This is a genomic window from Pseudomonas sp. MH10, assembly GCF_034353045.1.
Lineage (GTDB): Bacteria > Pseudomonadota > Gammaproteobacteria > Pseudomonadales > Pseudomonadaceae > Aquipseudomonas.
Genome location: NZ_CP133783.1, coordinates 1,809,218 through 1,865,855, shown reverse-complemented (window position 1 = coordinate 1,865,855; position 56,638 = coordinate 1,809,218). Strand labels below are relative to the sequence as shown.

The 56,638-nt window shown below is 58.4% G+C and carries 54 protein-coding genes and 1 pseudogene (1 of these 55 only partly in view); 21 read left to right on the top strand and 34 right to left on the bottom strand.

All coding sequences use genetic code 11. The features are described from left to right. The 17 genes from RHM59_RS08360 to RHM59_RS08280 form a co-directional block, all read right to left on the bottom strand. A protein-coding gene (locus RHM59_RS08360) for a nickel-dependent hydrogenase large subunit (protein WP_322165154.1) crosses the window boundary here: on the bottom strand, window positions 1-625 show its 5' portion. It extends 470 nt beyond the left edge of the window; only the first 625 of its 1,095 coding nucleotides appear in the window; its start codon is at window positions 623-625; the stop codon falls past the left edge of the window. Continuing rightward, window positions 622-1,131: a [NiFe]-hydrogenase assembly chaperone HybE gene (gene hybE, locus RHM59_RS08355; RefSeq protein WP_322165153.1), complete on the bottom strand. Its 510-nt coding sequence runs from the start codon at window positions 1,129-1,131 to the stop codon at window positions 622-624. The genes RHM59_RS08360 and hybE overlap by 4 nt, the downstream gene beginning before the upstream one ends. Beyond that, window positions 1,118-1,348 (bottom strand): rubredoxin, encoded by a 231-nt coding sequence (locus RHM59_RS08350; protein WP_322165152.1) that lies wholly within the window; start codon window positions 1,346-1,348, stop codon window positions 1,118-1,120. The genes hybE and RHM59_RS08350 overlap by 14 nt, the downstream gene beginning before the upstream one ends. Before the next feature lies 1 nt (window position 1,349). Further along, on the bottom strand, window positions 1,350-2,192 hold the full coding sequence (locus RHM59_RS08345) for a hydrogenase expression/formation protein (RefSeq protein WP_322165151.1): 843 nt from the start codon (window positions 2,190-2,192) through the stop codon (window positions 1,350-1,352). Between the two features lie 14 nt (window positions 2,193-2,206). Continuing rightward, entirely contained in the window at window positions 2,207-2,686 is a 480-nt protein-coding gene (locus RHM59_RS08340; RefSeq protein ID WP_322165150.1) for a hydrogenase, read from the bottom strand. Continuing rightward, a complete protein-coding gene (locus RHM59_RS08335; RefSeq protein WP_322286396.1) occupies window positions 2,683-3,024 on the bottom strand; it encodes a HypC/HybG/HupF family hydrogenase formation chaperone in 342 nt (113 codons plus the stop codon). The genes RHM59_RS08340 and RHM59_RS08335 overlap by 4 nt, the downstream gene beginning before the upstream one ends. Window positions 3,025-3,043: 19 nt before the next feature. Continuing rightward, on the bottom strand, window positions 3,044-3,679 hold the full coding sequence (locus tag RHM59_RS08330) for a HyaD/HybD family hydrogenase maturation endopeptidase (RefSeq protein WP_322165148.1): 636 nt from the start codon (window positions 3,677-3,679) through the stop codon (window positions 3,044-3,046). 20 nt (window positions 3,680-3,699) lie between these two features. After that, window positions 3,700-4,383 (bottom strand): Ni/Fe-hydrogenase, b-type cytochrome subunit, encoded by a 684-nt coding sequence (gene cybH / locus RHM59_RS08325; RefSeq protein WP_322165147.1) that lies wholly within the window; start codon window positions 4,381-4,383, stop codon window positions 3,700-3,702. Between the two features lie 60 nt (window positions 4,384-4,443). After that, window positions 4,444-6,300, bottom strand: coding sequence for a nickel-dependent hydrogenase large subunit (locus RHM59_RS08320; RefSeq protein WP_322286395.1), 1,857 nt, complete (start codon window positions 6,298-6,300; stop codon window positions 4,444-4,446). After that, a complete protein-coding gene (locus tag RHM59_RS08315; RefSeq protein WP_322165145.1) occupies window positions 6,297-7,406 on the bottom strand; it encodes a hydrogenase small subunit in 1,110 nt (369 codons plus the stop codon). The genes RHM59_RS08320 and RHM59_RS08315 overlap by 4 nt, the downstream gene beginning before the upstream one ends. A gap of 429 nt (window positions 7,407-7,835) precedes the next feature. Further along, window positions 7,836-8,906, bottom strand: a complete 1,071-nt coding sequence (locus tag RHM59_RS08310; RefSeq protein ID WP_322286394.1) for a HoxN/HupN/NixA family nickel/cobalt transporter — start codon at window positions 8,904-8,906, stop codon at window positions 7,836-7,838. Between the two features lie 451 nt (window positions 8,907-9,357). After that, window positions 9,358-10,677 carry a sensor histidine kinase gene (locus RHM59_RS08305; RefSeq protein WP_322286393.1) on the bottom strand — a complete coding sequence of 440 codons (1,320 nt, stop codon included), beginning with the start codon at window positions 10,675-10,677 and terminating at the stop codon, window positions 9,358-9,360. A 14-nt stretch (window positions 10,678-10,691) separates the two neighbouring features. Further along, window positions 10,692-12,149 (bottom strand): nickel-dependent hydrogenase large subunit, encoded by a 1,458-nt coding sequence (locus tag RHM59_RS08300; RefSeq protein ID WP_322286392.1) that lies wholly within the window; start codon window positions 12,147-12,149, stop codon window positions 10,692-10,694. Between the two features lie 9 nt (window positions 12,150-12,158). Continuing rightward, entirely contained in the window at window positions 12,159-13,166 is a 1,008-nt protein-coding gene (locus RHM59_RS08295) for a HupU protein (protein ID WP_322165141.1), read from the bottom strand. Then, window positions 13,166-14,629, bottom strand: coding sequence for a sigma-54 dependent transcriptional regulator (locus tag RHM59_RS08290; protein ID WP_322165140.1), 1,464 nt, complete (start codon window positions 14,627-14,629; stop codon window positions 13,166-13,168). Before RHM59_RS08290 ends, RHM59_RS08295 begins: the two co-directional genes overlap by 1 nt. A 648-nt stretch (window positions 14,630-15,277) precedes the next feature. Next, window positions 15,278-15,706, bottom strand: a complete 429-nt coding sequence (locus tag RHM59_RS08285; RefSeq protein ID WP_322165139.1) for a DoxX family membrane protein — start codon at window positions 15,704-15,706, stop codon at window positions 15,278-15,280. A 21-nt stretch (window positions 15,707-15,727) separates the two neighbouring features. Then, window positions 15,728-17,350 carry an NADP-dependent glyceraldehyde-3-phosphate dehydrogenase gene (locus tag RHM59_RS08280; protein WP_322286688.1) on the bottom strand — a complete coding sequence of 541 codons (1,623 nt, stop codon included), beginning with the start codon at window positions 17,348-17,350 and terminating at the stop codon, window positions 15,728-15,730. Window positions 17,351-17,540: 190 nt separating this feature from the next. Between RHM59_RS08280 and RHM59_RS08275 the strand changes: the two genes are divergently transcribed. Then, window positions 17,541-17,816 carry a metal/formaldehyde-sensitive transcriptional repressor gene (locus tag RHM59_RS08275; protein ID WP_322165138.1) on the top strand — a complete coding sequence of 92 codons (276 nt, stop codon included), beginning with the start codon at window positions 17,541-17,543 and terminating at the stop codon, window positions 17,814-17,816. A gap of 12 nt (window positions 17,817-17,828) precedes the next feature. Next, complete coding sequence (gene dmeF / locus RHM59_RS08270; protein WP_322286391.1) at window positions 17,829-18,767, top strand: CDF family Co(II)/Ni(II) efflux transporter DmeF; 939 nt, start codon at window positions 17,829-17,831, stop codon at window positions 18,765-18,767. Between the two features lie 14 nt (window positions 18,768-18,781). On the opposite strand, the gene RHM59_RS08265 is transcribed toward dmeF, so the two are convergent. Further along, entirely contained in the window at window positions 18,782-19,861 is a 1,080-nt protein-coding gene (locus tag RHM59_RS08265; RefSeq protein WP_322286390.1) for an FUSC family protein, read from the bottom strand. A gap of 40 nt (window positions 19,862-19,901) precedes the next feature. Then, window positions 19,902-20,390 carry a Bkd operon transcriptional regulator BkdR gene (bkdR, locus tag RHM59_RS08260; protein ID WP_322165135.1) on the bottom strand — a complete coding sequence of 163 codons (489 nt, stop codon included), beginning with the start codon at window positions 20,388-20,390 and terminating at the stop codon, window positions 19,902-19,904. A 215-nt stretch (window positions 20,391-20,605) separates the two neighbouring features. Between bkdR and RHM59_RS08255 the strand changes: the two genes are divergently transcribed. The 4 genes from RHM59_RS08255 to lpdA are packed head-to-tail and all read left to right on the top strand — an operon-like array spanning window position 20,606 to window position 25,567. After that, the gene (locus RHM59_RS08255; RefSeq protein WP_322165134.1) at window positions 20,606-21,838 is read left to right on the top strand and encodes a 3-methyl-2-oxobutanoate dehydrogenase (2-methylpropanoyl-transferring) subunit alpha; all 1,233 of its coding nucleotides are present in this window, start codon (window positions 20,606-20,608) and stop codon (window positions 21,836-21,838) included. A gap of 1 nt (window position 21,839) precedes the next feature. Further along, window positions 21,840-22,898 carry an alpha-ketoacid dehydrogenase subunit beta gene (locus RHM59_RS08250; protein ID WP_322286389.1) on the top strand — a complete coding sequence of 353 codons (1,059 nt, stop codon included), beginning with the start codon at window positions 21,840-21,842 and terminating at the stop codon, window positions 22,896-22,898. Continuing rightward, window positions 22,899-24,167, top strand: a complete 1,269-nt coding sequence (locus RHM59_RS08245) for a dihydrolipoamide acetyltransferase family protein (protein WP_322286388.1) — start codon at window positions 22,899-22,901, stop codon at window positions 24,165-24,167. Between the two features lie 2 nt (window positions 24,168-24,169). After that, the gene (lpdA, locus tag RHM59_RS08240) at window positions 24,170-25,567 is read left to right on the top strand and encodes a dihydrolipoyl dehydrogenase (protein WP_322286387.1); all 1,398 of its coding nucleotides are present in this window, start codon (window positions 24,170-24,172) and stop codon (window positions 25,565-25,567) included. A 227-nt stretch (window positions 25,568-25,794) separates the two neighbouring features. Here the strand turns inward: lpdA and RHM59_RS08235 are convergent, their stop codons facing one another. Next, window positions 25,795-27,006, bottom strand: coding sequence for an MFS transporter (locus tag RHM59_RS08235; protein WP_322286386.1), 1,212 nt, complete (start codon window positions 27,004-27,006; stop codon window positions 25,795-25,797). Between the two features lie 211 nt (window positions 27,007-27,217). Between RHM59_RS08235 and RHM59_RS08230 the strand changes: the two genes are divergently transcribed. Beyond that, a complete protein-coding gene (locus tag RHM59_RS08230) occupies window positions 27,218-28,582 on the top strand; it encodes an AAA family ATPase (protein WP_322286385.1) in 1,365 nt (454 codons plus the stop codon). Further along, window positions 28,575-29,216, top strand: a complete 642-nt coding sequence (locus RHM59_RS08225; RefSeq protein ID WP_322286384.1) for a TIGR02646 family protein — start codon at window positions 28,575-28,577, stop codon at window positions 29,214-29,216. Before RHM59_RS08230 ends, RHM59_RS08225 begins: the two co-directional genes overlap by 8 nt. A 25-nt stretch (window positions 29,217-29,241) precedes the next feature. Here the strand turns inward: RHM59_RS08225 and RHM59_RS08220 are convergent, their stop codons facing one another. Then, a complete protein-coding gene (locus tag RHM59_RS08220) occupies window positions 29,242-31,146 on the bottom strand; it encodes a sigma 54-interacting transcriptional regulator (RefSeq protein ID WP_322165127.1) in 1,905 nt (634 codons plus the stop codon). Between the two features lie 237 nt (window positions 31,147-31,383). On the opposite strand from RHM59_RS08220, the gene RHM59_RS08215 reads away from it, so the two are divergent. The 11 genes and pseudogenes from RHM59_RS08215 to RHM59_RS08165 all read left to right on the top strand — a co-directional run. Next, window positions 31,384-31,866, top strand: coding sequence for an MSMEG_0572/Sll0783 family nitrogen starvation response protein (locus RHM59_RS08215; protein ID WP_297843590.1), 483 nt, complete (start codon window positions 31,384-31,386; stop codon window positions 31,864-31,866). Window positions 31,867-31,991: 125 nt separating this feature from the next. Next, window positions 31,992-32,972, top strand: coding sequence for a Nit6803 family nitrilase (locus tag RHM59_RS08210; protein WP_322165126.1), 981 nt, complete (start codon window positions 31,992-31,994; stop codon window positions 32,970-32,972). Then, on the top strand, window positions 32,959-34,041 hold the full coding sequence (locus RHM59_RS08205) for an MSMEG_0568 family radical SAM protein (RefSeq protein ID WP_322165125.1): 1,083 nt from the start codon (window positions 32,959-32,961) through the stop codon (window positions 34,039-34,041). The genes RHM59_RS08210 and RHM59_RS08205 overlap by 14 nt, the downstream gene beginning before the upstream one ends. 232 nt (window positions 34,042-34,273) lie before the next feature. Beyond that, window positions 34,274-34,834: an MSMEG_0567/Sll0786 family nitrogen starvation N-acetyltransferase gene (locus tag RHM59_RS08200; protein WP_322286383.1), complete on the top strand. Its 561-nt coding sequence runs from the start codon at window positions 34,274-34,276 to the stop codon at window positions 34,832-34,834. After that, the gene (locus tag RHM59_RS08195) at window positions 34,827-35,858 is read left to right on the top strand and encodes a sll0787 family AIR synthase-like protein (RefSeq protein ID WP_322286382.1); all 1,032 of its coding nucleotides are present in this window, start codon (window positions 34,827-34,829) and stop codon (window positions 35,856-35,858) included. The genes RHM59_RS08200 and RHM59_RS08195 overlap by 8 nt, the downstream gene beginning before the upstream one ends. Window position 35,859: 1 nt before the next feature. Next, window positions 35,860-36,195, top strand: coding sequence for an MSMEG_0570 family nitrogen starvation response protein (locus RHM59_RS08190; protein ID WP_322165122.1), 336 nt, complete (start codon window positions 35,860-35,862; stop codon window positions 36,193-36,195). A 154-nt stretch (window positions 36,196-36,349) separates the two neighbouring features. Further along, a complete protein-coding gene (locus RHM59_RS08185; protein ID WP_322286381.1) occupies window positions 36,350-37,645 on the top strand; it encodes an MSMEG_0569 family flavin-dependent oxidoreductase in 1,296 nt (431 codons plus the stop codon). Between the two features lie 191 nt (window positions 37,646-37,836). After that, a complete protein-coding gene (locus RHM59_RS08180) occupies window positions 37,837-38,568 on the top strand; it encodes a GntR family transcriptional regulator (RefSeq protein ID WP_322165120.1) in 732 nt (243 codons plus the stop codon). Between the two features lie 54 nt (window positions 38,569-38,622). Next, a complete protein-coding gene (locus RHM59_RS08175) occupies window positions 38,623-39,912 on the top strand; it encodes an MFS transporter (RefSeq protein WP_322286380.1) in 1,290 nt (429 codons plus the stop codon). Window positions 39,913-39,968: 56 nt separating this feature from the next. After that, a complete protein-coding gene (locus RHM59_RS08170) occupies window positions 39,969-40,811 on the top strand; it encodes an amidohydrolase family protein (protein WP_322286379.1) in 843 nt (280 codons plus the stop codon). 269 nt (window positions 40,812-41,080) lie between these two features. Continuing rightward, window positions 41,081-41,341 (top strand): annotated as a pseudogene (locus RHM59_RS08165) (hypothetical protein); the annotation flags it as partial. Between the two features lie 169 nt (window positions 41,342-41,510). Here RHM59_RS08165 and RHM59_RS08160 read toward each other — a convergent pair. The 3 genes from RHM59_RS08160 to RHM59_RS08150 all read right to left on the bottom strand — a co-directional run bounded on the left by RHM59_RS08160 (window position 41,511) and on the right by RHM59_RS08150 (window position 44,593). Beyond that, window positions 41,511-42,908 carry a HAMP domain-containing sensor histidine kinase gene (locus RHM59_RS08160; protein ID WP_322286377.1) on the bottom strand — a complete coding sequence of 466 codons (1,398 nt, stop codon included), beginning with the start codon at window positions 42,906-42,908 and terminating at the stop codon, window positions 41,511-41,513. Beyond that, complete coding sequence (locus RHM59_RS08155) at window positions 42,886-43,569, bottom strand: response regulator transcription factor (protein WP_322286376.1); 684 nt, start codon at window positions 43,567-43,569, stop codon at window positions 42,886-42,888. Before RHM59_RS08155 ends, RHM59_RS08160 begins: the two co-directional genes overlap by 23 nt. A 151-nt stretch (window positions 43,570-43,720) precedes the next feature. Continuing rightward, on the bottom strand, window positions 43,721-44,593 hold the full coding sequence (locus RHM59_RS08150) for a formate/nitrite transporter family protein (RefSeq protein ID WP_322286375.1): 873 nt from the start codon (window positions 44,591-44,593) through the stop codon (window positions 43,721-43,723). 163 nt (window positions 44,594-44,756) lie between these two features. On the opposite strand from RHM59_RS08150, the gene RHM59_RS08145 reads away from it, so the two are divergent. Continuing rightward, window positions 44,757-45,239: a GNAT family N-acetyltransferase gene (locus RHM59_RS08145; RefSeq protein WP_322165113.1), complete on the top strand. Its 483-nt coding sequence runs from the start codon at window positions 44,757-44,759 to the stop codon at window positions 45,237-45,239. On the opposite strand, the gene pncA is transcribed toward RHM59_RS08145, so the two are convergent. The 3 genes from pncA to RHM59_RS08130 form a co-directional block, all read right to left on the bottom strand. Next, window positions 45,191-45,898 (bottom strand): bifunctional nicotinamidase/pyrazinamidase, encoded by a 708-nt coding sequence (gene pncA, locus RHM59_RS08140; RefSeq protein ID WP_322165112.1) that lies wholly within the window; start codon window positions 45,896-45,898, stop codon window positions 45,191-45,193. The two genes, RHM59_RS08145 and pncA, sit on opposite strands and share 49 nt — an antisense overlap. A 431-nt stretch (window positions 45,899-46,329) precedes the next feature. Further along, complete coding sequence (locus tag RHM59_RS08135; RefSeq protein ID WP_322286374.1) at window positions 46,330-47,592, bottom strand: M20 family metallo-hydrolase; 1,263 nt, start codon at window positions 47,590-47,592, stop codon at window positions 46,330-46,332. Next, complete coding sequence (locus RHM59_RS08130) at window positions 47,589-48,080, bottom strand: L-2-amino-thiazoline-4-carboxylic acid hydrolase (protein ID WP_322286373.1); 492 nt, start codon at window positions 48,078-48,080, stop codon at window positions 47,589-47,591. The genes RHM59_RS08135 and RHM59_RS08130 overlap by 4 nt, the downstream gene beginning before the upstream one ends. 152 nt (window positions 48,081-48,232) lie before the next feature. On the opposite strand from RHM59_RS08130, the gene RHM59_RS08125 reads away from it, so the two are divergent. Then, the gene (locus tag RHM59_RS08125; RefSeq protein ID WP_322286372.1) at window positions 48,233-49,138 is read left to right on the top strand and encodes a LysR substrate-binding domain-containing protein; all 906 of its coding nucleotides are present in this window, start codon (window positions 48,233-48,235) and stop codon (window positions 49,136-49,138) included. A 396-nt stretch (window positions 49,139-49,534) separates the two neighbouring features. Here the strand turns inward: RHM59_RS08125 and RHM59_RS08120 are convergent, their stop codons facing one another. From RHM59_RS08120 to puuE, 7 genes are all read right to left on the bottom strand, one after another. Next, window positions 49,535-50,335 carry an outer membrane protein OmpK gene (locus RHM59_RS08120; protein WP_322286371.1) on the bottom strand — a complete coding sequence of 267 codons (801 nt, stop codon included), beginning with the start codon at window positions 50,333-50,335 and terminating at the stop codon, window positions 49,535-49,537. Window positions 50,336-50,491: 156 nt separating this feature from the next. Further along, window positions 50,492-51,847: a nucleobase:cation symporter-2 family protein gene (locus RHM59_RS08115; RefSeq protein WP_322286370.1), complete on the bottom strand. Its 1,356-nt coding sequence runs from the start codon at window positions 51,845-51,847 to the stop codon at window positions 50,492-50,494. 137 nt (window positions 51,848-51,984) lie between these two features. Then, the gene (locus RHM59_RS08110; protein WP_322286369.1) at window positions 51,985-53,274 is read right to left on the bottom strand and encodes a urate hydroxylase PuuD; all 1,290 of its coding nucleotides are present in this window, start codon (window positions 53,272-53,274) and stop codon (window positions 51,985-51,987) included. Window positions 53,275-53,326: 52 nt separating this feature from the next. Then, entirely contained in the window at window positions 53,327-53,827 is a 501-nt protein-coding gene (locus RHM59_RS08105) for an ureidoglycolate lyase (RefSeq protein WP_322165105.1), read from the bottom strand. 114 nt (window positions 53,828-53,941) lie between these two features. Then, on the bottom strand, window positions 53,942-54,937 hold the full coding sequence (alc, locus tag RHM59_RS08100; protein ID WP_322286368.1) for an allantoicase: 996 nt from the start codon (window positions 54,935-54,937) through the stop codon (window positions 53,942-53,944). A gap of 44 nt (window positions 54,938-54,981) precedes the next feature. Beyond that, entirely contained in the window at window positions 54,982-55,497 is a 516-nt protein-coding gene (gene uraD / locus RHM59_RS08095) for a 2-oxo-4-hydroxy-4-carboxy-5-ureidoimidazoline decarboxylase (RefSeq protein WP_322165103.1), read from the bottom strand. After that, on the bottom strand, window positions 55,494-56,441 hold the full coding sequence (puuE, locus tag RHM59_RS08090; protein WP_322165102.1) for an allantoinase PuuE: 948 nt from the start codon (window positions 56,439-56,441) through the stop codon (window positions 55,494-55,496). The genes uraD and puuE overlap by 4 nt, the downstream gene beginning before the upstream one ends. Window positions 56,442-56,638: the final 197 nt, after the last annotated feature.

Here is a 56,638-nt window from a genome sequence, read left to right as displayed (position 1 = left end):
GGCGCAGGGCAAAATCGGCGCAACGACTCAGGCTCTCGGCCACGGCGTGCAGCGCTGGGGTGTCGTTGATCAGTTGCAGCGCCTGCACCGGTAAATTCATGGTTTGTGCGTCTTCGCGGCAGTGGGCGAGGGCGCGGCTTAGCCAGTGGTCCTTGCGCGAGGTCCATTCCAGCAACGTGCGTTGGGGATCTTCTTCCCAGTGTTCTAGCCATGCGCGTACCGGGCCGCCGAGCCACAGACTCATGGTGGCTTCGGGCGCTTGATCCCAGGCCCGCAGTTCAACCGGCGAGCAGCGTTCAGCGCTGGGGTCAAGCAGCGGCGACCAGTTCAGCACGATACGCCGTAGGTGCTCACGGCGAGTCTCGGCCAACAACGCCTGGCTTGCGCCCCAACTGGCTTGGGCTTCACCCTGCAATGCCGCGTTAACGGCCAGTTGCGCAGTCAACCCATGGGCCTGACCGCACAGGCTGTAAAGCAACGGCAGACGTTGAGCCGCGGCCTCAGGAGGTTGGCCGCGCAGTAAACGGGCGGCCAGCAGTGGGCGCCCACCGATGATCGACGGCTGCTGGCCCGGTCGGATTCTGAGTGAACCGCCGAGTCCCGACAGGTTGTTCGCTGCTGTCATTGCAGATCACCGGACAGGCGGCCGAACAGCAGCGACCGACGACTGAGCGCTGGATGCGGCTGCGGCTTCTCTTCTTCTACGGGGCCGCGCAACAGCAGTAGCACCTGTTCGGCCGTGGCACGGGCGGCCGCTTGATCCGCGAACTCAAAAACCGGCGAAAACAACGAGCAGCTTTCGTAGGTGCCGAAGTCTTCATCGACTGCACCAATGAACGTCAGGTGTTGGCCACCGAACAGATGTTCACGGGAGGCGCCTTGGGCCAAGGGTGCACTCAAGGCTGGGGCCAACCACATCAGGTTCATGAACCAGGGCGTGATCAGAATCCCGAGCACCCCGCAGGACGCGTCTTCACTGGCAATCTGCGTGGAAAAACCGACGGCCTCGACCTCCAATACCGGATTGAGAAAGGGCAGGCCGCGCATGCGAGTGTCGGCGATATCCCGGAAATGTGCGGCCAATTCCTCACCGCGCAACTGCGCTGTGTCGGGCAATTCAGTCTGCGTCATTGAGCACCATGAACTGCTCGGCGGCGCCGTCGCAGTTCGGGCAGCACCAATGGTCCGGCAAGGCGGAAAACGGCGTGCCGGGCTCAATTTGCCACACCGGATCACCGTCCTTCGGGTCGTACACCCACCAGCAGATCTTGCACTCCAGGCGAGTGTCATCGCTGATGCGAGTGGAATCGCCTCGGTAGCTGCCTTCAAAGCTGGGTCTGTCCGTCATGTCACTGCCCTTCAAACCATTGGATAACATCTTCGAAACGTTCCAGCGAATCGCTGAGGTCTTCCGGCGCTGCGCAGATCACTTCTGGCAGGTCGGTGATCTCGATGGTGTCGAGAATGAGCGCATCCTGGGAATTGAAGTACGTGACGCGCCAGCAGTTGTGGATCAGGGTGCTGCTGATCCGGCAATTGCCGTAACCACGCGCCAATGCCCGCACTGGGCCGACCGGCAAACACACGTCGAGGAAACCAATGTCTTGCTCGGACAACGGCAGCAGCGTCAGGTTGATCACATGGGCCGGGCTGCCGGGTTGCCAGTGCTGAGTCTGGTCTTCGATCTCGGTGAGAATCGCCGGAGCGTTCATCACGCCCATCGGCAGCGCAGACCGGATATCAAAGGCTGCTGGCTGGGCTGCGTTACGGGCAACGCTGCGCAGTTGGGCGGGGGCGGCACCGACCTCGACATAATCTTGGCCTTCACCATAGAGGCGCCAGACCCCAGCGAAGATCGACTCCTGAATCCGCAACGGCGGTTCCACGACCAGCATGATGCTGACTTCGCCTTCACCGAGCAGTTGATCCAGCAGCGTGCGATCACCGACTTCAAGCCCGCTCAAATCGAGGCTTTCTGTTGCTTCACCGCGGTTGCAGGCATACAGCCGGTGCAGAAGGTCTTGCAACGCCTGACGTGCGCCGGGCAATTCGTCCAATTCTTCCGGCTCGGGCAGTATCGGCGCGCTGTGGGTGTACATGCCTTGGGGCATGCTGATGTATTCGAGGACTTCCTCTTCCACTTGGGAGCCGGGACCGAGATCGACCAGCGGAATATACATTTGCGGGGCCATAGGCGTTCCTCCGTTCACTGGCAACCACCGGTAGCGCCAGGCGTTTCGGCGAACAGGGGGATGCGGGCATTGCTCTGGGCCAAGGCTTTATCAGCCAGGCTCAGGTATTCGTCCCAGTCGTGCATGCCGTCGATGGTAGTGACGTAACCGCCGTCGCGCAGCCAGACCAAGGTCGGCCAGCGGCGCAGGGCAAAACGTGCCGCGATGGCTTCTTCTTCCGCGCGATGAACGACACCCAGCCGCAAGGTGCAGCCGTGGCGGCGGGACACTTCCTGGCGCAGTTCGGGCAAGACCACCGCCACGTCCAGGGATTCAGGGTGGCGCACCGGGTCGCCACACAGCAGCAACAGACAGTTGCCGCCCAGGGCGAGCCAGGCGTCGAGGTTCTCGCAGCCAATCCAGCTGGCGTCGAATTGCTCCACCAGCCGCGTGATCAGCGCAGGGATGGCCGGCGTGACAGGGATGGGCGCCATGAAAGCGGCGGATTCACTCATGTGGATTCCTTGAGGTTGGGCCGCACGGGCGCAGCAGCGATGGGTGATTGGCCCAACAGGGTGGCGAGCTGTTCAGCGTTCATCGCTGAAGGCAGGCTGAAGCCGGGCGCGGTGTCCGGCTCCGGCGCGTTGCCGAACATGGCCGATTCAAGCATGACCAGGGTCGAGTCGATTTCTGCCGCCCGCTGTGGGTCGAGGCGTTCGCGGGCGGCGTCGAGAAAGATCAGCAACCAGTCATCGACCTCGCAGGTGCCGACCAGCGAGGTGTCGATGAGCCGGTCCCGGCCGTGGCGGTCGCGGCACACGGAAGAGCCAAGGTTGGCACTTACCACTTGCATGGGCAGTCCGATGCACATATCAAACGCGCCTGGCGAGAATGCGTTCGTCACCGATCCGGCAAGCGTTCTGCGCAGAAGGGCGTTCGCCTTCGTAGCGGTCCAACTCCAAGTGCGGCAAGGTCACTGCCTCTTCATCGGTGAGCGGCGAAGCGCGTTGACGCGGCTCGGCACCCCAGGTTTCCAGGACCCGCACCGCTTCGGTCAACGCGCCTTCCATGGCCGCCCTGACGACCGGCCGCAGGCTGCCGCCGTAATCCATCATGTGCTCCGGCTGGCAACCGATCAGCAGCACCCGTTGTGGGAAATGACCGGTCAGTTGAGCCAGCATCAGCACCTCCTGAAAACCGGTCTGGTGCAGGCTCAACTTCTTGATGCCGAGAAATTTAGGCACTTCATCGTCGGTGACGAACTTCAACTCACCGGGGGTCAGGTTGTAATCGACCGCATCGAAAATCAGCAGGTAATCGGCTTCCTGCACATGCTGGATCAAGTACAAACCCTGGGTGCCGCCATCGATCAGCGCGACGTTGTCCGCGAATTCATAGCGTTGCTGTAACGCTTCGACACAGCGCACGCCGAAGCCTTCATCGGCCCACAGCAGATTGCCAATGCCCAACACGGTGATGCGTGGACGGGGCGATGCTGAGGTTTTCATGAGTGACTCTGCTGGTGTGTTCATTTTTTGAAGGTCTTGTAGCCGGAGATCATCCCGCCGATCAGGCTGAGGCGACCGTTGATTTCTTCGCGGACGGCGGCGTACACGTGCAGCCCTATGAAGATCAGGATCACCCACATACCGAAGTGGTGCAGGGTGTGGACTTGCTGGGATTGCCCCAGCAGCGGCAGCACCCAGCCGAACATCCGTTCTTGCCACGAGCCCATTTGCGACCCTTCGCCATACAACGCGAAACCGGTCAGGACCATGAATATCGAGGTCAGCAGGAACACGAAAAACATGGCGAAACGCGACAGCGGGTTGTGCCCGAAGGTCGGCTCCGGGATCGGCCCGGCGAACAGGTAATAACGCAGCCAGATGTAGAAATCAGCCCAGTAAGCTTTGCTCAGCACCGGAACCGAGAACAGCTCGCGGGCGTGATGATTGCCCACCAAGGCCCAGTAGGTACGGCCCAGCAGGCCAATGGCAAACACATAGCCGGCGCTGAAGTGCGCGAAGCGGATGTAGCCCATGACGAAATGGGCGCTGGCTTCACCCGGTTGGGTGGCCAGTGGGGAGCCGATTAAATACCCGGTCACCGCCAGCACTAAAATGCAGGCGGCATTGATCCAATGCCACACGCGCACCGGTGCCTCGTAAACGTACTCCGGCAGGCCCATGGGGGTTTCAGTCTGAAGGGTCATATCTTCACCTTTGGAAGGGCAGGTGCCGTATCGCACCTGCCGGATGCCTGGGTTAATTACTCAGCTCACCTTGACGGTGCTCAGCTCGGCGCCGTCCTCGCTCATCACGTGGGTGGCGCAGGCCATGCACGGGTCGAAGGAGTGCAGGGTGCGCAGGATTTCCACCGGCTGATCGGGGATGGCCACGGGGGTGTTCATCAGTGCGGCTTCAAACGCGCCGATCTGTCCCTTGGCATCACGCGGGCTGCCGTTCCAGGTGCTTGGCACCACGCACTGGTAATTCTCGATGCGCCCGTCCTTGATGCGAATCCAGTGACCCAATGCGCCACGCGGTGCGGCGACGATGCCGACACCTTTGGCTTCTTTCGGCCAGGTCGCCGGGTCCCATTTCTCCACGTTGGCGGTGGAGCGGTCGCCGTTGCGGATGTTGGTCATTAACTCGTTCCAGTCGTCGACCATCAGCTCGGCGCAGTATTCGGCTTCCAGCGCGCGGGTCAGGGTGCGGCCGATGGTGCTCGGCAGCAAAATCTTGGCGCTGTAGTCGGTCTCAACCATGCCGAGGGTTTTCGGCAGGTCGTGGTTGACCGCTTGCATCGCGCCGTCGAGCTGTTCTTTGATGCGCTGGGCGTGGGGGTTGCCTTGGACAGCATGGGCATAGCCAAGGATGTAGCGAGCCAGTGGCCCGACTTCCATGGCATGACCGCGCCAGCGAGGGGATTTGACCCACGAGTATTTCGCGCTTTCGTCGACTTCCTCAATGGCGGTGCGAGTGCCTTTGGTTTTGGCGCCCAACTCGTAGTTGGCTTCAGTGATGCCATCCCACGGGTGCAGGCCCTTGTCGTTATCCGGGTAGTTGTACCAAGAGTGGGTGACGAATTCCTGCACCTGTTCAGGGTCGCGCGGGTCAACCGGATGAATTTCGTTCCAGTTGCCGTTGAGAATCGCGCCGCCCGGCAGTTGGTTGGTGCTCTCGTCGTAATTGACCTTCGGGTAGTTGCCGTAGTCCATCACGTTGGTCGCTGCCAGCCCGCCGCCGTGCAGCCAGCCTTTCTGTTTGTAGATGGTGCCGATGGCCAACACGTCCGGTACGTAAACGTTTTTGCAGAAGGTCAGGGCTTCATCGATGCGGGCGCGAACGAAGTTCAGCCGCTCCATGTTCAGCGGCGCCCCGGCGGCCAAATCGCCGTCGATGTTAATGGCGCACGGCACGCCGCCCACCAGGTAGTTAGGGTGTGGGTTCTTGCCACCAAAGATGGTGTGAATCTTGACCCACTCTTTTTGCAGGTCGAGGGCTTCCAGGTAATGCGTGACCGCCATCAGGTTGGCTTCTGGCGGCAGCTGGTAGGCCGGGTTACCCCAGTAACCGTTCATGAACGGGCCGAGCTGGCCGCTCTCGAAAAACTTCTTCAGGCGGTTCTGCACGTCACGGAAATAGCCCGGTGACGACAGCGGGTGAGCCGGCGAAACCTGTTGCTGCAATTCCGATGTGCGCTTGGGGTCAGCCTTGAGTGCCGACACCACATCAACCCAGTCCAACGCGTGCAGGTGATAGAAGTGCACCGCGTGGTCGTGGATTTGAAGGGTCTTGGCCATCATTTCGCGGATCAAGTGAGCGTTCGGCGGGATACGAATACCCAGTGCATCTTCCACCGCACGGACCGAGGCCAGCGCGTGGCAACCGGTGCACACGCCGCAAATACGTTCGACGAACGCCCAGGCGTCGCGTGGGTCGCGGCCCTTGAGAATTACTTCGAGGCCGCGCCACATGGTGCCGGTGGAGACCGCGTTGCGAATGATGTTATTGGCGTCGAGATTGACCTCGACGCGCATGTGGCCTTCGATACGGGTCACTGGGTCAACGACGATGCGTCGGCCAGTGCTGTTCAGGTCGAAACCCTGAGTCGAATAGTTGCTCATCGTTGGTCGTCCTGTCTTGTCGCTGGAGCGTCATGCGGCGCAATCGGCGCCTTGCTGTTGCTGGCGCGCTTGAGCGCTGTCACGGCGGCGTGCGCCGTTGCTGCGGCACCGATGGTGACTCCGGCAGCGAGGCCGATTTGATCGGCATTGGCTTCCACGCCAAAGGCATTGATGTCCGTCAGGTGCTGATAGAACGAGCCCTTGTCCCAGAAACCTTCCTCGGAACAACCGATGCAGCCGTGGCCGGATTGAATCGGGAAGCTGGTGCCGCCGTTCCAACGCACCGTCGAGCAGGCGTTGTAGGTGGTCGGGCCCTTGCAGCCGACTTTGTAAAGGCAGTAACCCTTACGCGCGGCGTCATCGTCCCACGCTTCAACAAACTGGCCGGCGTCGAAGTTTGGACGGCGGTAGCATTTGTCGTGGATGCGCTGGCTGTAGAACATTTTTGGCCGACCCTGACGATCCAGCTCAGGTAAGCGGTCGAAGGTCAGCATGTACGTGATGACCCCGGTCATCACTTCGGCAATCGGTGGACAGCCCGGCACTTTGATAATCGGTTTATCGAAAATCACTTTGTGGATCGGCACCGCTTGGGTCGGGTTCGGCTTGGCCGCCTGTACACAACCCCAGCTGGCGCAGGAGCCCCAGGAGATGATGGCCTTGGCATCTTTGGAGACGCGCTTCAATTGCTCAATGAACGGCTTGCCGCCAATGATGCAGCTCATGCCGTCCTGGTTCAGCGGCGGGTTACCTTCAACGGCAAGAATGTAATTGCCTTTGTATTTGGTCATGACCTCATCAAGGATCGCTTCGGCCTGATGCCCGGCAGCGGCCATTAAAGTGTCGTCGTAATCCAGCGAGATCATCGACAGCACCACGTCCTTGGCCAGCGGGTGTGCGGAGCGAATGAACGACTCAGAACAGCAGGTGCACTCCAATCCATGGAGCCAAAGCACCGGTGTACGCGGCTTGTTTTCCATCGCCCATGCGATTTTTGGCATGAACGCAGGGCCAAGCCCCAATGACGTCGCGGTCAGCGAACAGAACTTGAGAAAGCTCCGACGTGAGATGCCCTGTCTGCGCATCACTTCATAAAATGTTTCCATCACCTAATTTCTCCTCCCCAGGAATCGTCTTCTACTGAGGCTGCACGCTGTTTTTAAGTTAAAAGCCATGCGGGCCCTGTCGGACAGACGAGGAAACGTCTGCCAGCAGGCGCGAGCGTTGATTCGGGGTGTGGGTGTTGCGTGAGCGAGGGTGCAGCCGTACGCAAAGGATCAAGGTGGCTGCAATTGACATGGGCGGTTCAACTACTGGAAGTAATACCTGGTAACTACAAGACCTGTGCCATTTCGTCGCGGGTTAGACTATTGGCTATGAAAATCGCTTATCTAGCTGTTTTCAAAGGGTTTTATTTTTTTGGCCAGCCAGCGCAGGTTGGCGCTGGATTGCCGTGGGCGGACACTTTGTTTCCAGTGGTCTGCTGTACTGGTAACGAGGTGACCGTTATGGGGAGGGGCGTACGCGCGATGACGCTAGGCGGCCGGATAATTGAGGTCTAGCCGGTCGTAGCCTTTGAAGCGATAGAACAGCAGGGAAAGGATCCAGGTCACGGCGAAAAGTCCGACAATCAGGTAGCCAAGCAAGCCGAAATTGTCGTTCAGCGACGCGATCACATCCCACACGCCACCTTCCAGATTCAAGTTCGACGCCAGCAGGTTCGCGGCTTCCAGGCCGCCCACCAACAGCGCCACCAACACCGACACCGAGGTGATGGTCAGGTTGTAGTAAAGCTTGCGCGCCGGTTTCACCAGCGCCCAGTGATAGGCACCGGTCATCATCACGCTGTCAGCGGTGTCGACCAGCGCCATGCCCGCAGTGAACAGGGCCGGGAAGACCAGGATCGACCAGATCGGTAAGTTCTGCGACGCCTGTGCGGCGGAAATACCCAGCAAGCCGATTTCCGTGGCGGTGTCGAAGCCCAGGCCAAACAGAAAGCCCAGTGGGTAAAGGTGCCAACTGCGGCTGATCAGGCCGAACAGCGGTCGCACCAGCCGGGCAATCAGACCCCCACCAGCCAGCAGCGTATTCATTTCCAGTTCGCCGACCCGCTCGCCGCGCCGAACTCGGCGAAACGCCAGGTAAACCGAACGCAGAATCACCAGATTGATCACCGCCACCAGCAGCAGAAACAGCGCGGACACCGAGGTGCCAATCAGCCCACCGATACCGTGCAGCGCTTCGATATTGGCCTTGAAGGTCGAGGCGGTTAGGGCGATGACCAAGGTCGCGAGAATCACGATGGTGCTGTGGCCGAGGGAAAAGAACAGACCCACGGTGGCAGTGGGCTGGCCTTCTTGAATCAACTTGCGGGTGACGTTATCAATGGCGGCGATATGGTCCGCGTCCACGGCGTGACGCAACCCGAAACTGTAAGCGAGAAACGCCGTGCCCAGCAGCAGCGGAAAGTCGCGAAAAGCGATGAAGGCCCAGATCCAGACCAAAAGGTTCACGGCGAACAGCCCGACGAAAATCGCCGCAACGCTGCGCTTGAAGGTCAACGGCGTAGCGTTTTTCACGGCTCCGGCGGTGGTGGATAAAGGCATGGAGACTCCGCGAGGAAGGGTGACAGTCAGAAAATCAGAAGAAAGCATCATACAAACCCTGTGCCAGTACCGTACGGCGGCGTAGTTACGGAGGGAGCGTTATAGGCACTGGAAACTGGTTTTGCACTGATTATGGCCAAGTGAATACTTACTTTGCAGCAGATTCGCTCCGCGCTGGGGGTTGGACGCATGCAGCCGTAATTCTGTGGGAGCAGGCTCGCCTGCGAAGAGGCCGGAAATCGCGCCGCTGATATTGAACCGAAACCTACGGCGCCTGAATTGACGCTTTCGTTGGCAAGCCAACTTGTATGTTTAGACTTGAAGGGGTGGGAGCAGGCTTGCCTGCGAAGAGGCTGGCAATCGCGCCGCTGATATTGACCCGAAACCTACGGCGCCTGAATTGACGCTTTCATTGGCAAGCCAACACAGGAATTGGGCAGCTTCTACGAATTTAATTATGACCAGGCAGAATCAGCGTGAACTCCGCTCCACCATCCGGGTGGTTGCTGGCTATCAACCGGCCTGCGCAGCGTTCGACGATGCTGTAACTGATCGACAGCCCCAAACCGGTGCCTTTGCCAACCGGCTTGGTGCTAAAAAACGGATCAAACACTTGCGTCAGATGTTCGACCGCAATGCCGCCGCCGTTATCACGCAGTCTTAATGTGACCCAATGGGGATCCTGTTCGACACTTATCCACAGCTCCGACGTTTCTCGTTCAGCCGCCTGGGCGGCGTCGTAGGCGTTTTGTATCAGGTTCATCAGCACTTGAAGCAATTGCCCGCTGTTGCCATGTACGACCGGCTCGCCGCTGGGTTGCCAGTGAATGCGCAGGTCCGGTGCACTGCCACGGGTGATCCAGTGAATGGCCCGTTCGACCACCTCATTGAGCGCCACCTCGCCCAACGATTCGCGGTCCACCGCTGAGAACCTTTTCAGCGCGCTGACAATATCAGCCGTCCGTTGCGCGCCTTCGATGGTGCCTTCGATCAATGACGGCAAATCGGCCAGCAATGGGTCAATTCGCAATTGTCGGCGCAGGGTTTCACGGACTTCCTGGGGTTCGTTAGTGTTGACCGCCTCCAGATAACGTTCCAAACGCTCTCGGTATCCGCCCAGCACGTGGGCATTAGCCAGCACGAAGCTGATCGGGTTGTTCAGTTCATGGGCGACCCCGGCGACCAAGCGCCCCAGCGAGGCCATTTTCTCCGCGTGGAGCAATTGTTGTTGAGTACGCTTGAGCGCCTCGTGGGCTTCATGCAATTGCCGATAGGCGTGCTTCAACTCACCCAGCGGACGCCCGACCAGTACATGCCCAACACAGCGGCCAGTGCCCACACTGCGCACGGTGCAACTGATGTCCACCGGCAGCGGCGCGCCGAAGGCATCTTTGAAATTCAGTTCCAGGGTGGCGCTGGTATTAGGCAGGCGCAGACCATTGAGGGTCTTGCGCAATTGTTCTTCACTGTGGATGTCAGCCAGCAAGGCGTAAACCGGGCTCCCGAGCAGCGCGCTTTCGTCACGCCCCACCAGTTTGCGCAGGGCATTGTTGGACTCTTCGATGCGCCCCTCCGGGTCGCAGGCCAATAGCACGTCAGACATGGACGACAGCAGCCCGGCGATGAACTGCTGGGACTGTTCCAGCTCGGCGTTCTTTTCTTCCAGGGCGATTTCGTCCTGCACTAGCTGCGAATAGACCTCGTCCATCTTGCCGATCACTTCGAGCCAAGCGTCCTCGTCGAGGGTGCCGGGCGGGGCTTTGCGTGCCATGGCGTTCTCCCGGTTCAATGCACTGTACACACCATGCACGGGTCGAATGAACGAACGATATGTTGCACTGCAACCGGGGTTTTTTCGCCAGGCAACACCGCCGCACCTTCCAGTGCTTGCTCAAGGGCACCGGGTCGGCCCTGGGCGTCACGCGGGGAAAAATTCCAAGTGGTCGGGGCAATGATCTGATAACTGGCAATGCGCCCTTGCTCGACCTGAAGCCAATGGCCCAAAGCACCGCGCGCCGCTTCAGTGAGGCCCACGGCGCTGCCATTGTCCGGCAGTTCAGCGGTGCGGTAGTAGGGTTCACCGGGTCGCAGGGCCTGCAACCATTGCTCCATCAGCGGCACCACGTGGGCCAGTTCCATCAGCCGCGCCAACACCCGGGTGTAAACCGTGGCCCCGCAACGGGCGGCGGCATCGCGCAACAAGGGCTGTCCGGTGATCAACTGCCGGGCGAGGGCGCCGGTTTCGAGCACTGCCCCCGCCAGTCGGGGCGCTTTGTTCCAGGTATAAGCGGCAGGCTTTTCTACCAGCGGCTGAGTCTGGCCTTGGGCTGGATGCAGCGGGCCGCCGGCGTCATCCAGCCAGGCATGGGCGGCGTCCTCGCGAATATCCGACAGCTCCAGATCTTCTATCTGCTGCGTAACCCCATTCCATACACCCTGCGCAAATACCATCTGCCCATCAGGTTGCGGATAGGCGCCATAGGATAGATACAGCCCCGGCCCCGGCCCGGAATGTTCCAGACCACTGTCCAGCGCGATGTCGAGGAACTGGCGCAGGTCGCCCTGGCCCGGCGCTTCAGCCAGCCAGGCCCACAGTTCGTTTTCGCTGCCCAGCCCGATGATGCGCTCCAGAGGGGTGGCGAACAGCTCAGTTTCCAAGAACTGACGGAACTCGCGAACCCGCATCAGCAGGCGCATGCGCTCGGCAGCATCAATGGCGCGGGTCGAGCCGCCAGGCTGGATCGAGCCTGTGTGCGGCCATTTACCGCCCAGGGTGCCGATCAAATCCAGTAAGCGTTTGCGCGCGGACAGTGCCAGCCGTTGCTGGCTGCCGTGGCCCGGCGTGAAGCGCGCCTGAGCGGCGGCGTACCAGCGGCGTTCGGCATACACCGGGCGAACGAAGTCCGGCATGAAAAATAAGTAGAAATGGCTGAGATGGTCGGCCAGATTTTCCGTCGCGGCCATCAGGTTGATCGTCGCCAAGCCGTTATCCGGCGGTTGAACACCGGCCAATGAAGCCAGCGCGCGGGCGGCGGCAATCGACTGCGAGACCGAGCAAATCCCGCAGATGCGCGGCGCGTACACCAGCGCATCGAGGGGCGAGTGCTGCAACAGAATCTGCTCAAAGCCCCGAAACATCGTCGCGTTGACCTGCGCCGAACGCACGCGGCCCTCCTCGACCTCAAGTTGCACTTCGAGGTCACCTTCGACGCGATTGAACGGACCCACCACCAGACGAGACATAAAACATTCCTAGTGCCGTGGAAGACGCACGATGGGGGCGATGAGTTGATGGTCGGCCGTGGCGTTCAGCTTGACCCGTTTAGGCGTCGCCGATTTGGACAACGCAGACAGGGCGACAAACCAGGCTTTGGGCATATCAGTCGGCAAACCAACGGGAATCCCGGCCACCTTGGGCGTGAGGTTGAACGCATGCCCCGGCTCCTCGAAGCCCGGCGCCGTGCAATTGATGCAGGCATAGCCGCCACGGGTGCAGGAGCCTTCACCGTTCCAAAGGCGCGTGTTGCAATCGGCGTGGGCCTGAGTGCCGACGCAGCCGAGGTTTTCCATCATGCAGCCAATGTCCGACGGCTTCTCGGCACTGGCTTTGTATTCGTAGAATTCGTTGCGGGTGCAACCGTGATGAACCAACTGATCAGCGTAAAGGCGCGGCCGAGCGAGGATGTCCAGGTCAGACTCGACGAATAATCCCGCAGCCAAAGCCATGAGCGTATCGGTGACCCAGCCCGGATGCGTCGGGCACCCGGCAACGTTGATCACCGGCAAACCCCGACGTGAGCGGTAATCTGCGCCCAATAAGCCGCCGATTCGGTGCCCGTCGTATTGCAAGCCGCAGGCATCGGTGGGGTTGTTGCCGGCAGCGGTGATTCCGCCATATGCCGCGCACGTGCCGATGCCCAGTGTGTATTCGGCGATACCGGCCAAATCCCGGACCCAGTCGATCATCGCCCGACCGCTGCCAGCCAGCATGTGGAAACGCCCGGTGCCGTTCGGCCCGCGCAGCAAGGAGCCTTCGATGCATAACGCATCCAGGCGGGTGCGGCCCTGTAAGCAGTCGTTGAGGATGTCGAGCATTTCGTCGCCACTTTCCAGCGACAGCGAGGGATGCCAAAGCAGCTCGATTCCGGCGTTGCGCCACATGCCGGCGAAGTCTTGGGTGTCGGCGCACAGCAATGACATCGTGCAGCCGCCGCAGCCGCCCGATTGCAGCCAAAGCACGTTGAACGCTTTACCTTCCATCAAGATTCCTCCAGCCCGAAGCGACGCAGCTTCTGGCGCAACCCTACGCGGGACAGACCCAATTCACGCGCCGCGTGGGTCTTGTTCCAACGATGACGCAACAACGACTCTTTTAGCAGTGTTGCCTCAATGGCGTCGAGTTGCTCTTGCAAGGTGCCGGTCGGACTTGAAGTGGGAAGGCTGGCGGCCAGGGCAAGCCGGGCCTGACCTTGCAGCACTCGCCAGGAGAACGCACGGGCATTAATTTGTGCGCCGTCAGACAGGGCGGCGGCGCGGTAGATCTCGTTGCGCAATTCGCGAATATTGCCGGGCCAGGAGTAGCCGATCAGGCTGGCCATGGCATCGCTGGCGAACGTGAGTCCCGGCAAGTCAAGTTCCAGACGGGCGTCATCGAGCAGTTTGTTGGCAATTGGCAATATATCGGCACTGCGTTCGCGAAGCGGCGGCAGCGCCAGACTGACGCCCGCCAGCCGGTAATAAAGGTCGCTGCGAAAGCGCCCGGTGCGCACGTCTTCTTCCAGGTCGCGGTGGGTCGCGGCGATCACCCGCACATCGACCCGCACCGTGCTCGATGCGCCCACCGGGCGTAGCTCGCCTTCCTGGAGAACCCGCAGCAACTTGACCTGAAACGCCGGCGACGTATCACCGATTTCGTCGAGCAGCAGCGTGCCGCCATTCGCGCGTTGAAACAGGCCTACGTGATCCTGATGAGCGCCGGTAAAGGCGCCGCGCTTGTGCCCGAACAGCTCGGACTCCAGCAGGGTATCGGGCAACGCCGCGCAGTTTTCCATGACAAACGCGTTGGCGGCGCGGGGGCTGGCATAGTGGATGCCGCGAGCAAGCAGCTCTTTACCGGTACCCGACTCACCCAGCAGCAGCACCGACAGGTCATAGCGGGCGACCCGTGCCGCCATTTCACAGATGGCGTCGAGCGGGCCGCCGGCAGAACGCACGATGCGTGAAAAGTCGAAGGCATCCCGAACCCGTGTAAGGGCCTCTTGGCTGCGCCGACGCAATACCGGCGTCCCGGCGCGCAGCTCAAGATCAAGTCGCTGCATGTGGTTTTGCAGTGACTGGCTTTCCACCGCGCTGCGCACCGTGCTCAGCAAATGCTCCGGCAACCAGGGCTTAAGCAGGTACTGATAAATCCCTGCGTGGTTGATGCCGTTGATGATGTCTTCTGAATCGGTGTAGCCGGAAAGGACAATCCGTACCGACTCCGGCCAGCGCTCCCGGACTTCCTTGAGGAACTCAATACCACTCATGCCGGGCATGCGCTGATCACACAGAATCACCGACACCGGATGCTGTTCAAGCAGCGTGCGCGCCTCAAGCGCCGAATCGGCCAGCAGCACCTCAAACTCCTGATTCAACACCCGCGACAACGATTCTCGCGAGCGCCGTTCGTCGTCCACCACAAGAACTGTTGGCAGATCAGATGGCGTGTCAGAGGTCGAAGTCATGGGCAGACAAAGAAGAGAATAGGAAGGTTCACGACGATGCCGAGCTGTTGCGAATGAGGGGCGATAGTAGCATGGCCGTGGTCGACGGGCGGGTGGTTTGCGGGGTCATCCGATTCATCCGTGTTTTAATCTTCAGGATGTAGCAGAAACTCCGAAACGTGCCTGCTGCTGTCAGCCACATAACTCAATGACTTGAAAGTTGCGATGTTCTCGTGAAGCCGCAACGGCTCTGGGATTTCATTGTGGGAGCAGGCTTGCCTGCGAAGAAGCCCGTAGTCACGCCGCTGATATCGACCTCAAACCTTGGGTTACCTGCAATGACGCTTTCGTTGGCAAGCCAACTCCCACAGAGACTTTTGGCAGACACGGAAGAGTAGGCACTGACATCTGATCGCAGCCTTGCGCAGCTACAGAGACCTTTGCAGCGCCAGAATCCGTGGGACCGAATTCATTCGGGAAGAGGCTATGTCACTCTTTAAATCCACTCCCGAATACATTCGGTCCCACCGGGATTGGTTGTTCCTCGGTAGGAGCGAGCGTGTTCGCGAGGCGGTGTACCTGATACAACCAAATGGATTTTTCGCCACCAAGTTGGCTCCCACAGGTGTATGTCTTCGTAGCACTCGGTCCCAAATGTCGACCAACCCCTCAGCCGTCGACCTCATTTCGCCCCCTAAACGGCCAATCCACCACCGCCCCACTAAACAACGCCACCCACACCAGCACCGGCTGAAACGCCAATCTGGGGCCGTGATAACCCCAACCCAGCACCATCCCGCCAATGGGCAAATGGTCAATCGCGTGTTTGATGTTCGCTGGGAACACGCACACTGCGTACAGCGCGAGCATGATTGCGGCAAGTTTTCGAAAGCGGTGGGTCAACAAAGCGACCGCCCCGATCAGTTCACACAAACCCGTGATAATCACCGTGGCGTGCGGGTAGGGCACCCAGTCGGGCACGATGCCGACGAAACCGTCGGTGGCGTACAGGTGAAAGATGCCCGCCGTGAAGTAGAACACCGCGACCACCCACCGCAGGATGCTGCGAGTACGCTCGCGTTTGCTGTGATCGGTCACGGTCTGCCCCCGTTCAAATGATCAGAAAATATAATCAGTGGTCAAAAAATTCGACTCGTGATTATGAATAATCTCGCTGATCAGTGCTTTGTTGCCGTCCTGGAACTTGGTCGCGACCAAGGTCCTAATTGAAAACACCCGCAACGCGTCATGGACCGATAACGTCCCTTCGGCCGAGTTTTTCCGGCCGTTGAACGGGAAGGTGTCTGGCCCGCGTTGGCATTGGGCGTTGATGTTGATGCGCCCGACCTGGTTAGCGAAGATGTCCACCAAGCGTCCGACTTCAGCCGAGTCGTTGCCGAACAGGCTCAGTTGCTGGCCGAAATCCGACTCAAGTACGTAGTCGATCACGGTGTCCAGATCGCGGTAGGGGACGATGGGCACGACCGGGCCGAATTGTTCTTCGGCATAGATGCGCATCTCGGTGGTGACCGGGTATAGCACCGCAGGGTAGAAGAATGAGCTGCGAATTTCTCCGCCTTTGGCGTTAACCACCTTCGCGCCTTTACTGACAGCGTCGGCCACCACTGAACTCAGGTAATCGGTTTTGCCTTTTTCTGGCAGCGGCGTCAAAGACACGCCGGGTTCCCATGGCATGCCGGGTTTGAGGGCTTCGAGTTTGTGGTTGAATTTCTCGATGAAGCTGTCCACCACCTCTTCGTGAACGAACAAAATCTTCAGCGCGGTGCAGCGTTGGCCGTTGAACGACAACGAGCCGGTCAGGCATTCACTGACGGCGTTGTCCAGATCGACGCTTGGCAGCACGATGCCGGGGTTCTTCGCGTCCAAGCCCAACGCAGCGCGCAAACGGTGAGGTTTCGGGTGCAGTTTTTTCAGGGCGCTGGCGGCTTTGTTGGTGCCGATGAAGGCGAAGATGTCCACCTTGCCGCTGGCCATCAGCGCGCTGACGGTTTCTCGGCCGCTGCCGTAGATCACGTTGATCACCCCCGCCGGGAAGCTGTCGCGGAAGGCTTCGAGCAGCGGACGGATCAACAACACGCCCAGCTTGGCCGGTTTGAAGACCACGGTATTGCCCATGATCAGCGCCGGAATCAGCGTGGTGAAGGTTTCGTTCAATGGATAGTTATAGGGCCCCATGCACAGGGCGACGCCCATGGGCACGCGACGGATCTGGCCGAGGGTGTCTTGCTCTAGCTCGAAACGACTGGAGCGACGGTCCAATTCTTTGAGCGCATTGATGGTTTCGACGATGTAGTCACAGGTGCGGTCGAACTCTTTTTCGGAGTCCTTGAGGGTTTTGCCGATTTCCCACATCAGCAGTTTGACCACCGCCGAGCGTTGCTCGCGCATGCGCAGCAAAAACGCTTCAACGTGCTGGATTCGTTCGGCAACGCGCATCGTTGGCCAGCTTCCCTGGCCACGGGCGTAGGCGTCAACGGCGGCGTCCAGCGCGGTCAAGGCGGTGGCGGCATCCAGTAACGGCGTACTGCCGAGAATGACTTGCTCGTCGCCGTGATCAGTCGTCAGGTGAACCGGGCTATGAACACGGGCCAGCGGCCCCGGCCAGATTTCCAACACGCCGTTAACCAAATACTCGCGCTGTTCAATTTCACCGTTGAGTCGATACATTTCCGGGATGCCGGCAGCGGTGGGAAACAGGTGGTCGAGAACGCTCGCGGTGATCATGGCTTTACCCCCAGATTGAAAATGTAACCTAAAAAATCCAGCTCAATTGCGATTCACTTTCCAACGCAAAGACACTTCTGTCCAGCACTGCCGAGCGATGGAAGTCTCACGTCTCGCGGTTTAAGACTTGCGCGACGTGGCACTTTTTGTGAATATCCCCTCCCTGTATAGGGAGGGGGGGTATGGTATGTCTCACATAATGTCTAACAAAGACGAGTTGCTGAAACGGGTGAAACGCATTGCCGGGCAAATCAACGCCGTGGAGCGCGCTCTGGAGTCCGACCAAGACTGCGCAAAGACCCTGCACTTGGTCGCGGCAACACGGGGTGCAATCAACGGCTTAATGGATGAACTCATTGAAGCCCACGCCCGCGAGCACGTGGCAAACCCTGAGTTGAGTGACGAAGAGCGCGCCATAGGCGTTGAAGAACTGCTTGAAGCCATTCGCCGCTATTCAAAATAGAAGGTCTACACGATGATGAGTTCACAGCTGAATTACACCCACGACCATGTTTTTTTGGGTGCGGCGCACGATGAAAATGCCCAGCGCACCCTATGGGTGGTAGCACTAACCGTGGTGATGATGGTCGGTGAAATTACGGCAGGTTATCTGACCGGTTCAATGGCCTTGCTCGCTGATGGTTTTCATATGGCAACGCACGCCGGGGCTTTGGGCATTGCAGCGGCGGCGTATAGCTACGCCAAGCGCAATGCAGCCAGCGCCCGATACAGTTTCGGCACCGGAAAAGTGGGTGATTTGGGCGGGTTTGCGTCGGCGCTGATACTGGGTCTGGTGTCCATAGGGATTGGTTTCGAGTCAGTGCTGCGTTTGTTTGAACCGACCCAAGTGCAATTTGGTACCGCGACGTTGATCGCAATCGTTGGTCTTGCCGTGAACATCGTCAGTGCGCTGTTGCTGTCCGGTAGCCATGGTCACCACCACCATGAGCACGGGCATGATCATGGTCATGAAACTCACGGCCACGGGGCCCATAGCCAAGACAACAACCTGCGATCAGCCTATGTCCATGTGTTGGCGGATGCACTGACCTCCATTCTTGCCATCGCGGCCTTGCTCGCCGGTCGATATTTGGGTTGGGTCTGGCTGGATCCGGCCATGGGCGTGGTCGGCGCGTTGGTGATTGCGCGCTGGGCCTGGACGCTAATGCGCGACACCGCTGGGGTATTGCTCGACAAGACCGATGACCCTGTCGCGCAAGAAATCCGCGAGATTCTTGGCGAGACCGACGACGCGACGATTACCGATCTCCACGTATGGCGTGTCGGCCCTGAAGCACGGGCGGCGATTGTCAGCGTCTTGGGCAGTCCGGCGATCAATGCTGACATCATTCGCCAGCGATTGGCGCCGGTACACGAAGTGACGCACCTGACGGTGGAGTACCGCACAGCCTAGTGTCGGACCCACCCTCAAATCGTCCATTGCCCGGAAACCTTGGCCAGCCGTTGGCGCATGTCGTCGATATTGGCCGCCAATTGCAGCGTCAATAATCGGTAGCCGTCCAGTGCCGAGTAAACCGGTGTGCCGGTCATGGGGTCTTTTTCCACGCCATTGACCGGCCGTTCAAGACGCTCGGCATTGCCGGTTTGCAGGGCGCGGGCCATGCCGACCAGTTGCATGCGTATCTGCCGGTTTTCATTTTTCAGCGCTAAATGCAGCGAGGCCATTGCCTGTTGATCGTGGGTGTCGGGTCGGGTGTTGGCGAGGATTTCCAGGGTACTGATGCACATGCGCAGGTTGCGCTGGATCGCATCCAGTTGATTGACCGAGATCTTCACCTCCTTGGACACCGACGGCATTAGCGACCGCAATTGCACCATGGCGCCGTTCAAGCGGTTCATTAGCTTCAAATACTCATCGTCGGTGACCGATTGACCACTGATGATCCGGGTATGCATCGCCGCGCAATCGCGTAATGCACTGGCCAGGTTGTAGCGCCAGGAGAACACCGCGTACAGCGGCAAGGCGAAGGAAAACGCCAGGGCCAGGACGATGCCGATCAGGATGTCCACGGTGCGCCAAAGGCCATCGGCCACCGGGTTGTCGCCATGCCCGGCGACGATAAACACTGTGATCGCCGACAGCAGCGCCGTGTAACCACCTTTGCCAATCGCGTGGTAGGCAAAAAAGCCGCAAACCACCGAAATGCCGACGTAGGTGAGGGTCGGGCTGCCAAAAAAGGCGAACTGGGCAATAAACAGCAGGCCCACCGCTGCACCGATCAGCGTGCCGTACGCGCGTTCGGCGGCTTTTTTGCCGATGTTGCCGTGGTGTTGCAGGCCGCCAATCACCACCAACATGGTGATCGAGGCCCATTCGCCGTGGGGCAGGTTGATACCGGTGGTCAGCAAGATTGATGCGAGTAAGCCCAGCGACACGCGCACCGAGTGAATCAGCCGTGCGTGGCGGTAACGCCGATACGGGTCCAGCAACGGCCGCAAGACTTTGCGCAGCATCGACGGAAATCGCGAAGATCGGGAATATTTCATCGGATCAATCAGGCCTTATTGTAAGCGGCAATCGACCGCCTTAGAGGCCGAGGCTCAAGCCATTGGCGGGCAACGGCAACGCGGTTTTATAGCGAACCTGCTTCAGCGCGAAACTGGAGCGAATATTCGCCACGCCGGGCACTTTGGTCAGGAAGTCGAGGAGAAACCGTTCCAGTGATTGAATGGTCGGAACTAGCACCCGGAGCATGTAATCCGGATCGCCGGCCATTAAATAACACTCCATGACCTCCGGCCGGTCGGCGATGGCGTCTTCGAACACGTGCAACGCTTCTTCGACCTGCTTTTCCAAGCTGACGTGGATAAACACGTTCACGTGCAGGCCCAATAATTCGGGGTCTAGCAGGGTGACTTGTTGGCGGATAAGCCCCAATTCCTCCATCGCCTTGACCCGGTTAAAACACGGGGTAGGGGACAGGTTGACTGAGCGTGCGAGGTCCGCGTTGGTGATGCGGGCATTCTCCTGAAGGCTGTTGAGAATCCCTATATCCGTCCGATCCAGCTTCCTCATGAGACAAATACGCCTGTTTGTTGTAGTTATTTAGAATAATTGTCTTTAAATGACCGTTCGCGCAACCAACATGAGAAAAATATTCTCCACACTCAGGAATATGATTTGTGTAGGACAAGACCTGCATCGGTTTGTCCAACACATTGACACCGCTCCAACGCTTAACCTAACGCCCAATAATAAATACATGACAAGACCGAGCGTAGAGAATAGCCATGAACGAATACGAACCCCTGCGTCTGCACGTTCCTGAACCTTCCGGCCGTCCAGGCTGTAAAACCGATTTTTCCTACCTGCGGCTGACCGGCGCCGGTCTGGTGCGCAAGCCGCCGATTGACGTCGAGCCGGCAGACACCGCCGACCTCGCCAAAGGTTTGATCCGCGTTCTTGACGATCAAGGCCAAGCCTTGGGGCCTTGGGCCGAAGGCGTTCCAGTAGAAATTTTGCGCAAAGGCATGCGCGCCATGCTCAAGACGCGAATTTTCGACAACCGCATGGTGGTCGCCCAGCGTCAGAAAAAAATGTCGTTCTACATGCAGAGTCTCGGCGAAGAGGCGATTGGTAGCGCGCAAGCCCTAGCCTTGAACGTGACCGACATGTGCTTTCCGACCTACCGTCAACAAAGCATCTTGATGGCCCGTGAAGTGCCGTTGGTGGACCTGATTTGCCAACTGCTGTCCAACGAACGCGACCCGCTTAAAGGCCGTCAGTTGCCGATCATGTACTCAGTGCGCGACTACGGTTTCTTCACCATCTCCGGCAACCTCGCAACGCAATTCGTGCAAGCGGTGGGCTGGGGCATGGCTTCGGCGATCAAAGGCGACACCAAAATTGCCTCGGGCTGGATCGGTGACGGCGCCACCGCTGAATCCGACTTCCACACCGCCCTGACATTCGCCCACGTGTACCGCGCACCGGTGATCCTCAACGTGGTCAACAACCAATGGGCCATCTCTACTTTCCAAGCGATTGCCGGCGGTGAAGCGACGACCTTTGCCGGTCGTGGCGTCGGCTGCGGGATTGCCTCGTTGCGCGTGGATGGCAACGATTTTGTCGCCGTTTATGCCGCCTCGGCCTGGGCCGCTGAACGTGCGCGGCGCAATTTGGGGCCGACGCTGATCGAGTGGGTCACTTACCGCGCCGGTCCGCATTCGACCTCCGATGATCCATCGAAATACCGCCCGGCCGATGACTGGAGCCACTTCCCGTTGGGCGATCCGATTCTGCGCTTGAAGCAGCATCTGATTCACATCGGCCAATGGTCCGAGGAAGAGCACGCCGCCACCAGCGCTGAGCTCGAAGCCGAGATTATCGCTGCGCAGAAGGAAGCCGAGCGCTACGGCACGCTGGCTGGCGGACAAACGCCCAGCGCCGCAACGATGTTCGACGACGTCTATAAAGAGATGCCCGAGCACCTGCGTCGGCAGCGTCAGGAACTGGGGATTTGACATGAACGACTTCAACAATGACATCCAGTTGGACACCGCCATGACCACCACCAACATGACCATGATCCAGGCGCTGCGTTCGGCCATGGACGTGATGCTTGAGCGCGACAATGACGTGGTGGTATTCGGTCAGGACGTGGGTTACTTCGGCGGCGTGTTCCGCTGCACCGAAGGGCTGCAAAGCAAATACGGCACCTCGCGGGTGTTCGACGCGCCAATCTCGGAAAGCGGGATCGTCGGCGTCGCGGTGGGCATGGGCGCCTACGGGCTGCGGCCAGTGGTCGAGATTCAGTTCGCCGATTACGTCTACCCCGCGTCGGATCAGATCATTTCCGAAGCAGCCCGCTTGCGTTATCGCTCGGCCGGAGAATTCACCGCCCCGATGACCCTGCGCATGCCCTGCGGCGGCGGCATCTACGGCGGCCAAACCCACAGCCAAAGCATCGAAGCGATGTTCACCCAAGTCTGCGGTTTGCGCACGGTGATGCCGTCGAATCCGTATGACGCCAAAGGCCTGTTGATCGCCTCCATCGAATGCGATGACCCGGTGATTTTTCTAGAACCCAAGCGCTTGTACAACGGCCCGTTCGACGGCCACCACGACCGACCGGTAACGCCATGGTCCAAGCACCCGGCCAGCGCCGTGCCAGACGGCTATTACAAAGTGCCGCTGGACGTGGCGGCAATTGCACGTCCCGGCAACGACGTAACGGTGCTGACCTATGGCACCACTGTTTACGTTTCACAAGTCGCTGCCGAAGAAACCGGGGTCGATGCGGAAGTCATCGACCTGCGCAGCTTGTGGCCGCTGGACTTGGAAACCATCGTCAATTCCGTGAAAAAAACTCGTCGTTGCGTGGTGGTGCATGAGGCGACCCGGACCTGCGGCTTCGGCGCCGAGTTGGTGGCGCTGGTTCAAGAGCACTGCTTCCATTACCTGGAATCACCCATTGAACGCGTTACCGGTTGGGATACCCCGTACCCGCATGCGCAAGAGTGGGCGTATTTCCCAGGTCCGTCCCGAGTGGGCGCGGCGTTGAAACGGGTTATGGAGGTCTGAATGGGCACGCATGTTATTAAAATGCCGGACATTGGCGAAGGCATCGCGCAAGTGGAATTGGTGGAGTGGTTCGTCAAAGTCGGCGACCGGGTGGTCGAAGATCAGGTCGTGGCCGATGTGATGACCGACAAGGCCACGGTGGATATTCCGTCTCCGGTGGCAGGCATTGTTATCGCCTTGGGCGGGCAGCCCGGTGAGGTAATGGCAGTTGGCAGTGAATTGATTCGGATTGAAGTGGAGGGCGAGGGCAATCACCGGGAATCGGCAGGTGTTGCCAAGACTGAGCCCGTGCAGGTTGAGACGCCCGTTGTCCAGGTAAAGGTTGAGGCGGCAGCGAAGCCTTCACCTGCTGAAGCCAAACCCTCGCCGCACACCCCTGTTTCCCGCGCACCCGACGAACGCCCTTTGGCGTCCCCGGCCGTACGCAAACGCGCACTGGACTTGGGCATCGCATTGCGCCTGGTGCAGGGTCGCGGTCCGGCCGGGCACATTCGCCATGAAGACCTCGACGCGTACATAGAACAGCGCGACACGCCCATCCCGGCACCGAACTGCGCCTATGCTCAGCGCAACGACGAACAGCAAATTCCGGTCATCGGCCTGCGCCGCAAAATCGCCCAACGCATGCAAGACGCGACTCGCCGGGCCGCGCATTTCAGTTATGTCGAAGAAGTCGACGTCACGGCGCTGGAAGAGCTGCGGGCTCACCTCAATCACAGGTGGGGCGCCAGTCGCGGCAAGTTAACCCTGTTGCCGTTTCTGGTCCGGGCGATGGTCGTGGCATTGCGCGACTTTCCGCAGATCAACGCGCGTTACGACGACGAAGCGCAGGTCATCACCCGTCACGGCGCGGTCCATGTTGGCGTCGCCACCCAAAGCGACAACGGCTTGATGGTGCCGGTGTTACGCCACGCGGAAACCCGCAGCCTGTGGTCCAATGCCGAGGAAATCTCACGCTTGGCCAACGCCGCTCGCACTGGCAAAGCCAGTCGCGATGAAATGTCCGGTTCCACCATCACTTTGACCAGTCTTGGCCCCTTGGGCGGTATCGTCAGCACCCCGGTGTTGAACCTGCCGGAAGTGGCCATCGTCGGCGTCAATCGTATTGTCGAACGGCCGATGGTGATCCACGGCCAGATTGTGATTCGGAAAATGATGAACCTCTCCAGCTCCTTCGATCACCGCGTGGTCGATGGCATGGACGCGGCGCAATTCATCCAGGCCATTCGCGGCTTGCTCGAACAACCCGCCACGCTATTTTTGGAGTAATCATGCCGCAGACGTTAAGTACCACGTTGCTGATTATCGGCGGCGGCCCTGGCGGTTACGTGGCGGCGATTCGTGCCGGTCAACTGGGCATCCCAACGATTCTGGTGGAAGGCCAGGCATTGGGCGGCACCTGTTTGAACGTCGGGTGCATTCCCTCCAAAGCGTTGATTCATGTTGCAGAGCAGTTTCACCAAACTCGTTCGTTCACCACGCCTTCTGCCTTGGGTATTAGCGTACCGTCGGCGACATTGGACATTAGCCAAAGCGTGAACTGGAAGAACGGCATCGTTGATCGCTTGACCACCGGCGTCGCGGCGCTGCTGAAGAAAAACAAGGTGCAGGTCATTCACGGCTGGGCTCGAGTCATTGATGGCAAAACCGTTGAAGTGACCGGTGAAAAAGGCAGTCAGCGTATCCAGTGCGAGCACTTACTGCTGGCCACCGGTTCGACTTCGGTCAACCTGCCGATGCTGCCGCTTGGTGGACCGGTCATTTCGTCTACCGAAGCGCTGATGCCCGAAGCGATTCCCAAGCACTTGATCGTGGTTGGCGCCGGTTATATCGGCTTGGAGTTGGGCATTGCTTACCGCAAGTTGGGCGCCGAGGTCAGTGTGGTCGAGGCCCGTGATCGGATCTTGCCTGCTTACGATCAGGAACTCACTCAACCCATCGCCGAGACTTTGAAACACCTCGGCGTGAAGCTTTACCTGCAACACAGCGTCCAAGGCTTTGACCCTGAAACCCGGACACTGCAAGTCCGTGATCCCGAAGGCCAGGCCTTAACCCTGACCGCTGATCAAGTGCTGGTGGCGGTGGGGCGCAAACCGAACAGCCAGGGCTGGAACCTTGAAGCGCTGGGGCTGGACATGAACGGCGCGGCGGTGAAAATCGACGACCGTTGCCAGACCAGCATGCGTAACGTCTGGGCCATCGGTGATCTGGCTGGCGAACCGATGTTGGCCCACCGCGCCATGGCCCAAGGGGAAATGGTCGCGGAATTGATCGCAGGCAACGCCCGAGAATTCAACCCGGTGGCGATTGCCGCCGTGTGTTTTACCGACCCGGAATTAGTGGTGGTCGGTAAAACCCCGGAGGAAGCAAACGCGCTGGGGTTGGATTGTCTGGTCGCGAGCTTCCCGTTTGCGGCCAATGGCCGGGCAATGACGTTGGAATCGAAAAGCGGCTTCGTGCGCGTAGTGGCCAGACGTGACAATCATTTGATTGTGGGCTGGCAGGCGGTTGGCGTCGGCGTGTCGGAGTTATCCACCGCGTTCGCCCAATCCCTGGAAATGGGCGCAAGACTGGAAGACATCGCCGGCACCATCCACGCCCACCCGACCTTGGGCGAGGCCGTGCACGAAGCCGCGCTGCGCGCGTTGGGGCATGCGTTGCATCTTTGAGTTAGCCCTGAATCCTTCGCAGGCAAGCCTGCTCCCACAGGGTTTTTGCCATCCAGAAAGGTGGTATTGGATGGAGATCCTGTGGGAGGCTTGCCAACGAAAGCGGTGCGTCAGTCGCCAAAAAATCAAGCAAAAGCTGATCTGATCCACGCCGCAAATTGTAGGAGCCAACTTGTTGGCGAAGGATCTCCGATACACCGCCTCGCCAACAAGTTGGCTACAGATAATCAATCAGTGCTCATCGCGATACGTCGTTCACTGACCGCGTTCAGCAGGAAACTGATGAGCGCGATCAACGGCAGCGCGCTACCCACCAGCACGATCCATAACCAACCGCCTTGTTCATACAACACACTGGCGACTGCCGAGCCAATAGCCCCGCCGATAAAGATGCTGGTCATGTACAACGCATTCAGGCGGCTGCGGCTGTTGGCATCCAGCGCGTAAACCGCGCGCTGACCCATCACCATGTTCATTTGCACGCAAAAATCGAGCACTACGCCGGTCACGGCCAACCCGACCACGCTGTACACCGGGTGAATCAGTGCAGGCAAGAAGCTCAACACGGCCAGTATCAAGGCCAGTAAACTGGCGATGCGCGTATGCCCGGCGTCAGCCAGACGACCACTGATGGGCGCGGCAATGGCGCCAATGGCCCCGACCAATGCGAACAAGGCAATTTGCGTCTGCGACAGCCCGTGATTACGCGCCAGTTCTACCGGCACCGCAGTCCAGAACAGGCTGAACGCGGCGAACATCAATCCTTGATAAAGCGCCCGCTGACGCAGCACCGGTTGAGTGCGCAATAAGGTCCACAGCGAACCCAGCAGTTGGCGATACGACGCGCTGTGGCTGGGTTGACGTTTTGGCATGGTGGTGGCGAGCACCACGCTGATCAATGTCATAACGACTGCCGCCGTGATAAACACCGCCCGCCAGCCGAAGTGGTCGGCAATCACGCTGGACAACGGTCGCGCCAGCAAAATACCCAGCAACAGCCCACCCATGATGCTGCCGACCACCCGACCTCGGGATTCCTCAGGCGCCAAATGCGCGGCCAGCGGGATCAGGATCTGCACCGACACCGAACTGAAACCCACCAGTAACGACGCCAGCAGGAACACATTCGGCTGTTGACTGAACGCCGCCCCCAACAAACTGATGATCGCCAGCAGCGCGGTCATGATCATCAGCCGGCGGTTCTCCAAGAGGTCACCCAGCGGCACGAGGAAAAACAGGCCAATGGCGTAACCAATCTGAGTCAGCGACACGATCATGCTGGCCATGGTGCTGGACAGGCCGATGTCAGGCGCAATCAACTCGATGATCGGCTGGGCGTAATAAAGATTGCCGACGATGGCGCCACAGCAAAACGCGAACAACGTCACCCTCCCGCGCGTCATGGTGTGGGAGTGGTCGGTGTGGGTCGTAATACTCATGGACATTCTCGTTCGCGCTTTTGATAGCGCGCAGGCTAATGGTTTCGCCCGCAAGTAAAAAGGGTCGTGGCCGTGATAGCTAATATGCTTCGAAAGAATGGGGCGCTTTTTACACCGTTCATCGACCTCACGTCAGCCGTTCCATGTTGAGCAAGGAATGACATAATGCGGCCCTGTTGCTTTAGTCGGACAACCCCACAAGGGTACTTGGATGGAAATCAAAAATATCAGGCTTCGCAATGTGGGTCGTTTTGTCGATCTGCAGGTTGCCTTGGCCCCGACCCATCAGCACGCGTCCAACGTTACGGTGCTGGTAGGGAATAATGGCGCGGGAAAAACCAGTCTGCTCAAGTCTGTTGCTCTCTCGCTTAGCTGGCTGGTGGCGAGAATTCGTTCCGAGAAGGGAAGTGGAAATCGCATTGCCGAGGATGTGATTCATAACTCTGCCAGTACCGCATCGATATCCATCTCGATCCACGATACTTATGCCCGCGATGTAGAAATAGAGTTCAGTCCAGAGCGCGATAATTTCGACTGGTCGGTGACCGCTGTCCGAAAAGGTCGAAAAGCGGATGCGAACAGCCAATTGACGGATGTAAGTCATCTGGCGGACAACTATCGCGCGATGTTAGGTATCAACGATCAGGCATCGGTTCCCTTGATAGTTTTCTATCCAGTAGAGCGATCTGTGCTTGAGATACCGCTCAAGATTAAACCCCGGCACACCTTTGGTCAGTTAGATGGTTATGATAATTCGCTCAACGGCGGTGTGGATTTTCGCCGGTTTTTCGAATGGTTCAGGGAGCGTGAAGACGGGGAAAATGAAGTCGGGGTTCCCACTAACGTATTGACCGATATTTCGCGAAGGTTCGGACAAGACAGCGAGTTGTGGCATGCGCTTTCTCAGCTCAATGCATCCTCCCGTGATCGCCAACTGACGGCGGTTCGATCCGCGATTGCGGCGTTTATGCCTGGATTCAATAACCTGCGTGTCCAGCGTAAACCGCGTTTGCACATGGCCATCGATAAAGACAATGTCACGTTGAATGTCTCCCAGCTATCCCAAGGTGAAAAGTCCATGATGGCACTGGTGGGCGATATTGCGCGCCGGCTGGCCATGATGAATCCATCGTTGAAGAATCCGCTGGAGGGAGACGGTATCGTTTTGATCGATGAAGTCGATCTGCACTTACACCCCAAGTGGCAACGGACCTTGGTCAGACAATTGACCACGACGTTTCCTAACTGCCAGTTTCTCCTGACGACTCATTCCCCGTTGGTCATCAGTGATGCCAAGGATGTGTTGTGCTACGTGATGGATGACGGTGATGTCCAGGAGCAGCCGGGATTGTATGGCCTAGATGCCAATCAGGTCCTGCTGAGTGTGATGGATACCGATATTCGCAACAGTGATGTGCAACAAAAACTGGATGGTTTGCACTCATTGCTGCAGGACGGCAAGGTGGAGGAGGCTACCTCTCTCTATGCATCATTATTGGAGGAGCTGCCGGCAGGGCATCTTGAGTTAGCAAAAGCTGCACTATTGATCAGAAAACTGGGGATGCGGCGTGCGTAAGATCGTAAAAGGAGTTGAAACGTTGGAACTGAGTGCATGGAAGCGCGCAAACCCAGGCAAGCGCTATCAAGATCTCCAAGGTAACAAAGGCGTGAAGGGTTCTATTCGCAAGGCCTGTGTTTCTGAACAATTTGGGCTGTGTGCTTATTGCTGTCAGGAAGTCTCGTCTGAGGAAGTTAGCGCTCATAGTGAACATGTGGAAGCTCAGGCACGCGCTCCGCACCGCACCTTGGATTTTTCAAATATCGTTGCCAGCTGCAATCGGAAAAAACAGTGTGGGGATGCTCACGGTAGTCAAATACTGCCCCTGACACCGTTGATGGAAGAATGCGAAAGCGAGTTGATATTTGAAATGTCGGGCAAGGTTCGAGGTTTGACGGAGCGAGCACAAACCAGTATCCGAGTTCTTAATCTTGGTGATACTCAAGACGGTAATCGCGGCCTGATTGGTGCTCGAAAGGCTATGGTGGATGCATTGCTGTACAGCTACGCAGTGGACCCTACAGAACTCTGCCTGGAAGATGATCGGGTTTTGGACCTTCTACTTGAGGACTTGCTGCAACCTGACGCTGCGCAGAAGTTGCAGCCGTTCTCTCCCGTGCTGGTAAACGTTATCCGTCACTTACGTTTGTGAAGTTGCAAAACGTATCAAAAAATAATCACTCCAACTCAATGTCCAAGCGCTTCAATCTGGACGCCAAGGTCGTCGGTTTTATCCCCAATAACTCCGCCGCGCCGCCTTTGCCGAACAACTTTCCGTTGGCCGCTTTGAGCGCGGCGTGCATGTTGTTGCGCTCCAGTTCTCGCAGTTGCGCGTCGGTCATGACCGATGACGGCATGAACAGAAGGGTGGTGCTTTCGGCGCTTTTAGGTTCGTCCGGGAGGTCCATGTTCAGATCAGCACCACGGGAGGTAATCAGCGCGCGCTCGATGACGTTTTGCAGTTCGCGGATGTTGCCCGGCCATGAATAACGTTGCAAACGCTCGATGTCGCTGTTGCGCAGGCGGCGGCCGGGCATGTTCAGGCGTTGGCTGGTTTGCTTGAGAAAGTGCGCGGCCAGTGGCGGGATGTCCATGGCGCGGTCGCGCAGGGCCGGGGATTGGATCGGGAACACGTTCAGCCGGAAATACAGGTCTTCGCGAAAGCGCTTGGCCGTGACTTCCTGACGCAAGTCCCGGTTGGTGGCGGCGATGATCCGTACATCGACCTTGCGCGTGCGTTCTTCACCAACCCGTTCGAACTGGCCTTCCTGCAATACCCGCAGCAGTTTGCTTTGCAGCTCCAGGGGGATTTCGCCGATCTCGTCGAGAAACAACGTGCCGCCATCGGCCAATTCGAAACGTCCGACCCGGTCCCGAATCGCCCCGGTGAACGCGCCACGAATGTGGCCGAAGAATTCGCTTTCAAACAGCTCGGTGGGAATCGCCGCGCAGTTAACCCGAATCAACGGGCTGGCGCTGCGGCGGCTGGCTTGGTGAATGGCCCGGGCGATTAGCTCTTTGCCAGTGCCAGATTCACCGTTAATCAGCACGCTGGCGTCGGTGGGGGCAACCACGTCGATCTGTTTGATGATCTTCAGAATCGGATCGCTTTGGCCGACGATTTCGCGGAAGTTGTGCTCGATGTGGATTTCTTCCTGCAAATACGCGTTTTGCTCCTCCAGCCGCTGTTTGAGGACGTTGAGTTCTTTGAGGGCGCTTTGCAGTTGATTCTCAGTGTTGCGGCGTTCGGTGATGTCACGAAAAACCACCACGGCGCCGGCGATTCGGCCATCGGAAATCACCGGAGTGCTGGTGAATTCCACCGGAAAACTGCTGCCGTCGCGGCGCCAGAACACTTCTTGGCGCCCTTCGTGAATCACGCCGTCGCGCACCGCTTTATAGATCGGGCAATCTTCCACCGGATAATGACTGCCGTCGGCGTGGGTGTGGTGATGAATGCGGTGGATATTTCTGCCGATCATGTCCTCGGGTTCCCAGCCGAGCATGCGCGCGCCCGCCGGGTTGACGAAGGTCGCTAAGCCGTCGCTGTTAATGCTGTAAATGCCATCGCCCACCGAACTCAGTAGCAACTGGTTGTCGCGCTCGGACTCTTGAAACAGATTAAGAATGTTGCGCCATTCGATCAGCCCGCCACGCATGGTGCGCTCGGTGTGGGCTTGGTCGCGCTGATACTTCTGCTGACTCAGCTCACGCAGCACCAGAATCAGTTGCTGCTCGCCCTTTATTTGCAGGGTGGTGGCGGAGATTTCCAGCTCGATACGCTCACCGGTCTTGCAATTGCAGCTCAACTCATCGCTCCAGCCTTGGCCCTTGTCCAGCACCGCCTGGGTAAACACGATCAGATCTGCAAGCTGATGGCCGAACAGTTTGCTCACCGGTAGCGCCAACAACTCTTGGCGCGGATAGCCGAGCAGCTTGCAGGCAGCGACGTTCAGGTCCCCAAACCGGTCGGCGTAGGGATTGAGCAACACGATGGCTTCGGCGCAGTGTTCAAACACCATGTGCCGTGACGAATATGCCAGGTCAGCCCAGTTGCTAAGGGAGTCTGTTTCGGTGTTCATTACGAAATCTCGTGATTTGCCGCTACGAATATTCGTATTTCTACGTGAATGCGTGGTTGGTCGATAGCATCAGATACGTGATAAAAAACCGTATCAGATTGGCATAATCATCTAATTCAATGACTTAAGTCAGTGCAGACATTATTTTAATTTCCTGGCACGGCATTCGCTCTCTCTCTTGCAACCCGGCAGCCACCTCAGGCCGCCGCTAAAGCAAAAAAATTGGAGAGCGACGACATGCCAACCGTGGATATTCCTCATTACAAAGACGGCGACTTTCTGGTCGATTACGAAGAAAAAGTCTTCGAAGACGTCAAAGCCGAACCCGGCGAAAAAGTCCTGATCACCTTCCACACCATCGCTTTCGAAGGCTCCATCGGCTTGGTCAACATGCTTCAGGCCAAGCGTCTGCTGCGCAAGGGCTTTGAAACCACCATCCTCTTGTACGGCCCCGGCGTGCAGTTGGGCGTGCAGCGTGGTTTCCCGACCCTAGGTGCTGAAGCGTTCCCAGGCCATTTGGCGGTGAACAAGCAACTCATCCAGTTCATGGAAGAGGGCGGCAAAGTCTATGCCTGCCGTTTTGCTTTGCAGGCGCTGTATGGCCAGACCGAAAAAGCCTTGATCGAAGGTATCCGTCCGATCAACCCACTGGACGTGATGGACCTGCGTCTGCTGATGCGCCGTGAAGGCGCAATGATCATCGATACCTGGACTGCATAAAACAAAACGCCCCTTGTCCGTAGGAGCCAACGTGTTGGCGAGCGGCCTTCGCGGTTTGTCAGAAATGCCGCCTCGCCAACACGTTGGCTCCTTCCGATATTTGTCACTCCATCAGGACCCCCATCATGCCCATCATCAAAGCTGCCGCCGTACAAATCAGTCCGGTGCTTTATAGCCGCGAAGGCACTGTGGACAAGGTCTGTCAGCAGATCATCGCCCTCGGTCAACAGGGCGTGCAGTTTGCGGTCTTTCCGGAAACGGTGGTGCCGTACTACCCCTATTTCTCCTTCGTCCAACCGCCGTTCGCCATGGGCAAGGAACACCTCAAACTGCTGGAACAATCGGTCAGCGTGCCGTCGGCCTCGACCCTGGCCATTGGCGAAGCGTGCAAGCAAGCCGGGATGGTGGTGTCCATCGGCGTCAACGAGCGCGATGGCGGCACGATCTACAACGCACAGTTGTTGTTCGACGCCGACGGCAGCCTGATTCAGCACCGACGCAAGATCACCCCGACTTATCACGAGCGGATCATCTGGGGCCAAGGCGACGGTTCTGGCTTGCGCGCAGTCGACAGCGCCGTCGGACGCATCGGCTCCCTGGCGTGTTGGGAGCATTACAACCCGCTGGCCCGCTACGCACTGATGGCAGATGGCGAGCAAATTCACGCGGCGATGTTTCCCGGCTCGCTGGTGGGCGAGGTGTTCGCTGACCAAATCGAGGTCACCATTCGCCACCACGCCTTGGAATCCGGCTGCTTCGTGGTCAACGCCACCGCATGGCTCGACGCCGATCAGCAAGGCCAGATCATGCAAGACACCGGTTGCAGCCTCGGCCCGATCTCGGGTGGCTGCTTCACCGCCATTGTCACCCCGGAAGGCAGGTTGCTCGGCGAACCGCTGCGCTCCGGCGAAGGCGCAGTGATTGCCGACTTGGACCTGGCGTTGATCGACAAGCGCAAACGAATGATGGATTCGGTGGGCCATTACAGCCGCCCGGAACTGCTCAGCCTGTTGATCGACCGCACGCCCACCGCCCATGTGCATGAACGCAGCGCCCATCACCTTGCCGTCGTGTCTACCGAGGAGCTTGATCATGCAAACCAATGAATTATTGGCTGAGCTGCAATGCCACGGCGTACGTTGGCCAGCGGCGCAAAACGGCTTGTCGCGGCAGGGCGGGGCAGGGCCGTCGGACCACAAGGCACTGAGTGTCGGCAGCCGGACCATGATGGTGCCGATCCTCAATCAGGCGTCACAGGATTCGCCGTATCAGGCGCAACCCACCGCCGACGGCAGCCAGGCACTGATTTTTCGTCAAGGCTTGCAGGTCGGTCTGGTGCAAATGCCCGGCGTGCCGAAGTTTTACGGGTTAAGCACCGCCGAGGGTATTCCGTACTGGAAAATCGCCACTTTGCACAGCAGTGACGTGCTCGCCACCACGGTGTTGCAGCACTGCATTCGCTTCAATGATCGCGCTACGTCCTGCCAGTTTTGCGCCATTGGTCAATCGTTGGCGGCGGGCAAGACCATCGCTCGCAAACGCCCTCAGCAATTGGCTGAAGTGGCCAAAGCCGCTGTCGAGTTAGACGGTGTGAAGCACATGGTCATGACCACTGGCACCCCGCAAACCGCTGACCGTGGCGCTGCGATTTTGTGTGAGTCGGCCGCCGCCGTGACCGCTGCGGTTGACCTGCCAATTCAAGCGCAATGTGAGCCGCCGGACGATGACCGCTGGTTTCAGCGCCTGGCCGACAGCGGCGTAGTGTCGCTGGGCATGCACCTGGAAGCGGTCACCGACGAAGTGCGGCAGCGGATCATGCCGGGCAAAGCCGAAGTCCCGTTGAGCCGGTATTTCGAAGCGTTCAGCGCTGCGGTCGAGGTGTTTGGTCGCGGTCAAGTCAGCACCTACATCCTCGCCGGCCTCGGTGACAGCGAAGCGGCGATCAGCGACATGAGTGAGCGTTTGTGCGCCCTGGGCGTGTACCCGTTCGTGGTGCCGTTCGTACCGATTGACGGTACACCGTTGGCTAATCACCCGAAACCCGACAGCGCAATGATGGCCCGGTTGTACCCGCAGATCGGCGCGAGCTTGCGTCGTCATGGCTTGCATTCCGATCAGATCAACGCCGGTTGCGCCAAATGCGGCGCGTGCTCGGCGCTGAAAAGTTATGAGTAATAAATGTGCGTTGGAATTTCGACGACTCGTCTCCGACGCTGCGCTGTCGCGCAGCAAATACGAACACTGTGGGAGCAGGCTTGCCTGCGAAGAGGCCAGTGGCCGCGCCGATGATTTAAACGGTGCAATTTTTACGGGGGCTGCGCTGTCCTCTTCGTTGGCGAGCCAACTCCCACAGTTTAATTCGATATAAGTCAGTCAGTTACGCGTTTTTTAAGAGGAGCATCAGCTTATGCACAACCTCGCCTTTGCCTTGGTCGACAGCACCTTCGAGCCGTTTCGTGCGGGCGAGTTGCTGATTAAACCGGCGACGGAAACCTGGGAGAAACAGGCCTATTTCGCCCTGCGTCGTTCGGTGTTTTCAGATGAGCAACAACTGTTGGCGCAGGATAAGGACGGCCACGACTTCCAGGCCATTGCCATTGTCGCGTTGGCCGGCAGTTGCGGCATGGCGGATCAGGTGGTGGGTGCCGTGCGCATTTATCAGCCCGAACCCGGCCTGTGGTTTGGTGGCCGGTTGTGCGTAGCCCAGGCCTATCGACGCCACAGCATGATCGGTAAAGCCTTGGTCAATGAAGCGGTGTCGCGGGCCAAGGAGCTGGGTTGCGAGGTGTTTCGCGCCACGGTGCAGGCGCCGAATGAACCGTATTTCCACGGCCTGCACTGGCAGACCCTAGAGCCTCTACACCTGCTCGGTCAGCCGCATTACCTGATGCAGGCCGACTTGTCGAGCTACCCCTTAATGCCGCGCCAAGTCTCGTTGCGTCCGCTGAAGGTGGCTCGTCATGACTGACACTCTTGATCTCGCTGCGCTGCTCGATACCCTGCGCAGCACACCGGCCATGCTTTCCAAGCAGGCGATCCAGCAACCCGCCGAGGTCATGCGCGACGCCCATTGCTCGCTGACCCGGGAACAGCTTTACGCGCTGCCGGGGGACGACACGGCCGCCATTGCCTGCGGCGACCATTTTCAGTTGCTGGCCATCGAAGGCATGCTGCCGGGCTTTGTTCAGGCGGCGCCGTGGTTTGCCGGTTGGTCGGCGGTCATGGCGAACGTCAGCGACATCACCGCCATGGGCGGTCGCGCCACTGCTGTGGTCAATGCGTATTGGCATCACGAACAGGACGCTGCAAAACAGGTCTTGGCCGGTATCCGCGCTGCCTGTGAAGCCTACGGATTGTTGCTGGCCGGGGGGCACACCAGTCTCGCCGCCGGCAACCCGACTGCGCTGGCCGTGGCCATCACCGGCATCGCCCACAAATTGTTATCGACCCTGCATGTTGCGCCCGGCCAGATCCTCGCCATGGCCGTCGACCTTGAAGGCGACTGGCATGCCGACAGCACCTATTGGAAAGCCTTCGAAGGCGTCCCCGCGGAGCGGCTGCGCAGCAAACTCGAAGTGCTGCCGCGCCTGGCTGAAGCCGAGCTGCTGCACGCGGCCAAAGACATCAGTAACGCCGGGGTCTTGGGCAGTTTGTTGATGCTGCTGGAAACCACCGGCTGCGGCGCGACCATCGACCTTAACGCCTTGCCCTGTCCTCCCGGTGCCGACCTCGAGCGCTGGCTGCAAGTGTTTCCCAGCTACGGCTTCCTGATGACCTTGGAGCAGAGCGACTGGATCAACGTTCAGGCGGCTTTCGCTTTCGAAGGCTTGCGTTGCGAACGCATCGGCCAGGTCAACGCCAGCGGTTCGCTGGACGTTCAGGCGGGCGAGCAGCACCACACATTCTGGAACCTGCGCGAGCAGGCGTTCACCGGCTTCAGCTACCCCGATCACGACCTGAGCCCTTTAAAGCTCACCCAACAGGAGCATTGATATGCCCGCCGTCAATTTCAAAGTCCGCTGGCCTAACGGCAAAGAAGCGGCCGGTTACTCACCGTCCACCGTGATCTACGACCACTTGCAAGAAGGGGTTAGCTACCCGCTACCGGATTTTTTAAAGCGCCTGGAAAGCGCTTTGAATAACGCCTCGGAGCGGGTCAAGCAAGTCAAAGGCTTCTATTGCAGCTCGGCCATGGACACCTTGAGTTCACTCAAAGGCCAGGCCAGCGTTCTCGATGCGCTGCATTACGACACCGGACAGGTAGAAATTCTCAGCATGCGCACCGAAGGCGGTGGCCGGGTTCCTGGTGCCGGCTGGAGCTCGTTCTGACCTCTCTTTTTCTAACACTTCCTGTAGGAGCCAACGTGTTGGCGAGTTTTTTGGGATGGCAGAAAGGCCCTCTCGCCAACAAGACGGTATCTACAGAGAAACCGGTTTTTATCCCTTTTTTTAACTTAATGCATCTCAGCAGCGGAGAGCCCTCATGGTCCATCTCACTTCAGTCAAACCCCCTCATCACGCCGTGATTGTCGTCGGTGGCGGTCAGGCCGGATTGTCTGCCAGTTACTACCTGCAACAGCAAGGCATCGACCATTTGTTGCTGGAAAAGCACAGCGTGACCCATGCCTGGCGCCACCAGCGTTGGGATGCATTCAGCTTGGTGACGCCCAACTGGCAATGCGCGTTGCCGGGGTATACCTACAGCGAGGAATTCAAGGGGCAGGACCCCCACGGGTTTATGAAGCGCGATGAGATTAATCTGTACCTCGCCGGCTTCGCGCAATCGGTCAACGCCCCGGTGTTGGAAGGCGTTACCGTGCAACGCGTAGTGCCTCGTGCCAACGGCGGTTATGAAATTCATACCTCTAAAGGCGAGTACACCGCCGATAAGGTCATCGTCGCTTCGGGCGGTTATCACACGCCGATCATCCCGCGTTTGGCCGAGCGTTTACCGGCAGGCATCCAGCAGATTCACTCTGAGCAATACCGCAATCCGCAGGCGTTGCCAGCGGGCAATGTACTGGTGGTTGGCTCGGGTCAATCCGGCGCGCAGATCGCTGAGGACTTGCACCTCGCCGGGCGCAAGGTTTATCTGGCAGTCGGCGATGCACCACGTTGCGCACGGTTTTATCGCGGCAAGGACGTGGTCGATTGGCTGGCTGAGATGGGCTACTACGACATCGGTGTCGACACCCATCCGCTGCGAGAGGGTGTGCGCGACAACACCAACCATTACGTCACCGGCCGTGACGGTGGACGCGACATCGACCTGCGCCAATTCGCCGTTGAAGGCATGCAATTGTTCGGTCGCCTGGACGGGTTAAAGGGCACGCGGTTGCAGTTTTCCAGCAACCTCAGCGAAAGCCTCGACAGCGCTGATGCGGTGTACAACCGGATCAATACCACCATCGATGGCTACATCGAAAAAAACGCAATCGACGCCCCGGCCGGCGAGCTTTACGCGCCAGTCTGGACGCCTGAGCAAGAACGCAGCGAACTGGACCTTGAGGCACAAGGCATCATCAGCATCATCTGGTGCATCGGCTTTACCCCTGATTTCACCTGGGTCGAAGCACCGGTGTTCAACGGTCGCGGCCATCCCGGCCATCAACGCGGTGTGACGGCGCAACCCGGTTTGTATTTCCTTGGTCTGCCGTGGTTGTACACCTGGGGTTCGGGCCGCTTTTCCGGCGTGGCTCGGGACGCGGAGTATGTGGTCGAGCACATCGCTGGGGTTGCTGAAAAAAAGCGTGAAGCGCGGCTGGCATTGGCGAGGTAGCCATTTGGCGAACCGTGTGGGGCCGAATTCATTTGGAATGGATTTCACATCCAGCGTCGTGTGAGGCGCTTTCCCGAATGGATTCGGTCCCACAGATTCAGTGGGAGCGAAGGTGTTCGGCACTTGACGAGATTTTGTAACGGGAGAATACTGCATCCAATATTCATCTATATGACTAGATAACTATAAAAATGAATCAATTCTCCAGCGATGCCCGTCTGCCTCTTTATCAGCGTCTGCGCGATCAACTGGCGCAGCAGATTGCCAACAACCGTTGGCGACCAGGGGAGGCGATTCCTACCGAGGCCGCGCTCTCCAGCGAATACTGTCTGTCCACCGGCACGGTGCGCAAAGCCATCGACATGCTGGTCAACGAGAACATTCTCGAACGCCAACAAGGACGCGGTACCTTCATTCGGCGTCCACAATTCCAGTCCTCGCTGTTTCGCTTCTTCCGCTTCCAGACCGTCGCTGGCGAACGCCAAGTGCCTGAAAGTCGCATCCTCTCTATCGAGCCCATGAGTGCGCCGTCGGCCGTCGCCCAAGCACTGGGGCTCGCGTCAGAATCGCCGGTCATCCGCTTGCTGCGGGTGCGGTTACTGGACGCACAACCGGTATTGGCCGAAGAAATATGGCTGCCACGGATTCAATTTCAAGCGCTTTTGGACATCGATCTCGATCAACAAGGGCCGTTGCTCTACCCGATCTACGAAGAGTTCTGCGGCCAAGTGATTGCCTATGCCGAAGAGACCCTGACCGCTGATTTGGTCAGTGAAGTTCATGCTCGATTGCTGCAGATTCCGGTTAACAGCCCGGTGGTGGTGATCGAGCGACTCGCGCGTAACTACGCCGGCCAGCCCCTGGAGTGGCGCCGCTCACGCGGACATGCCAGCCACTTCCGTTACAGCGTGGAAATTCGCTGACCGCTGCGTAATTTTTTTTCTAAATAGCGTGCCTCTCTAATAAGGATAAAAATAATGTTCAAGTGGTATCGCGACATCACTGCTCGGGAGCGCAAGACATTCTGGGCTTGTTTCGGCGGCTGGTCCCTGGACGCCTTGGAAGTGCAGATGTTTGGCCTGGCGATCCCGGCGTTGATCGCCGCGTTCGCCTTGAGCAAAGGTGACGCTGGTTTAATCAGCGGCGTGACCTTGATCACCTCCGCGCTGGGTGGCTGGATCGGCGGGACGCTCTGCGACCGTTACGGCCGGGTTCGCACCCTGCAATGGATGATCCTGTGGTTTTCGATATTCACCTGTTTCTCAGCCTTCGTTACCGGCTTCAACCAGTTGCTGATCGTCAAGGCGCTGCAAGGCTTTGGGATCGGCGGCGAGTGGGCCGCGGGCGCTGTGCTGATGGCGGAAACCATCCAGCCCAAATACCGTGGAAAAGTCATGGGCACGGTGCAAAGCGCCTGGGCTGTGGGTTGGGGCATCGCGGTGGGTACGTTTGCGCTGATTTATTCCTTCGTGCCTGAAGCCATGGCCTGGCGAGTTATGTTTTTAGTAGGCTTGCTGCCCGCGTTGTTGATCATTTGGGTGCGTCGTAACGTCGAAGAGCCCGACAGTTTCCAGCGTCAGCAAAAAGGGCAAACCAAACCCCTGAGTTTCTTCAAATCCATGGCCGGGATTTTCCGTCCCCAACTGTTGCGTGTGACGTTGCTCGGTGGACTGCTGGGCCTGGGCGCGCACGGCGGTTACCACGCGGTTATGACCTGGCTGCCGACCTTTCTCAAGACCGAGCGTCATTTGTCAGTGCTCAGTTCCGGTGGCTACTTGGCGGTAATCATCGTTGCGTTCTGGTGCGGTTGCGTGGTCAGCGGTTTGTTGATCGACAAAATCGGCCGTCGCAAAAACATCATCCTGTTTGCGTTGTGCTGCGTGGTAACGGTGCAGTGCTACCTGTTCCTGCCGTTGACCAACACGCAAATGCTGTTCCTCGGTTTCCCACTGGGCTTCTTCGCTGCCGGTATTCCCGCGAGCCTGGGGGCCCTGTTCAACGAGCTGTATCCCGCCGATGTGCGCGGCGCAGGTGTCGGGTTTTGCTACAACTTTGGGCGGGTGGTGTCGGCGGTTTTTCCGTTCATGGTCGGGCATATGAGCGAGTCCATGTCGTTGGGCACGGCCATCGGTATCGACGCCGGGATTGCCTATGGCGTCGCGGTCATCGCGGCCATGTTGTTGCCGGAAACCCGAGGCCGTTCGCTGGACGCCACAGCTGCAGCTCCCCAGGTTTCGTTGAACAAAACGCAAGCCGCCCAAGCTTGATTTCGTCCGCTAACGGCGCGGCGAACTCTGCCGCGCTCACTCTCTAGTTGAGTTTCATGCCTGATATTCGCGTGCCCGCAAGCCCATTTCCGATGCTCGGCGTCGACGCCCATGCCCATGTCTTCAGCCGCGCACTGACAATGGCTTCGGCGCGGCGATACAGCCCGGATTACGACGCCACGCTGGGCCAGTATCTGACGCATTTGCGTGAAAACGGCCTGAGCCATGGCGTATTGGTGCAGCCAAGCTTTCTCGGGACCGATAATCGCTACCTGTTATCGGCCTTGCGCCAGGCGCCACAATGCCTGCGCGGGGTGGCAGTGGTCGACGCCGACGTCAGCCGCGAGGCGCTGGCGGACATGGCCGAGCAGGGTGTCGTGGGCATTCGCTTAAACCTCATGGGTCAAGTGCTTCCGGACTTTACCGATGCCAAGTGGAAGTCACTGTTTACCCGGGTTTCGGCGTTGGGGTGGCACGTTGAACTGCACCGCGACGTTGATGACTTGCCGATACTGATCAGCGCGTTGATGGCGCATGACTGCAAGATCGTCATCGACCATTTCGGTCGCCCGGATGCATTGCTGGGCATTGAACAACCGGCGTTTGCGCAGTTATTGGAGCTGGGGTTGAGCGGGCGGGTGTGGCTGAAGGTTTCCGGTATCTACCGATTGGGCGCAGACAGCGAACAGAACATGAGTTTCGCCCGAGACGCCATGCCGCTTTTGATTCAAGCGTTTGGCAAAAAACGTTTGGTGTGGGGCAGTGATTGGCCGCACACCCAGTTTGAAGGGCAAATGGATTATGGCTCTGCGGTTGAGCAGCGGCGGCAATTGGGCTGGTCGGCGCAGGTCGAACACGCACTGTTGGTGGACGTGCCACGTGCGTTGTTTGATTTTTAAGTAAAAACGGGGTGCCAGGAACCCCCTAAGTCAAGGTCCAGCGCAGTGCTCGGTGGGAGTGAACGTGTTCGCGAAGGCCTAAAACCTGAACTCTCAATTCCAGGCCCATTCACTCGGCGCTTTCAGCCAGATGAATAAATGGTTAGTGAGGGGTTCAATTTCCTTTCACATGTATTCATTTGTTCATCGGGCTGTACCTCGCCAAGCTTGTAGCCATCGAAAACCCCGACCTTTCCGGGGACGGTTTCAAACGGCCGAGGTCTATCTGAATGTCATCTAAAACGCTGTTGCTCATCCCGATGCTGAGTGTGGTCGCTCTGCTCTGCGCCGCTGTGCCCAAGCCAGATCCGAGCGAGGCTTGGATCGGCTTACGGGAAGACCCGCAGAGCGACTTGATGGCAGAGCGCGTCGACGGCAAGCGGCTGAATGACGGTCGTTACTTCGAAGTCACCCCAGGCACTCATCGGCTGGACATGACGTTGTTTGTCGATGTAATGAACGACAACAACCATAACAAGCAACTGGGTAAAACCCGGGGCTTCACCTGCATGGCGGGTTAATGGGCTCACAGAAACGTTGAATATAAGTGGGAGCGAATTCATTCGCGAAAGAATTCACGCGGTGTGACAGACAGACCGCTTCCCGAATAAATTCGGTCCCACAGGGTTTTCATACAAATCTTACAGCGGGATCGTCGGTTTAGGCCAACGCGCCACCCCGGCGGCATTCAAGAGTCAAGTTGGCGCCGCCGGCAGGGCTGGTGTCGATGTGCAGTTTGAAGCCGTGCAAATTGACGATGGCGGCAACAATGGAAAGGCCCAGGCCGAAGCCACTCTGCTGGCTGCCGTCTGCGCAGCGGTAGAACCGTTGAAACACAGCGTCGCGTTCGGCGACCGGGATGCCAGGGCCGGAGTCCTGGATTTCGATGCGGGTGCCTTCGCCGTCACCGTCGCAGTAGGCGCTGAGGATGACCACCCCACCCAGAGGACTGAACTTGATGGCGTTGCTCAGCAAGTTGGCCAGTGCCTCAAACAACAACGCGCGGTCGCCCATTAACGTTGGCAAAAAGGGGGCAAGTCGTAAATCCAGGGTCAGGGCTGCCTCTTCAGCCACCGGAAGATAAAACTCGTAAAGCTCGTGCAACAACGGCCTCGGGTCGAGTTCGACGAAGCCTGAGCGGCGTTGGTGGTCTTCGAGTTCAGAAATCCGTAATAGGCCACGAAAACGCGCCATCAATGTGTCCGCCTCAGCGATAACCTGGCCCATCTGCAGCGCTTGGGTCGAGTCTTCCGGTGACTGCTGTTGAATGCGGTACAGCTGGGCGCGCAGGCGGGTCAGTGGAGTTCGTAGGTCGTGGGCGATGTTGTCGCAGACGCCTTTTACTTCGTTCATCAGCTTCTCGATGCGATCGAGCATTGCATTGACGATCACTGCCAGCATGTCAAGTTCGTCACGGCGGTCTGATACCGGTAGGCGTCGGGCCATGTCGCCGGCAACGATGGACTCGGCGCTGGCCTGTAGGCCGCGTATTCGGCGCAACGGTCGGCGGCGCAACAAGTGCCACCCTGCAACGCCGGGAATGATGGTCAGGGACATGGCCCACAACAACGCGTGCCAAATAATAGTGGTGACGGCAAACAGCGAACCGTTGTCGCGCACCAGTATCAGCCAGCGCCCGTCATGGGTTTGGGTGGCCACTGCGTCACAGCTGTTTTGCGGCAACTGCGGGTCGTCGGAGTCGATGCAGTCGCTCAGTTCATGAATTTTCCCGTCCAGCGGCAAGTTGGCAGGGATGCTGTTGACCGGGCCACGGATGGGTCGATATTCGCTGTCAAACAGCCCGTAGGCATCCACCGCGCGCATGTCGAATTTTTCGCTGGTGTTCAGCGCATCGATCAGTTGATAACCCTGAAACCGCGCAAAGAGGTGTTGCCGTTGGGTCAGCGAGTGGCGGGCCAGGGTGCTCAGATAGCCCGTGACTTCCCAATACAGCACCCCCATGAGGATGCCGCTCCAGGCGACGAACAGAAAACTGTACAACGCCAGCAGACGGCTGCTGGATGAGCGCCAGCCTTTAGAGGGGTTCAGCAATGACATAACCCGAGCCTCGCACGGTCCGAATCAGCGGTGTCAGGCCAGAGGCATCGATCTTTTTGCGCAGACGCCCGATGTGCACGTCGATCAGGTTGGTGCCGGGGTCGAAATGGTAGCCCCAGACTTCCTCGAAAATCATCATCCGGGTAATGATTTGCCCGGTGTTGCGCATCATGAATTCCAGCAGTTTGTATTCAGTGGGCAGCAGGCTCAGGGGCTGATCGCCACGGCTGGCTTCGCGGCTGATCAGATTGAGCGCCAAGTCACCGACGTGCAACACGGTCTCGGCTTCACTGACTGGATTGTGGCGCCGCAGCAACACCTCGACCCGGGCGGCCATTTCGTCGGAGGCGAAAGGTTTGGACAAGTAGTCGTCACCCCCTGCACGCAAACCCCGCACGCGCTCGTCAACATCCGATAGCGCGCTGATCATCAAGATCGGGGTGGAAATGCCCAAGGCGCGTAAGGTGGTGACGATGGCCAGACCGTTCACTTCCGGCAACATGCGGTCCAAGGTGATCAAGTCATACCCGCCGCTCACGGCGCGTACCAAGCCTTCGCGGCCATTGTCTACCCAGTCAACATCGAGTCCATGACTGCTCAATTCGGCAACGATTTCCTGCGCCGTGACGGCATCGTCCTCGATGGTCAGAATTCGGGTCATGGGGAGAAATACCTGAAAGGTTTACGGCAGAGGGGTAGCATTTTGCCCCTAAATGTTTGGTTACTTTTTAAAAAATAGTTTAGGTGGCTGTGCAGAGACGGCTGATGTATGTGCCACAAACTGCTACAGCCCTTGTATTCCGGGTGTTTGATTACTTGTCGGCGTTCTTCTGAGCTTTTTTAGGGCCATTTGTTTTTCCGCTTTCGCTACGGATCTGCGCATGGCTGATCAGGGCGAAGATGAAGCTGCCACCGATGATATTACCCGCCAGCGTCGGGCCGGCAAACGTCAGCCAAAAGTCTTTCCAGGGCAATTGCCCGGCAAAGACCAGGTACGACACTTCTGCCGAGCCAACCACGATGTGGGTGAAATCCCCCAGTGCCATCAGATAGGTGATGAACAGGATGATCCAGATTTTCGCGCTTTCCATGGACGGAATCATCCAGACCATGGTCGCAATCATCCAACCGGAAATGATGCCCTTGGAGAACATCTGGCTCACGTCGTTCTCCATGACCTTGTGGCCGATGTCGAGAAACGCCGCATCGGTTTTCGGGTCGAAAATCGGTAAATGCAACATCACGTAAGCCACCAGCAACGTACCGGTCAAATTGCCGATCAGCACGACGCCCCATAGACGCAGCAGCCGTGCGAAGTTACGCAAGGTCGGTTTGCTCATGACGGGCAAGACGGCGGTCAGGGTGTTTTCGGTGAACAACTGCTGCCTTGCCAGAATCACCGCGAGAAAACCTGCTGAATAGCCTAGGCAAGCAATCACTTTGCTGGCTTCGCCCGCGGGTAATCGCGCATTGAACAAACCCATGGCCATTAGCGACAAACCCATCGTCAGACCGGCGGCCAGTGCCGACCACCACAGCGCGGCCACGCTGCGCTCCAATTCCTGATCGCCTTGCAAGCGGATGGTTTCATGCAGCACCGCCGCACGGGGCGGTTGGTGTTTGTCGACGTCCTTTTCTTCTTCCTCGGACAGCCCTGGGGTCTTGCCGTCTGTTTTGCTGACCATAAAAGTCCTTGGTTCGGGTGCTGAGACATTTTTAGTGCATGGAATGCTGCACGGCGCTGGTGGTTAAGACACACTCCGGTGCCGAGCGTTCGGCCCACTCTTTTATCGGGCCACGGGCGCAGGTTTTTTGCCGAGCATTACGTATTTATTCAGGAGAAACACCGTGAGTATCCACATTCGTGAAGCGACCAGAGCCGATGCCGAGGTGATCCTTGGCTTTATCACCGAACTGGCGATCTACGAAAACGCCGAACACGAAGTATTGGCCAGCGTGGCGGACATCGAACGCAGCCTGTTCGACGAGCCGTCCCCGGCGCGGGCCTTGATCTGTTTGCTGGACGATCAGCCAATTGGCTTCGCCGTGTATTTTCTCAGCTACTCCACTTGGCAGGGCCGCAAGGGGTTGTACCTGGAAGACCTGTTTGTTTCTTCGCAGCACCGGGGTGTGGGCGCCGGGAAAAAGCTGCTTCGCCATCTGGCGAAACTGGCGTACGACAGCGGCTGCGGGCGTTTTGAATGGAGTGTGCTGGACTGGAACACCCCGGCCATCGATTTTTATAAATCCATCGGCGCGCAGCCGCAGGAAGAGTGGGTGCGTTACCGCTTGGCCGGCGACACATTGAAAGACTTCGCGCTGGGCGAGTGATCATTACGGTCACTCAATACCTCGTCGGATTCGATGCGTTGCACCCCGGCCAGCAGCATCGTTTCCCACGCGGCGTCGAGTGAGCCATTCAAGTCGATGGCGCGGCAGGCGTCGGCGATGACAAAGGTGGTAAAACCTTCGCCCCGGGCGTCTTGTGCCGACCACGCCACGCAAAAATCCAGCGCGAGGCCGACCACAAACACCGTGTGTATGCCGCGATCCTTGAGGTAGCCGGCGAGCCCGGTGCGGGTACAACGATCTGCTTCAAGAAACGCCGAATAGCTGTCGATGCACGGGTTATAGCCCTTGCGCACCACCAGTTGAGCGTTGGGCAGATCAAGGTCGGCGTGCAACTCGGCGCCTGGGCTGCCTTGTACGCAGTGGTCGGGCCACAAGGTTTGTGCGCCGTACGGCAGGTGAATACTGTCGAACGGTTTGCGCTCGGCATGGCTGGAGGCAAACGAGATATGCCCGGCAGGGTGCCAGTCCTGAGTAATGACCACGTTGCGAAAGCACGCCCCGAGTCGATTGATCAACGGCACCAAGGCATCGCCATCGGCGACCGCCAGTTGCCCACCGGGCATGAAGTCGTTCTGCATGTCGATGACTAGCAGTGCGCTAGCAGGGCTGGAGGGTAAGAAAGTGCTAGGAAAACTCATGTTCAGCTCCGCCTTGAGCATTATCCGCGGGCGCGGAAAGGTCCAGTGTGCCTGAGGCTGCGCAGAACCATAAGGCGCCGTTGAGCGCCTTAATCGATAAAGCGGCGAATTATAGTCAGTGTTGTCTGTACTGGCCTCTTTCCGAAACCGATATTCAATTCACCAACGATCTACGGGCGGGCAGCCATCTATAGAGCCAACGTGTTGGCGAAAGCCGGGACGGCTCTGGGGTTTCATTGGCACGGTTTATAGCAAGCAGCCGCAGATACTGTGGGAGTAGGCTTGCCTGCGAAGCGGCCCGTAGTCGCGCCGCTGATGTCGACCTGAAACCTGGGTCGCCTGCATTGACGCTTTCGTTGGCAAGCCACATAGATTTTTGGCAGACACGCAAGAGTAGGCACTGAACATCTGATCGCAGCCTTCGGCAGCGCCTACAGATCAGGCATGGAATGGTCGCCGACCTCATTCGCCTTGGCCAACATCACCAGCAACAGCACATTCGCTCCCGCTTCGGCCCAATGTGGATGGATGTGTTCAGCTTCGTTATGGCTCAGTCCGTCCACGCACGGGACGAAGATCATGGCGGTGGGCGCCACTCGGCTGAGGTAGCAGGCATCGTGCCCGGCGCCGGATATGATCGGTCGCTGGGTGTAGCCCAATGCGGTGGCCGCCTGGCTGACGTGGCGGATGCAATCGGCATCAAACTCAATCGGCGCGTATTGGAAAATCTGCTCCACCTGGTACCTGAGGCCGATTTCCAGGGCGATCCGCTTGACCGCTTCGCGCAGTTTTATGTCCAGTTCAACCAGCACCGATTCGTTCGGGTGGCGAAACTCGACGCTGAAAAAGACCCGGCCCGGCACTACGTTGCGTGAGTTCGGAAAGACGTTGGCCATGCCCACTGTTGCCCGGCCTTCATCACCTTGTTCCAACCCCAGCGAGTGAACCGCTTCCACCACTCGCGCAAAGCCGAGCAGGGCGTCGAGGCGGTGATTCATCGGCGTGGTGCCGGCGTGTGCGCTACGGCCGGTCAGTTCAACTTCGTACCAGCGCTGCCCTTGAGCACCGGTGACCACGCCAATGGTAATGTGCTCAGCCTCCAGAATCGGGCCTTGTTCGATGTGCACTTCAAAGGCGGCATGAATGGCTCGGCCGCCCATGGGCTCTGTCCCGGCATAGCCAATCTGCTCCAGCGCCTGACCAATGCTGACGCCCGCCGCGTCGGTGCGTGACAAGCCGTAGTCGAGGTCGAACACCCCGGCGTAAACCCCGGAGGCAATCATCGCGGGCGCGAAACGCGAGCCTTCTTCGTTGGTCCAGTTGACCACTTCGATGGGGCGCTCGGTCTGGATCTCCTGATCGTTCAACGCGCGCAGTACCTCAAGGCCGGCCATTACGCCGTAGATGCCATCGAACTTGCCGCCGGTGGGTTGAGAGTCGCCATGGGACCCGGTGATTACGGGTGCCAGTGAATTATTGCGACCGGCGCGGCGGGCGAAAATATTGCCCATGGCGTCGATGCGCACGCTGCAACCGGCTTCTGTTGCCCAGCGCACGAACAGGTCGCGGCCGACGCGATCTTCTTCGCTCAAGGCCAAACGGCAGACACCGCCCTTGGAAATCGCGCCGATCTGCGCCATCTCCATCAACGACTCCCACAAGCGCGTGCCGTTTACCCAAGGCTGAACACTCATGCCGTGTGCTCCTGATCCTTGACCCGGTAGCGGAAATTGCAATGTGAAGCGCCGCCCATGATGGTTTGGGTGCGCACCAATTGGACCCTGGGGTCGTAGCCGACAATGAACAGCTCATCACGATTGCACGACAGCAAGTGTCCGATCTCACCCAGACCCATCTCGTGGTACATCTCGGCATAGCGGCAGCGTTTGACGTCATAGTCGAAATGCACGGCGTCGCTGGCGATGATTTCGACCTTCAGCGCATCGTCCTTTTCCCACAACGCTTGTAGCGCGACGAAACCCTCAAGACTTGGGCCTTGCGGTTCCCGCGCGGCGAACTGTCGGCCGGCCTCAACGGCGGCCTGCGACACCGCTTCGCCAATGACGGCAGCGGCTTTTTCTTGTCCGTAATCACGCAGCAGAATCTGGTAAATGGGCTTGATTATTTCGGCTTCGATCCGCCGTCTGGCGAGAATCCCCAGTTCGCCGTCGTGAATACTCATGTGCTGGCCCTCGGTCAATTAACGCTGATGATGCACAGTAAGTATTTATTCTGTTTTTATCAAATATCAGAACGGTCTATAGGATAGATATCAATGTTCATTGAGTAACAGAAGGCTGTTAATGAGATTGAATTAAGGTTTAAACTCAATACATGAAAAATACAGAACAGTTGGATAACGATCCACCATTGCGTGCGGTGCGTACGTTTGAAGCCTTCGCTCGTCATGGCGGTGTGAACAGTGCTGCCCGAGAACTGGATGTTTCGCCGTCTGCGGTGAGCCATCAACTGCGGCTGCTGGAGACATTTCTCCGACAGCCGTTGACTGCCCGGCAAGGACGCAATCTGATTCTGACGGACGAGGGACGTGAGTATTACCGGGCGATTCGGTCGGCGTTTGCGGTACTGCGCAGCGCCACTGACCATGTGCGGGAAAAGTCGGTCATGCGCCAGGTCACCATCAGCCTGATCCCGTTGTTTGGCATCAACCTGTTCATTCCGCGTCTGGCGGAATTTCTGCAGGAGAATCCGGGATTGGACATTAACGTGACCTACGCCAATCACCGAAGTTATCCCAGTGACGCGGCGGACATCTCGATTCGGTTTGGCACTGGGCATTGGCCGGGTTATCACAGCGAGCTGTTGATCTCCGGCGCGGTGGGCGCCTATTGCAGCCGGGATTTCGCCGAATGGCATAGCCCGATTGCGACACCCGAGGCATTGAGTGAATTGCCGTTATTGCACGACGAAGAGCGCGGCACCTGGGCGCAGTGGTTCGCCGCCGCAGAGGTCACACACCCGGCTGCATTGAATGGATTGCTGTTTGAGGACGGACAGTTGGCGCTTACCGCCACACTGACCGGGCTGGGTTGCTCGCTGTTGCGCGAGCCGTTGGTGGCGCCGCATGTGGCCAGCGGGGAGCTGGTCAAACTGTTTGACCTGACCGTGGATGATGGCCGCGCTTACTACCTCTGCCGTCGCGCCGACAGTGAACTGTCTCGGGAGGGGCTGAATCTGTATAGCTGGGTCAAACGCAGCCATCAATATCTCGGTGGATGACTTCTCTGTGCCTGACACACCGCATCAAGCTTAGATCGCCAACAAGTTGGCTCTACAGCGTTGGCGCTACCTTCGGCCTTGGTCTTTGCGCAATATCGGCGCGCCGAACGGTGCTTCGCCCGTGCGGCGGCCAAGCCGATCCCGCTGTTGCCTCCAGTGATCAATGCCGTTTTGTTGTTTAGGTCATGGTGATCGCCTTTTGAGAGTGGGTGCTTCGAATCAAGGGTCGATGGTGCAGTGGCTTCCGAGCGTGCGGCCAAGCGTGAGGCGTTTCAGGCGGGGAAATAAATTGATTAGATGCCGCCTGACACACCGGTTTCGTTGGCAAGCCTCCCACAGCATTGGCCTTTGACGGCGATTTGTGGGAGCAGGCTTGCCTGCGAAGGGTCTTTGAAATCAGAACATCACTTTAACCAGCAAACTCGCGGTGTTCTGGTTGGTGTCAAAATCCTTGCTGTTTTCGATCCCGTATTTGTTGCTCCAATAGTCGTACTCGATACCGACGTAGAGCTGCTTCTCACCGAGGCTCATGGCCTTGCCCAGGTCATATTTGATCTGCGGGTTGAAGTGCAAGTTGGCGTGGTAAGTACCACGAGCGTTTTTGTCGTTGTCCACTACCCAATCCATGAAACCATCGATCAGGATGTCCGACCCGCGTACCGGAATCGTGTAGGACCAAACTGGGGTGATTTGCCATACGTTGTTCCCTGGACGTGTGCCGTCAGGATGGCGCTGGAAGAAGTTCAGCTGGAAGTAGTCGAACCCCGGAATTGCCAGGTCGAACCCCGGACCAATCAGGTAGGACTCGACATTGCCTTCGCCAAACTCATAGGTCATCGCCAGCAGCACGTCTTTGATCGGACCCAACTCGAATTTTTGTCCAAAAATCTTGCCCAGTGACAAGCGCGGGGTGAACTCGCCATACATCCCGAAATGACCGAGTTGGCTGTCCGGTTTGCCGTTGTAGAACGTGTTGTCGACAAACAGAAAGTTATCGCCGTACTTCCAGCCGTCAGCATGTTCGAAGGTGAAGGTCTGTTGTGTTTGCGGGTTGACGGCGTAGTTCTGGCCCCACAGATACGTCAGGCTGTTGCTTTGCCATTGCACAAGGTCGCCGGCCAACGTTTGGCCAGCGGCGAACAGGCTGCCGGCGGCGATTAAACTGCTGGCGACCAGGCGAGAAAAAATACGGGTCATGCGGGTTGCTCCCAGGGGTTGAGTGGCTTGGTTTTTATTAAGTAGCGCTCTGTAGCGGCGCCTTTTTTTGCGGTGTTTCAGGGGTAAATTTTTGACGTGGCTGCGCCGTGACCGATGGACATGCGCTGTCTATCGGCCAGGATTTAAAGTGGGGGATCAGTGCGGGTGGGCGGCCTTGTTCATGGCCTCGCGTTCAGCCCCGCCGAGTACGTTGAACAGCAGGTTCAACAACACTGCGCTGAGGGTGGCGAGGGCGATGCCACTGTGGGTAATCGGCCCCATCCATAACGGCAAGTGCGCGAAAAACTCCGGCCGCACAACGGGGATCAAGCCCATGCCGATGCTGACGGCGACCAGTAATTGGTTGCGTCGGTCACCGATGTCGGCTTCCTGAAGGATTTTGATCCCCGTCGCGGCCACCATGCCGAACATGGCGATGGCCGCGCCGCCGAGCACCGCAGGCGGGATCGAAGCCACCAGAAACGCGGCTTTGGGTAGCAAACTCAAGCTGATCAGGAACCCGCCGGCGACCACCGTCACATAACGGCAGCGCACGCCAGTCATCTGAACCAGACCAATGTTTTGGGCGAACGACGAGTGGGTGAACGTGTTGAGAAAACCGGCGAGAAACGACGCCGCGGCGTCGCACATCAACCCGCGTCGGAGCATGCCGGGGGTGACTTCGCGGTCTGTGATTTTGCCCAGTGCGAGAAACATCCCGGTGGATTCGACGAAGATAATCACCACCACCAAGCACATGGACAGGATCGGCGCGAGGTGAAATTCCGGCATGCCGAAATGCAGCGGCGTGACCACTCTGACCCAAGGCGCCTGAGCCAGGCCTGTGAGGTCAACCATGCCGATCAGTCCCGATAGAACGTAACCCATGCCCATGCCGATCAGCACCGAAATGTTGACCCAAAAGCCGCGCATGAAGCGGTTGATCAACAGGATGGTCGCCAGCACCAATGCAGCGACGGCGAGGTAGACCGGCTCACCGAAACTGACAGCCTTACTGCCACCGCCAGCCCAGTTCACCGCGACCGGGAACAGCGACAGGCCGATGGAAGTGATCACGGTGCCGGTCACCAATGGCGGAAAGAAGCGCACGATTTTCGACATGAACGGAGCGATCAGCATCCCGAAAAAACCGGCGGTAATGGTCGCGCCGAAAATCCCCGTGAGGCCAACGCCGGGCATGCCGGCCATTGCCACCATGCTGCCAACGGCTGCGAAACTGGCGCCCATCATGATCGGCATGCGAATCCCCAACGGCCCAATGCCCAGCGACTGCACCACCGTGGCGATACCGGCAACCAATAGGTCGGCGTTGATCAAAAAGGCGATTTCTTCACGGGACAGACCGGCCGCCTGGCCGATGATCAACGGCACCGCAACAGCGCCGCCGTACATCAATAAGACGTGTTGCAAGCCCACCAGAATCATTTGCAGCAGGGGCAAAGGCTGTCGTGGCGGCGCGGTTGGAATCCGCGCGTGAGTTGACTCGGACATGCAACACCTCACATTTTGTTTTTATTGTGGTTGGAGCAGTAACGCTGACCTCTGTAGAAGCCAACGTGTTGGCGAAGCGGTGTATCAAGTAAAAACCGCATCAAGCCCATCGCCAACACGTTGGCTCCTACAGATTTTTAGTTTGTCCTTGCTCCCTGATCGATCCACGCGCCGAGCAGATCGCGTTCTTTTTGGGTCATTTGCGTGATGTTGCCCAGCGGCATGACTTGCGAAATAACCGCCTGAGCTTGAATGCGCGGGGCCATTTGCTGGATTTGTTGTGCGGTGTCGAACATCACCCCGGCCGGTGCCGCGCTGAACAACGGGCTGGTGGGGTTGGCAGAGTGGCACACGGCACAGCGCTCTTTGATCACGCTGTGAACAGCGCTGAAATCGGGTCCAACTGCTTGGGTCGCGACGGGTGCTGCGGCGACGGCTGCAGCAGGATCGGCTCTATGGCCCCCCAACGCGGTTTCTGGCAGAGGTTGGTATTCGATTTTTGCCGGACCCGCTACGTCAGGTGCTTTCGATATCGGCGTCGGCCCCGTGACATAGGCCATGCAGATCATGCCCAACGCCGCTACCGGCAAGGTCCAGGCAAATTTATGGCTGTTGTGACGGGTGTTGAAATAGTGACGCACCAACACCGCCATCACCGCGATACCGGCCAGGATCAACCAGTTGTACTGGCTGCCGTAGGTGCTCGGAAAGTGGTTGCTGATCATGATGAACAGCACCGGCAAGGTGAAATAGTTGTTGTGTCGGGAGCGCAGCAAACCTTTGGCCGGCAGGGCTGGATCTGGCGTGCGGTTCTCGGCGATGGCCGCGACCAATGCTCTTTGCACGGGCATGATCACCCGGAACACGTTACCGACCATGATCGTGCCGATGATGGCGCCAACGTGCAGGTATGCGCCGCGTCCGCTGAATATTTTGCTGAAGCCGAACGCAGCGGCAATCAGCAGCACGAACAGCACCAGGCCGAGCAGGGCAGGGCGTTTGCCCAAGGCCGAATCGCACAGCGCTTCATAAATGAACCAGCCCGCGATCAGCGAGCCAATGCCGATCGCCACACCTTCAACGCCGGACAGGCCGCTGCCGGGCGCCAGCAAATACAGGGTCGGGTTAGCGTAAAACACCACACAGAGCAGCGCCACACCAGACATCCAGGTGAAATACGCTTCCCATTTGAACCAGTGCAGGTTGTCCGGCATGGTCGGGGGCGCGAGTTTGTATTTTTCCAAGTGGTAGATGCCGCCACCGTGAATCGCCCACAAATCGCCTGCCAGCCCGTCACGCGGGTTAACCCGGTTCAGGTTGTTTTCCAGCCAGACAAAATAAAACGAGGCGCCGATCCATGCCACGCCGGTAATCATATGAATCCAGCGCACGCTCAGATTCAGCCATTCCATCAAATGTGCTTCCACGGTATCTACCTCTGAATCTTGCCGGCCACCACTACGGGTGTTCAGGCCTTTCTTATTGGTGGGCGAGGATCAATTTCTGACCCTCCTCGAAAAAATGTTCGTCGCAGTTATTACCGGTACCACTGCGATCAACCACCAGGAAGTCATCCCGCTTTTCGATCGTCAGCACCGGATGGTGCCAAACGCCGCGATGGTAATTAACGCCCTGCCTGCCATTACTGACGAAGGCGCGGACTAACTCTGATTCAGGTGCATCGCCAACCGGCGCGACCACGATCAGAAAGGGGTTGCCGAGCAGCGGTATGAACGCTTGGCTGCCCAACGGATGCCGCTCCAACATACACACGGTCAACGGCATCGGCAGCGCCTCGGCGCGGAAGATACTGATGATCGCTTTATCCTCCGGCATGGCGGTTTGGACTTCTGCCAGCCGATGAAAACGCATAGTCGAACCGTTATTGATCATGAAGTGATCGCTGCCATCGGTTTCGATGACATCGCCGAATGGGGCGAAGGCTTCTTTGGTCAGGGGCTCGATCACTAAAGTGCGCATGGTGGTTTTATCTCTGAATACGTTGTTGTCTGTTCAATTTATTCGCAGGCAAGCCTGCTCCCACAGTGTATGCATTCCCCTGTGGGAGCAGGCTTGCCTGCGAAGGGTACGACGCTATTTCGCCACTTTACCCAACACCCGCAACCGACTCACACCGCCATCCGGGAACACATTCAAGCGGATGTGGGTGATTGGGCCCAAGTCCTTGATCTGTTCGGCAAAGCTGTGTTCGGCGTGCATTTCCAGTTTCTGTGCCGGCAGCAGTTCGCGCCAGAACAAACTTTGGGTTTCGATCTGGCTGTCGGTGCCGCCTTTGACGAATGCGCCCTGAATCGAGCAGGTGTCCGGGTAATTACCCTTGAAGTGCAGGGTGTCGACGACGACGTGTTCGACGACGCCGGCATGACCCAAGGCGATGATCACCCAATCGTTGCCGGGTGTACGACGCCGGGCGGTTTCCCAACCGTCGCCCATGTTTACGCCACGGCCGGGGTTGAGAATGTTGCTCATGCGCCCGAAATGTTCATCGGAACAGGCCAAGGCACGACCGCCATTCAATGCCGCCGCGAGGTCTATCTGTTCGCTGTCGCCGACAGTCGACCAATCCCGGAACGGCACGCCATACACCCGCAGACGCGCTACACCGCCGTCCGGGTAAATATTGAAACGCAAATGGCTGTACGCCTGATCATTGCTGATGGCGTGGTAGTGATGGCTGTCGCCTTTGAGCTCGACAGCCGGCAGCACTTCAGTCCATTGGGTGTTTTCGTCCGGATCGCCGGAGGACAGGAAGCACGCTTCCAGAGATGCCGAGGGCGGATAGTTACCGGTGAAGAATGAGGTGTCGATGTCCACGCCTTTGATCGAGCCGGGCACACCCAAGCGAATGATCGCGGTGTCGTAACCTTCAAAGCGCTTGCGGCGTGACTCCCAGCCGTCCATCCACTTGCCGTTGTCATCGAACACGCCTTCTTTCCACACCGCAGGGGTGGGCTGGAACAAGCGGTTGGCGTCGGCGAACCAGTCATCGGTCACCGAGACAATGGTGGTGCCCAGACGGGCATCGGCCAGGTTGACGAACTTCTCGAACGGTGCGGCGTAAGCTTTCATTGATCTTGTCTGCCTTTTTTAGAATTGGCGTGGGATAGGCGCGGTCAGAGGGCTTGCAAGCGGAACATCGCGATCTTGTTGATCTCGGCCAAGGCGCAGGCGAACTCAGTCTCGACCGAGTGATGGATGCGCGTTTCGAAGGCGGCGAGGATCTGATGCCGGTCACTGCCTTTCACCGCCATGATGAAGGGGAACGCGAACGAGGCTTTGTAGGCGTCGTTCAGCTCGGTGAAGCGTTGGAACTCTTCGGCCGAGCATTGGTGGATACCGGCGCCAGCTTGCTCGTGGGTGCTGGCTTCGGTCAGTTGGCCTTGCACGGCGGCTTTGCCGGCAAGGTCCGGGTGAGCGTTGATCAGCGCCAGTTGCCGGGCGTGATCAGCACTTAGCAGGATGTCGCTCATGCGGGCGTGCAGGGTTTCGATCTGGTCCAGATCGGCGTCGTGGCCCAGGTCGTAGGCCATTTCCGCAACCCACGCTGAATGCTCGTAAACGTCAGCGAAGGCTGCGACGAATTCATCGCGGCTCAGGGTCGACGGTGTCAGGGTTTGGAAGCGGCTCATTTCGCAGCTTCTCCTGTGACAGGTGCTGCCGACTGAAAAGGGTGTTCAGCGTGCCAATGGCGGGCGATGTCCACCCGGCGACTGAACCAGACCTGCTCGTGGCTTTTGGCGTACTCAAGGAAACGCTTGAGCGCACCCAAACGGGCCGGGCGCCCGATCAGGCGGCAGTGCAAACCAATCGAGAGCATCTTCGGTGCCTCGGCCCCTTCGGCGTACAGCACGTCGAACGCGTCTTTGAGGTACTGAAAAAACTGCTCGCCGTTGTTAAAGCCCTGGGCTTGGGTGAAGCGCATGTCGTTGGTGTCGAGGGTGTACGGAATCACCAGGTGCGGCTTGCCAGTGGTGTTGTTTGGTTCCCAGTAAGGCAGGTCATCGTCGTACGTGTCCGAGTCATACAAGAAGCCGCCTTCCTCCATGACCAACCGACGCGTGTTCGGTCCGGTGCGGCCGGTGTACCAGCCCAACGGACGTTCGCCGCTGATTTCGGTCAGGATACGGATCGCCTCAAGCATGTGTTCCCGCTCTTGGGCTTCGTCCATGTATTGATAGTCGATCCAGCGGTAGCCGTGGCTGCAAATCTCGTGACCCGCCGCAACCATAGCGCGGATCACCTGCGGGTGACGTTGCGCGGCCATGGCCACGGCAAACACAGTCAGCGGAATATCGAATTCCTTGAACAGCTTGAGCACGCGCCAGACACCCACGCGGCTGCCATATTCGTAGAGCGATTCCATGCTCATGTTGCGCTCGCCCTGCAACGGCTGAGCCGAGACCATTTCCGACAGGAAGGACTCGGATTCTTTATCGCCGTGCAGGATATTGCGCTCGCCGCCTTCTTCGTAATTCAGTACGAACGACAGGGCGATGCGGGCGTTGTCCGGCCAGTGGGGGTGAGGGGGGTTGTTGCCGTAACCGATAAGGTCGCGTGGATAGTCAGCACTCACTGCGCTCTTCCTTCTGTACGTGTTATCAGTGGCAGTGGTTGCCGGGTCAATCCGGGCTGGGGCCACCGCGATGGATCGATTGTATACAACTTGATGATCATTTTGTAAGCCTGATTTTTCTTCTTTTTCAGAATTTTATCTCTCCAAGAAGCTTGCAAGAAACTTGCCTGATCGATCAGCTTCTCGTCTCAAGAGGC

Coding starts and splice junctions, on each gene's coding strand:
- alc (WP_322286368.1), bottom strand. CDS start 54,937: ATGAAAGCTTACGCCGCACCGTTCGAGAAGTTCGTCAACCTGGCCGAT.
- RHM59_RS08130 (WP_322286373.1), bottom strand. CDS start 48,080: ATGAGTATTCACGACGGCGAACTGGGGATTCTCGCCAGACGGCGGATC.
- RHM59_RS08265 (WP_322286390.1), bottom strand. CDS start 19,861: ATGAAATATTCCCGATCTTCGCGATTTCCGTCGATGCTGCGCAAAGTC.
- RHM59_RS08215 (WP_297843590.1), top strand. CDS start 31,384: ATGCCAACCGTGGATATTCCTCATTACAAAGACGGCGACTTTCTGGTC.
- RHM59_RS08295 (WP_322165141.1), bottom strand. CDS start 13,166: ATGGAAGGTAAAGCGTTCAACGTGCTTTGGCTGCAATCGGGCGGCTGC.
- RHM59_RS08125 (WP_322286372.1), top strand. CDS start 48,233: ATGAAAAATACAGAACAGTTGGATAACGATCCACCATTGCGTGCGGTG.
- RHM59_RS08185 (WP_322286381.1), top strand. CDS start 36,350: ATGGTCCATCTCACTTCAGTCAAACCCCCTCATCACGCCGTGATTGTC.
- pncA (WP_322165112.1), bottom strand. CDS start 45,898: ATGAGTTTTCCTAGCACTTTCTTACCCTCCAGCCCTGCTAGCGCACTG.
- RHM59_RS08245 (WP_322286388.1), top strand. CDS start 22,899: ATGGGCACGCATGTTATTAAAATGCCGGACATTGGCGAAGGCATCGCG.
- RHM59_RS08290 (WP_322165140.1), bottom strand. CDS start 14,629: ATGACTTCGACCTCTGACACGCCATCTGATCTGCCAACAGTTCTTGTG.
- RHM59_RS08220 (WP_322165127.1), bottom strand. CDS start 31,146: ATGAACACCGAAACAGACTCCCTTAGCAACTGGGCTGACCTGGCATAT.
- RHM59_RS08150 (WP_322286375.1), bottom strand. CDS start 44,593: ATGGTCAGCAAAACAGACGGCAAGACCCCAGGGCTGTCCGAGGAAGAA.
- RHM59_RS08310 (WP_322286394.1), bottom strand. CDS start 8,906: ATGCCTTTATCCACCACCGCCGGAGCCGTGAAAAACGCTACGCCGTTG.
- RHM59_RS08105 (WP_322165105.1), bottom strand. CDS start 53,827: ATGCGCACTTTAGTGATCGAGCCCCTGACCAAAGAAGCCTTCGCCCCA.
- RHM59_RS08135 (WP_322286374.1), bottom strand. CDS start 47,592: ATGAGTGTTCAGCCTTGGGTAAACGGCACGCGCTTGTGGGAGTCGTTG.
- RHM59_RS08175 (WP_322286380.1), top strand. CDS start 38,623: ATGTTCAAGTGGTATCGCGACATCACTGCTCGGGAGCGCAAGACATTC.
- RHM59_RS08180 (WP_322165120.1), top strand. CDS start 37,837: ATGAATCAATTCTCCAGCGATGCCCGTCTGCCTCTTTATCAGCGTCTG.
- RHM59_RS08195 (WP_322286382.1), top strand. CDS start 34,827: ATGACTGACACTCTTGATCTCGCTGCGCTGCTCGATACCCTGCGCAGC.
- bkdR (WP_322165135.1), bottom strand. CDS start 20,390: ATGAGGAAGCTGGATCGGACGGATATAGGGATTCTCAACAGCCTTCAG.
- RHM59_RS08335 (WP_322286396.1), bottom strand. CDS start 3,024: ATGCAAGTGGTAAGTGCCAACCTTGGCTCTTCCGTGTGCCGCGACCGC.
- RHM59_RS08115 (WP_322286370.1), bottom strand. CDS start 51,847: ATGTCCGAGTCAACTCACGCGCGGATTCCAACCGCGCCGCCACGACAG.
- RHM59_RS08250 (WP_322286389.1), top strand. CDS start 21,840: ATGAACGACTTCAACAATGACATCCAGTTGGACACCGCCATGACCACC.
- RHM59_RS08120 (WP_322286371.1), bottom strand. CDS start 50,335: ATGACCCGTATTTTTTCTCGCCTGGTCGCCAGCAGTTTAATCGCCGCC.
- RHM59_RS08350 (WP_322165152.1), bottom strand. CDS start 1,348: ATGACGGACAGACCCAGCTTTGAAGGCAGCTACCGAGGCGATTCCACT.
- RHM59_RS08345 (WP_322165151.1), bottom strand. CDS start 2,192: ATGGCCCCGCAAATGTATATTCCGCTGGTCGATCTCGGTCCCGGCTCC.
- RHM59_RS08315 (WP_322165145.1), bottom strand. CDS start 7,406: ATGGAAACATTTTATGAAGTGATGCGCAGACAGGGCATCTCACGTCGG.
- RHM59_RS08330 (WP_322165148.1), bottom strand. CDS start 3,679: ATGAAAACCTCAGCATCGCCCCGTCCACGCATCACCGTGTTGGGCATT.
- RHM59_RS08205 (WP_322165125.1), top strand. CDS start 32,959: ATGCAAACCAATGAATTATTGGCTGAGCTGCAATGCCACGGCGTACGT.
- lpdA (WP_322286387.1), top strand. CDS start 24,170: ATGCCGCAGACGTTAAGTACCACGTTGCTGATTATCGGCGGCGGCCCT.
- RHM59_RS08230 (WP_322286385.1), top strand. CDS start 27,218: ATGGAAATCAAAAATATCAGGCTTCGCAATGTGGGTCGTTTTGTCGAT.
- RHM59_RS08190 (WP_322165122.1), top strand. CDS start 35,860: ATGCCCGCCGTCAATTTCAAAGTCCGCTGGCCTAACGGCAAAGAAGCG.
- RHM59_RS08305 (WP_322286393.1), bottom strand. CDS start 10,677: ATGGCACGCAAAGCCCCGCCCGGCACCCTCGACGAGGACGCTTGGCTC.
- uraD (WP_322165103.1), bottom strand. CDS start 55,497: ATGAGCCGCTTCCAAACCCTGACACCGTCGACCCTGAGCCGCGATGAA.
- hybE (WP_322165153.1), bottom strand. CDS start 1,131: ATGACGCAGACTGAATTGCCCGACACAGCGCAGTTGCGCGGTGAGGAA.
- RHM59_RS08160 (WP_322286377.1), bottom strand. CDS start 42,908: ATGTCATTGCTGAACCCCTCTAAAGGCTGGCGCTCATCCAGCAGCCGT.
- RHM59_RS08340 (WP_322165150.1), bottom strand. CDS start 2,686: ATGAGTGAATCCGCCGCTTTCATGGCGCCCATCCCTGTCACGCCGGCC.
- RHM59_RS08210 (WP_322165126.1), top strand. CDS start 31,992: ATGCCCATCATCAAAGCTGCCGCCGTACAAATCAGTCCGGTGCTTTAT.
- cybH (WP_322165147.1), bottom strand. CDS start 4,383: ATGACCCTTCAGACTGAAACCCCCATGGGCCTGCCGGAGTACGTTTAC.
- dmeF (WP_322286391.1), top strand. CDS start 17,829: ATGATGAGTTCACAGCTGAATTACACCCACGACCATGTTTTTTTGGGT.
- RHM59_RS08275 (WP_322165138.1), top strand. CDS start 17,541: ATGTCTCACATAATGTCTAACAAAGACGAGTTGCTGAAACGGGTGAAA.
- RHM59_RS08235 (WP_322286386.1), bottom strand. CDS start 27,006: ATGAGTATTACGACCCACACCGACCACTCCCACACCATGACGCGCGGG.
- RHM59_RS08320 (WP_322286395.1), bottom strand. CDS start 6,300: ATGAGCAACTATTCGACTCAGGGTTTCGACCTGAACAGCACTGGCCGA.
- RHM59_RS08300 (WP_322286392.1), bottom strand. CDS start 12,149: ATGTCTCGTCTGGTGGTGGGTCCGTTCAATCGCGTCGAAGGTGACCTC.
- RHM59_RS08170 (WP_322286379.1), top strand. CDS start 39,969: ATGCCTGATATTCGCGTGCCCGCAAGCCCATTTCCGATGCTCGGCGTC.
- RHM59_RS08200 (WP_322286383.1), top strand. CDS start 34,274: ATGCACAACCTCGCCTTTGCCTTGGTCGACAGCACCTTCGAGCCGTTT.
- RHM59_RS08155 (WP_322286376.1), bottom strand. CDS start 43,569: ATGACCCGAATTCTGACCATCGAGGACGATGCCGTCACGGCGCAGGAA.
- RHM59_RS08255 (WP_322165134.1), top strand. CDS start 20,606: ATGAACGAATACGAACCCCTGCGTCTGCACGTTCCTGAACCTTCCGGC.